The sequence below is a fragment of the Aeromonas rivipollensis genome (genome assembly GCF_037811135.1).
In the GTDB taxonomy this organism is placed as follows: Bacteria; Pseudomonadota; Gammaproteobacteria; order Enterobacterales; family Aeromonadaceae; genus Aeromonas; species Aeromonas rivipollensis.
Map to the genome: position 1 here is coordinate 385,001 of NZ_CP149130.1, position 54,523 is coordinate 439,523.

At 60.9% G+C, this 54,523-nt stretch carries 60 protein-coding genes, 2 rRNA genes, 1 other RNA gene and 1 riboswitch (2 of these 64 cut by a window edge); of the genes, 39 read left to right on the top strand and 24 right to left on the bottom strand.

All coding sequences use genetic code 11. The features are described from left to right. The 4 genes from WIR04_RS01740 to WIR04_RS01755 all read left to right on the top strand — a co-directional run. Positions 1–662: ribosomal RNA gene (locus tag WIR04_RS01740) — 23S ribosomal RNA — on the top strand (it extends 2,228 nt beyond the left edge of the window). Positions 663–789: 127 nt separating this feature from the next. Then, a 5S ribosomal RNA gene (gene rrf / locus WIR04_RS01745) occupies positions 790–904 on the top strand. Positions 905–1,289: 385 nt separating this feature from the next. Beyond that, positions 1,290–1,607 carry a PTS system regulator TmaR gene (gene tmaR, locus WIR04_RS01750; RefSeq protein ID WP_025328544.1) on the top strand — a complete coding sequence of 106 codons (318 nt, stop codon included), beginning with the start codon at positions 1,290–1,292 and terminating at the stop codon, positions 1,605–1,607. Between the two features lie 214 nt (positions 1,608–1,821). Continuing rightward, on the top strand, positions 1,822–4,905 hold the full coding sequence (locus tag WIR04_RS01755; protein ID WP_025328543.1) for a transglycosylase domain-containing protein: 3,084 nt from the start codon (positions 1,822–1,824) through the stop codon (positions 4,903–4,905). Positions 4,906–4,985: 80 nt separating this feature from the next. On the opposite strand, the gene yjgA is transcribed toward WIR04_RS01755, so the two are convergent. Further along, positions 4,986–5,510, bottom strand: a complete 525-nt coding sequence (gene yjgA / locus WIR04_RS01760) for a ribosome biogenesis factor YjgA (RefSeq protein WP_025328542.1) — start codon at positions 5,508–5,510, stop codon at positions 4,986–4,988. Positions 5,511–5,621: 111 nt separating this feature from the next. On the opposite strand from yjgA, the gene pmbA reads away from it, so the two are divergent. Further along, positions 5,622–6,965 (top strand): metalloprotease PmbA, encoded by a 1,344-nt coding sequence (gene pmbA, locus WIR04_RS01765; RefSeq protein ID WP_338890012.1) that lies wholly within the window; start codon positions 5,622–5,624, stop codon positions 6,963–6,965. An 80-nt stretch (positions 6,966–7,045) separates the two neighbouring features. On the opposite strand, the gene murA is transcribed toward pmbA, so the two are convergent. Genes murA through mlaF form a run of 7 tightly spaced genes read right to left on the bottom strand, consistent with a single transcriptional unit; the run spans position 7,046 to position 11,570 of the window. Beyond that, positions 7,046–8,302, bottom strand: a complete 1,257-nt coding sequence (murA, locus tag WIR04_RS01770) for a UDP-N-acetylglucosamine 1-carboxyvinyltransferase (RefSeq protein WP_106885623.1) — start codon at positions 8,300–8,302, stop codon at positions 7,046–7,048. Between the two features lie 16 nt (positions 8,303–8,318). Beyond that, entirely contained in the window at positions 8,319–8,576 is a 258-nt protein-coding gene (ibaG, locus tag WIR04_RS01775) for a BolA family iron metabolism protein IbaG (protein ID WP_005306001.1), read from the bottom strand. Next, the gene (locus WIR04_RS01780; RefSeq protein ID WP_163155576.1) at positions 8,576–8,848 is read right to left on the bottom strand and encodes an STAS domain-containing protein; all 273 of its coding nucleotides are present in this window, start codon (positions 8,846–8,848) and stop codon (positions 8,576–8,578) included. Before WIR04_RS01780 ends, ibaG begins: the two co-directional genes overlap by 1 nt. Continuing rightward, positions 8,845–9,480: a phospholipid-binding protein MlaC gene (gene mlaC / locus WIR04_RS01785; protein ID WP_025328538.1), complete on the bottom strand. Its 636-nt coding sequence runs from the start codon at positions 9,478–9,480 to the stop codon at positions 8,845–8,847. The genes WIR04_RS01780 and mlaC overlap by 4 nt, the downstream gene beginning before the upstream one ends. A gap of 2 nt (positions 9,481–9,482) precedes the next feature. Continuing rightward, a complete protein-coding gene (gene mlaD / locus WIR04_RS01790; RefSeq protein ID WP_025328537.1) occupies positions 9,483–9,983 on the bottom strand; it encodes an outer membrane lipid asymmetry maintenance protein MlaD in 501 nt (166 codons plus the stop codon). Positions 9,984–9,990: 7 nt separating this feature from the next. After that, positions 9,991–10,770, bottom strand: coding sequence for a lipid asymmetry maintenance ABC transporter permease subunit MlaE (gene mlaE / locus WIR04_RS01795; protein ID WP_025328536.1), 780 nt, complete (start codon positions 10,768–10,770; stop codon positions 9,991–9,993). Further along, a complete protein-coding gene (gene mlaF / locus WIR04_RS01800; RefSeq protein ID WP_338890018.1) occupies positions 10,770–11,570 on the bottom strand; it encodes a phospholipid ABC transporter ATP-binding protein MlaF in 801 nt (266 codons plus the stop codon). Before mlaF ends, mlaE begins: the two co-directional genes overlap by 1 nt. A 206-nt stretch (positions 11,571–11,776) precedes the next feature. Here mlaF and WIR04_RS01805 point away from each other — a divergent pair, with 206 nt between their 5' ends. The 10 genes from WIR04_RS01805 (at position 11,777) to npr (ending at position 18,588) form a co-directional block, all read left to right on the top strand. After that, entirely contained in the window at positions 11,777–12,772 is a 996-nt protein-coding gene (locus WIR04_RS01805) for a KpsF/GutQ family sugar-phosphate isomerase (protein ID WP_338890020.1), read from the top strand. Continuing rightward, positions 12,772–13,326, top strand: a complete 555-nt coding sequence (gene kdsC, locus WIR04_RS01810; RefSeq protein WP_338890022.1) for a 3-deoxy-manno-octulosonate-8-phosphatase KdsC — start codon at positions 12,772–12,774, stop codon at positions 13,324–13,326. Before WIR04_RS01805 ends, kdsC begins: the two co-directional genes overlap by 1 nt. Next, the gene (gene lptC / locus WIR04_RS01815) at positions 13,323–13,883 is read left to right on the top strand and encodes an LPS export ABC transporter periplasmic protein LptC (RefSeq protein WP_338890024.1); all 561 of its coding nucleotides are present in this window, start codon (positions 13,323–13,325) and stop codon (positions 13,881–13,883) included. Before kdsC ends, lptC begins: the two co-directional genes overlap by 4 nt. Beyond that, positions 13,870–14,388: a lipopolysaccharide transport periplasmic protein LptA gene (gene lptA, locus WIR04_RS01820; protein ID WP_338892427.1), complete on the top strand. Its 519-nt coding sequence runs from the start codon at positions 13,870–13,872 to the stop codon at positions 14,386–14,388. Before lptC ends, lptA begins: the two co-directional genes overlap by 14 nt. A gap of 12 nt (positions 14,389–14,400) precedes the next feature. Next, positions 14,401–15,126 carry an LPS export ABC transporter ATP-binding protein gene (lptB, locus tag WIR04_RS01825; protein WP_307765832.1) on the top strand — a complete coding sequence of 242 codons (726 nt, stop codon included), beginning with the start codon at positions 14,401–14,403 and terminating at the stop codon, positions 15,124–15,126. A gap of 65 nt (positions 15,127–15,191) precedes the next feature. Continuing rightward, a complete protein-coding gene (locus WIR04_RS01830) occupies positions 15,192–16,631 on the top strand; it encodes an RNA polymerase factor sigma-54 (protein ID WP_338890027.1) in 1,440 nt (479 codons plus the stop codon). Positions 16,632–16,651: 20 nt separating this feature from the next. Next, complete coding sequence (gene hpf, locus WIR04_RS01835; protein WP_005305957.1) at positions 16,652–16,939, top strand: ribosome hibernation promoting factor; 288 nt, start codon at positions 16,652–16,654, stop codon at positions 16,937–16,939. 2 nt (positions 16,940–16,941) lie between these two features. Then, positions 16,942–17,388, top strand: coding sequence for a PTS IIA-like nitrogen regulatory protein PtsN (ptsN, locus tag WIR04_RS01840; protein ID WP_010675870.1), 447 nt, complete (start codon positions 16,942–16,944; stop codon positions 17,386–17,388). Positions 17,389–17,428: 40 nt separating this feature from the next. Then, on the top strand, positions 17,429–18,295 hold the full coding sequence (gene rapZ, locus WIR04_RS01845) for an RNase adapter RapZ (protein WP_182787433.1): 867 nt from the start codon (positions 17,429–17,431) through the stop codon (positions 18,293–18,295). A 20-nt stretch (positions 18,296–18,315) separates the two neighbouring features. Then, positions 18,316–18,588: a PTS phosphocarrier protein NPr gene (gene npr / locus WIR04_RS01850; protein ID WP_005331359.1), complete on the top strand. Its 273-nt coding sequence runs from the start codon at positions 18,316–18,318 to the stop codon at positions 18,586–18,588. Positions 18,589–18,606: 18 nt separating this feature from the next. Here npr and WIR04_RS01855 read toward each other — a convergent pair whose 3' ends face one another. From WIR04_RS01855 to WIR04_RS01915, 12 genes are all read right to left on the bottom strand, one after another. Then, the gene (locus WIR04_RS01855; protein WP_338890030.1) at positions 18,607–20,511 is read right to left on the bottom strand and encodes a BglG family transcription antiterminator; all 1,905 of its coding nucleotides are present in this window, start codon (positions 20,509–20,511) and stop codon (positions 18,607–18,609) included. A 106-nt stretch (positions 20,512–20,617) separates the two neighbouring features. Next, positions 20,618–21,358: a 2-dehydro-3-deoxy-phosphogluconate aldolase gene (dagF, locus tag WIR04_RS01860; RefSeq protein ID WP_338890033.1), complete on the bottom strand. Its 741-nt coding sequence runs from the start codon at positions 21,356–21,358 to the stop codon at positions 20,618–20,620. Positions 21,359–21,466: 108 nt separating this feature from the next. Further along, on the bottom strand, positions 21,467–22,582 hold the full coding sequence (locus tag WIR04_RS01870) for a DgaE family pyridoxal phosphate-dependent ammonia lyase (RefSeq protein WP_338890035.1): 1,116 nt from the start codon (positions 22,580–22,582) through the stop codon (positions 21,467–21,469). Further along, complete coding sequence (locus tag WIR04_RS01875; RefSeq protein ID WP_338890037.1) at positions 22,566–23,705, bottom strand: amidohydrolase/deacetylase family metallohydrolase; 1,140 nt, start codon at positions 23,703–23,705, stop codon at positions 22,566–22,568. Before WIR04_RS01875 ends, WIR04_RS01870 begins: the two co-directional genes overlap by 17 nt. Before the next feature lie 42 nt (positions 23,706–23,747). Continuing rightward, the gene (locus tag WIR04_RS01880; RefSeq protein ID WP_025328524.1) at positions 23,748–24,398 is read right to left on the bottom strand and encodes a DUF4310 family protein; all 651 of its coding nucleotides are present in this window, start codon (positions 24,396–24,398) and stop codon (positions 23,748–23,750) included. Between the two features lie 11 nt (positions 24,399–24,409). Continuing rightward, complete coding sequence (locus tag WIR04_RS01885) at positions 24,410–25,186, bottom strand: DUF4311 domain-containing protein (protein WP_139438898.1); 777 nt, start codon at positions 25,184–25,186, stop codon at positions 24,410–24,412. Positions 25,187–25,211: 25 nt separating this feature from the next. Then, positions 25,212–25,508, bottom strand: a complete 297-nt coding sequence (locus tag WIR04_RS01890) for a DUF4312 family protein (RefSeq protein WP_307765825.1) — start codon at positions 25,506–25,508, stop codon at positions 25,212–25,214. Beyond that, positions 25,508–25,873, bottom strand: coding sequence for an SFCGS family glycine-rich protein (locus WIR04_RS01895; RefSeq protein ID WP_025328521.1), 366 nt, complete (start codon positions 25,871–25,873; stop codon positions 25,508–25,510). Before WIR04_RS01895 ends, WIR04_RS01890 begins: the two co-directional genes overlap by 1 nt. Next, positions 25,874–26,236: a transcriptional regulator gene (locus WIR04_RS01900; protein ID WP_025328520.1), complete on the bottom strand. Its 363-nt coding sequence runs from the start codon at positions 26,234–26,236 to the stop codon at positions 25,874–25,876. Positions 26,237–26,550: 314 nt separating this feature from the next. Continuing rightward, positions 26,551–27,672 (bottom strand): outer membrane-stress sensor serine endopeptidase DegS, encoded by a 1,122-nt coding sequence (gene degS / locus WIR04_RS01905; protein WP_025328519.1) that lies wholly within the window; start codon positions 27,670–27,672, stop codon positions 26,551–26,553. Positions 27,673–27,761: 89 nt separating this feature from the next. Continuing rightward, positions 27,762–29,120, bottom strand: a complete 1,359-nt coding sequence (locus tag WIR04_RS01910) for a Do family serine endopeptidase (RefSeq protein WP_025328518.1) — start codon at positions 29,118–29,120, stop codon at positions 27,762–27,764. Positions 29,121–29,201: 81 nt separating this feature from the next. Next, positions 29,202–29,582, bottom strand: coding sequence for a YhcB family protein (locus WIR04_RS01915; protein ID WP_025328517.1), 381 nt, complete (start codon positions 29,580–29,582; stop codon positions 29,202–29,204). Between the two features lie 139 nt (positions 29,583–29,721). On the opposite strand from WIR04_RS01915, the gene zapE reads away from it, so the two are divergent. The 8 genes from zapE (at position 29,722) to WIR04_RS01955 (ending at position 35,902) form a co-directional block, all read left to right on the top strand. After that, entirely contained in the window at positions 29,722–30,816 is a 1,095-nt protein-coding gene (zapE, locus tag WIR04_RS01920; protein WP_338890049.1) for a cell division protein ZapE, read from the top strand. A gap of 266 nt (positions 30,817–31,082) precedes the next feature. Then, positions 31,083–31,511 (top strand): 50S ribosomal protein L13, encoded by a 429-nt coding sequence (gene rplM / locus WIR04_RS01925; protein WP_005336289.1) that lies wholly within the window; start codon positions 31,083–31,085, stop codon positions 31,509–31,511. 14 nt (positions 31,512–31,525) lie between these two features. Continuing rightward, positions 31,526–31,918, top strand: a complete 393-nt coding sequence (gene rpsI / locus WIR04_RS01930; RefSeq protein WP_005891084.1) for a 30S ribosomal protein S9 — start codon at positions 31,526–31,528, stop codon at positions 31,916–31,918. Positions 31,919–32,218: 300 nt separating this feature from the next. Continuing rightward, on the top strand, positions 32,219–32,809 hold the full coding sequence (gene petA / locus WIR04_RS01935; RefSeq protein WP_025328515.1) for a ubiquinol-cytochrome c reductase iron-sulfur subunit: 591 nt from the start codon (positions 32,219–32,221) through the stop codon (positions 32,807–32,809). A 2-nt stretch (positions 32,810–32,811) separates the two neighbouring features. Next, on the top strand, positions 32,812–34,029 hold the full coding sequence (locus WIR04_RS01940) for a cytochrome bc complex cytochrome b subunit (protein ID WP_338890054.1): 1,218 nt from the start codon (positions 32,812–32,814) through the stop codon (positions 34,027–34,029). Then, positions 34,026–34,760 (top strand): cytochrome c1, encoded by a 735-nt coding sequence (locus tag WIR04_RS01945; RefSeq protein WP_025328514.1) that lies wholly within the window; start codon positions 34,026–34,028, stop codon positions 34,758–34,760. The genes WIR04_RS01940 and WIR04_RS01945 overlap by 4 nt, the downstream gene beginning before the upstream one ends. 87 nt (positions 34,761–34,847) lie before the next feature. After that, positions 34,848–35,477, top strand: coding sequence for a stringent starvation protein SspA (sspA, locus tag WIR04_RS01950; protein WP_025328513.1), 630 nt, complete (start codon positions 34,848–34,850; stop codon positions 35,475–35,477). 17 nt (positions 35,478–35,494) lie between these two features. Next, complete coding sequence (locus tag WIR04_RS01955) at positions 35,495–35,902, top strand: ClpXP protease specificity-enhancing factor (protein ID WP_025328512.1); 408 nt, start codon at positions 35,495–35,497, stop codon at positions 35,900–35,902. A 46-nt stretch (positions 35,903–35,948) separates the two neighbouring features. On the opposite strand, the gene dolP is transcribed toward WIR04_RS01955, so the two are convergent. Genes dolP through WIR04_RS01975 form a run of 4 tightly spaced genes read right to left on the bottom strand, consistent with a single transcriptional unit; the run spans position 35,949 to position 39,235 of the window. Next, complete coding sequence (gene dolP / locus WIR04_RS01960) at positions 35,949–36,527, bottom strand: division/outer membrane stress-associated lipid-binding lipoprotein (protein ID WP_106885641.1); 579 nt, start codon at positions 36,525–36,527, stop codon at positions 35,949–35,951. Positions 36,528–36,531: 4 nt separating this feature from the next. Continuing rightward, positions 36,532–37,122, bottom strand: coding sequence for a D-sedoheptulose-7-phosphate isomerase (locus WIR04_RS01965; RefSeq protein WP_005331389.1), 591 nt, complete (start codon positions 37,120–37,122; stop codon positions 36,532–36,534). A 9-nt stretch (positions 37,123–37,131) separates the two neighbouring features. Beyond that, a complete protein-coding gene (locus WIR04_RS01970) occupies positions 37,132–37,527 on the bottom strand; it encodes a YraN family protein (protein ID WP_080675242.1) in 396 nt (131 codons plus the stop codon). Continuing rightward, positions 37,445–39,235 (bottom strand): penicillin-binding protein activator, encoded by a 1,791-nt coding sequence (locus WIR04_RS01975; RefSeq protein WP_338890059.1) that lies wholly within the window; start codon positions 39,233–39,235, stop codon positions 37,445–37,447. Before WIR04_RS01975 ends, WIR04_RS01970 begins: the two co-directional genes overlap by 83 nt. Before the next feature lie 199 nt (positions 39,236–39,434). Here WIR04_RS01975 and rsmI point away from each other — a divergent pair, with 199 nt between their 5' ends. The 16 genes from rsmI to lfiJ all read left to right on the top strand — a co-directional run. Then, positions 39,435–40,268: a 16S rRNA (cytidine(1402)-2'-O)-methyltransferase gene (gene rsmI / locus WIR04_RS01980; protein ID WP_025328508.1), complete on the top strand. Its 834-nt coding sequence runs from the start codon at positions 39,435–39,437 to the stop codon at positions 40,266–40,268. Between the two features lie 188 nt (positions 40,269–40,456). After that, positions 40,457–40,843: RNase P RNA component class A (gene rnpB, locus WIR04_RS01985), an RNA gene on the top strand. A 246-nt stretch (positions 40,844–41,089) separates the two neighbouring features. Further along, the gene (gene lfiM, locus WIR04_RS01990) at positions 41,090–41,947 is read left to right on the top strand and encodes a lateral flagellar motor switch protein LfiM (RefSeq protein ID WP_338890062.1); all 858 of its coding nucleotides are present in this window, start codon (positions 41,090–41,092) and stop codon (positions 41,945–41,947) included. A 7-nt stretch (positions 41,948–41,954) separates the two neighbouring features. Then, positions 41,955–42,332, top strand: a complete 378-nt coding sequence (gene lfiN / locus WIR04_RS01995) for a lateral flagellar motor switch protein LfiN (protein WP_025328506.1) — start codon at positions 41,955–41,957, stop codon at positions 42,330–42,332. Beyond that, positions 42,332–43,066, top strand: coding sequence for a flagellar type III secretion system pore protein FliP (gene fliP / locus WIR04_RS02000; protein ID WP_025328505.1), 735 nt, complete (start codon positions 42,332–42,334; stop codon positions 43,064–43,066). Before lfiN ends, fliP begins: the two co-directional genes overlap by 1 nt. A gap of 1 nt (position 43,067) precedes the next feature. Further along, positions 43,068–43,337, top strand: coding sequence for a flagellar biosynthesis protein FliQ (gene fliQ, locus WIR04_RS02005; protein WP_025328504.1), 270 nt, complete (start codon positions 43,068–43,070; stop codon positions 43,335–43,337). Continuing rightward, positions 43,334–44,116 (top strand): lateral flagellar biosynthetic protein LfiR, encoded by a 783-nt coding sequence (lfiR, locus tag WIR04_RS02010; protein WP_025328503.1) that lies wholly within the window; start codon positions 43,334–43,336, stop codon positions 44,114–44,116. Before fliQ ends, lfiR begins: the two co-directional genes overlap by 4 nt. Next, positions 44,113–45,249 carry a flagellar biosynthesis protein FlhB gene (flhB, locus tag WIR04_RS02015; protein WP_307765819.1) on the top strand — a complete coding sequence of 379 codons (1,137 nt, stop codon included), beginning with the start codon at positions 44,113–44,115 and terminating at the stop codon, positions 45,247–45,249. Before lfiR ends, flhB begins: the two co-directional genes overlap by 4 nt. A gap of 3 nt (positions 45,250–45,252) precedes the next feature. Continuing rightward, complete coding sequence (gene lfhA, locus WIR04_RS02020) at positions 45,253–47,328, top strand: lateral flagellar biosynthesis protein LfhA (RefSeq protein ID WP_025328501.1); 2,076 nt, start codon at positions 45,253–45,255, stop codon at positions 47,326–47,328. A 194-nt stretch (positions 47,329–47,522) separates the two neighbouring features. Beyond that, a riboswitch (cyclic di-GMP riboswitch) is annotated at positions 47,523–47,610 on the top strand. 252 nt (positions 47,611–47,862) lie between these two features. After that, complete coding sequence (lafK, locus tag WIR04_RS02025) at positions 47,863–49,125, top strand: lateral flagellar response regulator transcription factor LafK (RefSeq protein WP_275065808.1); 1,263 nt, start codon at positions 47,863–47,865, stop codon at positions 49,123–49,125. 11 nt (positions 49,126–49,136) lie between these two features. Beyond that, entirely contained in the window at positions 49,137–49,463 is a 327-nt protein-coding gene (lfiE, locus tag WIR04_RS02030) for a lateral flagellar hook-basal body complex protein LfiE (RefSeq protein ID WP_025328499.1), read from the top strand. 18 nt (positions 49,464–49,481) lie between these two features. Further along, complete coding sequence (gene fliFL / locus WIR04_RS02035; RefSeq protein ID WP_420883455.1) at positions 49,482–51,221, top strand: lateral flagellar M-ring protein FliFL; 1,740 nt, start codon at positions 49,482–49,484, stop codon at positions 51,219–51,221. After that, positions 51,208–52,236, top strand: a complete 1,029-nt coding sequence (gene fliGL, locus WIR04_RS02040; protein ID WP_025328497.1) for a lateral flagellar motor switch protein FliGL — start codon at positions 51,208–51,210, stop codon at positions 52,234–52,236. The genes fliFL and fliGL overlap by 14 nt, the downstream gene beginning before the upstream one ends. A gap of 12 nt (positions 52,237–52,248) precedes the next feature. Continuing rightward, positions 52,249–52,941, top strand: coding sequence for a lateral flagellar assembly protein FliH (gene lfiH / locus WIR04_RS02045; protein WP_139745533.1), 693 nt, complete (start codon positions 52,249–52,251; stop codon positions 52,939–52,941). Continuing rightward, on the top strand, positions 52,934–54,265 hold the full coding sequence (lfiI, locus tag WIR04_RS02050; RefSeq protein ID WP_338890078.1) for a lateral flagellar FliI-like assembly ATPase LfiI: 1,332 nt from the start codon (positions 52,934–52,936) through the stop codon (positions 54,263–54,265). Before lfiH ends, lfiI begins: the two co-directional genes overlap by 8 nt. 9 nt (positions 54,266–54,274) lie before the next feature. After that, positions 54,275–54,523 carry the 5' portion of a lateral flagellar protein LfiJ gene (gene lfiJ, locus WIR04_RS02055; protein WP_025328494.1) on the top strand. It continues 168 nt past the right edge of the window, so the window shows 249 of its 417 coding nt (coding positions 1–249); the start codon lies at positions 54,275–54,277; its stop codon lies off the right edge, out of view.

The window sequence follows — 54,523 nt, forward strand, 5'->3', positions numbered from 1 at the left end:
TTTGACTGGGGCGGTCTCCTCCCAAAGAGTAACGGAGGAGCACGAAGGTTGGCTAATCCTGGTCGGACATCAGGAGGTTAGTGCAATGGCATAAGCCAGCTTAACTGCGAGACGGACAGGTCGAGCAGGTACGAAAGTAGGTCATAGTGATCCGGTGGTTCTGAATGGAAGGGCCATCGCTCAACGGATAAAAGGTACTCCGGGGATAACAGGCTGATACCGCCCAAGAGTTCATATCGACGGCGGTGTTTGGCACCTCGATGTCGGCTCATCACATCCTGGGGCTGAAGTCGGTCCCAAGGGTATGGCTGTTCGCCATTTAAAGTGGTACGCGAGCTGGGTTCAGAACGTCGTGAGACAGTTCGGTCCCTATCTGCCGTGGGCGTTGGATGATTGAAGGGAGTTGCTCCTAGTACGAGAGGACCGGAGTGAACGAACCTCTGGTGTTCGGGTTGTCACGCCAGTGGCACTGCCCGGTAGCTAAGTTCGGAATCGATAACCGCTGAAAGCATCTAAGCGGGAAGCGAGCCCTGAGATGAGTCATCCCTGACCCCTTGAGGGTCCTAAAGGGCCGTTGGAGACCACAACGTTGATAGGTGGGGTGTGTAAGCGCGGCGACGTGTTGAGCTAACCCATACTAATTACCCGTGAGGCTTAACCATACAACACCCAAGAAGTGTTCTAAGGCTTGTAGCAAGTGAACGAACTACTTACCTAATTCAGTGATAGCGACGAGGCAACAGCCAATCAGTCGTTACTCACGTCAGCTTTCCGAGATTGAAGAATTTGCCTGGCGGCCATAGCGCCGTGGAACCACCTGATCCCATGCCGAACTCAGAAGTGAAACGCGGTAGCGCCGATGGTAGTGTGGCATTCGCCATGCGAGAGTAGGACACTGCCAGGCACCCAATTAGAAGAAACCCCGCTCAATGAGCGGGGTTTTTTATTGCCTGACGCTTCCCCAGAACCTGCCGTTGCCTGCCGAGACTTCGTCTGATTATTCCTTGTGTTCACCAGTATCATCACCAGTTGGTGCTCATGACCTCCGGCTTCCGAGGCTTCGTATGCCGCCACACCTGGATCTGCCCTCTCACCGGTTTTCCATTTGATTCCTCACGCGGCGCTATCCTGTTGAAAGCCTGTATCTGGCCTGCAATTGGGGTTGTATCTGCATCATAACTCGGTAGAGTAAAGGGCATTCCGGGTTTGCCCATACCATGCCTTTGCTTCTCCATCTGGTATGAGAGCATCCCACCCGTTTTCATTCACCTTCAGTCAGTGGTACCGATATGGAACAAGTAAACAAGTCTACCTTCAGCGATGTGTTGGAATATGTGCGTATGTCCCGTCGTCAGAACAAGCTCAAGCGTGAAATCGCGGACAACGAGAAGAAGATCCGTGACAACCAGAAGCGGGTGCTGTTGCTCGACAACCTGAGTGACTATATCAAGCCCGGCATGAGCATCGATGAGGTGCAGGCCATCATCGCCAACATGCGCACCGATTATGAAGAGCGTGTTGATGATCACATCATCAAGAATGCCGAGCTTTCCAAGGAGCGCAAGGAGCTGAGCACCAAGCTCAAGGGTATGAGTACCAGCAAGTAAGCTTACACCGCCATTCCCGAACACCGGCTTCCAGCCGGTGTTTCATTTCCATTCCGCAGCTCGGATCTCTCGCCGCACTGCAACAATCGGCTCCCATTTTTACAATCGCCCTGTTAACATCGCTGCAAAGCGGTCAATAGTTTTCAAGCCCTTGACTTGAAACGACTAAGCTTGATTGAAAGACAATAAATTGCGCAACCATGGTGGGGCTGATATGGGCGCATCAAAACAGACGGATTCGAACAAAGTGGCATCTCAGGATTCATCCGTACCGCATGCGGACGGGCAATATCAGCGCAAGCGTCGCCCCTGGTGGCGCTGGTTGTTCTGTTTCATCTTTTTGCTTTGCCTGGCTGCCGTGATCGCCCTGGTCGGTTATGAAATGAAGACCTCCCGATTGCAATCGCAGGAGATCTCCCGTTATGCCGCCAAGCTGACTTACGAGCTGGAACCCGGTCCCAGCAAGCAGATCACCTTCCCGGATGATGGCCCCTTCGACAAGCGACTCGGTTATGTGCTGATGCCCATGATCCAGGAGCGCCTCATCCAGCGTGGCTATCAGGTGAGCGAGCAGGTGCGTTTTTCCGATGCGCTGTACAACTACGCCAGCCATGGTTTCTTCGTCCCCTATACCGAGAAGGTACAGGCGGGGCTGACGCTGCACGACTGCCGTGCCGAGCCTTTCTATCAATACAAGTATCCGACCCATTACTACCCTGATTTCAACTCCATTCCTCCTTTGGTCATACAGTCGCTGCTGTTTATCGAGAACCGGGAGCTGCTAAGCAACGAGCAGCCCTTGGCCAACCCGGCCGTGGACTGGCCCCGTTTTGCCAAGGCTGCACTGTCCCAGGTGGGCAAGGCGCTGGATATGCAGGATCAATCCGCCGGCGGCAGTACGCTGGCGACCCAGGTGGAGAAGTATCGTCACTCTCCTGATGGTTTGACCCTGTCCCCCACCGAGAAGATCCGCCAGATGGCTTCGGCCAGCGTGCGGGCCTATCGATTGGGGCCGGAAACCCTGGAAGCACGCAAACTGGTGGCCTGGGCCTATCTCAACTCGGTGCCGCTCTCCGCCGCCCCGGGCTATGGCGAGGTGCACGGCTTGGGGGATGGTCTCTGGGTCTGGTTCGGTGCCAATGTGGACGAGGTGAATCGCCTGCTGGATCCCGCTCGCAATCAGGATGCCACCCTGGCCGAGCAGGGGCTGGCGCTGCGTCAGGTCGTATCTCTGATGATTGCCCACCGTCGCCCCTCCTACTATCTGGCCCAGGGGCGGGAGGCGCTGTCGGCCCTGACTGACAGCTACCTGCGTCTGTTCGTGCAGGAGGGCATGATCACGCCGCCCCTGATGGAGTCGGCGCTCAAGGCCAAGCTTGCGTTCCGCGACTTCCTGCAGGCACCGGCGATCACCCGGGTCAATAACAACAAGGGGTTGCAGGTAGCGCGCACCCGCCTCAGTCGCCAGCTCGGGGTTCAGCTCTATGATCTGGACCGCATGGATCTGACGGCTGATACGACCCTCAACATGCCGCTGCAAAATGACGTCTCCCGTTATCTGCAGCAGTTGGCGGATCCCACATTCGCCGCCCAGGTTGGGCTGTTTGGTGAGCGCCTGCTCTCGCCGGAGAAGACGGGGGACGTGAAATACAGCTTCACCCTGTTCGAGAAGACGCCGGAAGGGGTCAAGGTGCGGGTGCAGACCGACAACACGGATCAGCCGTTCGACATCAATGAGGGCAGCAAGCTGGAGCTGGGCTCTACCGCCAAGCTGCGGGTGCTGACCACCTATCTGGAGATAGTGACCGAGCTGCATGACAGCTATGGGAACATGCCGGCCGAGAGCCTGCGCAAGATAGAGGTCTCCGATCAGGACAACATCAGCCGTTGGGCCATCGGCTACCTGATGAGTGCCAAGGACAAGAGCCTGCCCGTGATGCTGGAGGCGGCGCTGGATCGCAAATACTCCGCCAGCCCCTACGAGGGCTTCTTCACCGGCGGCGGCATGCACACCTTCAACAACTTCCGCAAGGAAGACAATGGCCGCATTCCGCCCATCCGCGACGCCTTGCGCGAATCCATCAACCTGCCCTTCGTGCGGCTGATGCGGGACATAGTGCGCTACAGCCTCTACAAGGAAGGCAATCGAGCCCAGTTGCTCAAGGATGACAAGGATCCTCGTCGTACCGAGTATCTGGCCAAGTTTGCCGACAAGGAGGGCCAGACCTATCTGCTGCGCTTCTGGCGCAAATATCGCGGCAAGACCACGGATGAGCAGCTCGATACCTTCCTCGACGGCCTCAAGCCCAGCGCAGTGCGCCTCGCGGCCGTGCATCGCTACCTGATGCCGGAAGCGTCACAGGCCGACTTTGCCGCCTTCCTGGCGAAGCGCCTGCCGCGTAACAAGCTGAGTGACAAGCGGATCGAGCAGCTCTATATCAGTTATGGTCCTGGTAAGTATTCACTGCCGGATCAAGGCTATATCGCCCGAGTTCACCCGCTGGAGCTGTGGCTGCTCTCCTATCTCAGGGAGTTTGACAAGGCCACCTTCGCCGATGCGGTTGCGGCCAGCCGGGATGAGCGTCAGGAGGTCTACAGCTGGCTGTTCAAGACCCGCCATCGCAGCGCCCGGGATAGCCGGATCCGCACCATGCTGGAGGTCGAAGCCTTCCTCGACATCCATCAGCGCTGGGCACGCCTGGGCTATCCGTTTGATCACCTAGTTCCCTCCCTGGCGACCGCACTGGGTAGCTCGGGTGACAGGCCCGCCGCCCTGGCGGAGTTGATGGGGATCATCCAGAACGGCGGCATGCGGGCACCGACCCTGCGGATTGAGCATCTCTCTTTTGCCAAGGACACGCCCTTCGCCACCGCGTTCGAGCCGGCCAACACCCAGGGCGTGCGGGTGATGCCCGTCGAGGTGGCCAACGCCCTGCGCAATGCCCTCTCCAAGGTGGTGGAAGGTGGTACGGCACGGCGCATCGCCGGTGCCTTTGCCTTGCAGGATGGCACAGTGCTGTCGTTGGGGGGCAAGACGGGGACGGGGGACAACAGGATCGAGACGGTCGGCCGCTACGGCAATGTCACCAGCTCGCTGGCGCGCAACCGGACAGCGACCTTTGTCTTCTACATAGGGGATGATCACTTCGGCACCCTGACGGCCTATGTGCCCGGCAGCCAGTCCGACAAGTTCCGCTTCACCTCGGCACTGCCGGTGCAGGTTCTCAAGGGGATGGCGCCCTTGCTGGTACCTTATCTGCAACCGGGTACTCATACCCAGTGCTTGCCGGGCAGCTGACGGCACATGAAAAAACGGGGCCAGATTGGCCCCGTTTTCGTTTCTGCCGCCGGCAGCGTGTTCCGCACCGGCATCATGACTCACAGCAGATCTTCTATCTCGCCGCGCAGGTACTGGTACATCTCGCGATAGGCCACCGGCGGCTTGTTCAGCTCCCGCTCCTTGTTGGCGGTGCGGATCAGCTGGCGCAGCTTCTGGCGATCCAGCTCGTGGAACTGGGACATCAGTTCGTTGAGGGCGCTGTCACCCTCGGTGATCAGGCGCTCACGCCACTGCTCCAGCCGGTGCAGGCGGGCATTCACGGTGGAGTGACGCATCTTGATGATGGAGAGGGCTTCCTCGATCTGCTCTATGTCCCGGCTGCGCATCAGGCGGCCGATGAACTGCAGGTGGCGGCGGAAGGACTCGTCCTTCTTGGGCTTGAGCTTGCGGCCCAGCTCGACGGCTTCGGCCAGCTCTTCATCCAGCGGGATCCGTTCCAGCTCGCTGTGGCTCAGGGAGACGATCTCGGCCCCCAGTTTCTGCAGTGCCTCGGCGTCGCGCTTGAGCTGGCTCTTGCTGGGACCCCAATCGTCCAATTCGTTGTCGTCTTGATACTGACTCATCGGTCTCTGATTCCTGTCATTCGCGTTGGGGGATATGTTACCAGCTTCTCCCGCTGGGCGCAGGGGTCTGATATGCTTAGCCCCTTTCCTTCCTTCATACAGATGTGAGTTATGGACCAGCAAGATCAAATCCGCCAGGATCAAGCCCATCTCGAGGCGGTGGTCGCCGAGGCCCTGGAGATAGCCAAGGGGCTGGGTGCCGGGCTTGCGGAAGTTTCCATCAGCAAGCAGACAGGGCTGTCGGTGAATACCCGGGGCTGTGAGCTGGAAAGCATCGAGTTCAACAAGGATGGGGCGCTCGGCATCGCCGTCTATCGCAATGGCTGCAAGGGATCCTCCTCGACCACGGATCTCGGCAAGCCTGCCATCCGTGCCGCCGTTGAAGCGGCCATGGAGATTGCCCGCCACACCTCCCCCGATGAATATGCCGGCCTGGCGGATGCCGAACTGCTGGCCTGGGATGCCCCGGATCTGCAACTTTGTCACTCCATCGAGCTGGATCCCCAGCGTGGCATCGAGCTGGCCATCGAGTGCGAGCGGCTGGCCCTGGGACGTGATGCCCGCATCAAGCACTCCGATGGCGCCAGCTTTTCCAGCCATCTGGGGGTCAAGGTCTATGGCAACAGCCATGGCTTCGTCAAAGGCTATGCGGCGTCCCGCAACTCCCTGAGTTGCGTGCTGATCGGCGAGCAGGATGGCGACATGCAGCGCGACTATGGCTACTCCTCCAGCCGCGCCCTGGATGGGCTATGGAGCCCCCAGCGCATCGCTGACGAGGCGGTGGAGCGTACCGTCTCCCGTCTGGGGGCCCGCAAGATCAGCACCCGCCACGCCCCCGTGCTGTTTCATCCCGACACCGCCGCCGGCCTGTGGGGCCATCTGGTGATGGCTATCAGCGGCGGCAACCTCTATCGCAAGTCGAGCTTCCTGCTGGATAAACTGGGCAAGCAGATACTGCCCGAGTGGCTCAGCATTCAGGAGTTTCCACACCTGCTGGGTGGGCTTGCCAGTACCCCCTTCGACGGTGAAGGGGTACGCACCCGCGACATGGACATAGTCCGCAACGGCGAGCTGATGAGCTGGCTGCTCACCTCCTACTCGGCACGCAAGCTGGGGCTGACCACTACGGGTCACGCCGGTGGCATCCATAACTGGCAGGTTTCCAATACCGGCCAGGATTTCCAGGGCATGCTCAAAGAAATGGGTACCGGCCTGCTGGTGACCGAGCTGATGGGGCAGGGGGTCAACATCGTCAATGGTGACTACTCCCGCGGCGCCGCCGGTTTCTGGGTGGAAAATGGCGAGATCCTCTATCCGGTTGAGGAGATCACCATAGCCGGCAACCTGGCCGACATGTTCAGCACCCTGGTGGCGGTGGGGAACGACGAAGACGAGCGCTCCAGCCTCAAGACGGGCTCTGTGCTGGTCGAGCAGATGAAGCTGGCGGGGCACTAAGCCGCCAGACTCCGGAAATGAAAAAGGCCCCCTCGCCTGGCGAGGGGGCCTTTTTAGTGCTCATCGGCAAGGGGCGATGATCACTCCTTGATGCGCTCTATGCAGCCGCCCAGGCCTTGCAGCTTGTGCTCTATGTCTTCATAGCCACGGTCGATGTGATAGATGCGCTCGACCATGGTGGTGCCCTCGGCCACGAAGCCGGCGAGGACCAGGCTGGCAGAGGCGCGCAAATCGGTTGCCATCACCTGGGCACCCTTGAGTTGTTCGGTGTCACGGCAGATGGCGACATTGCCCTGCAGTTCGATGTCTGCACCCATACGTACCAGCTCGGGCACGTGCATGAAGCGGTTCTCGAAGATGGTCTCGGTGACCATGCCGGTGCCCTTGGCCACGGCGTTCAGCACGGTGAACTGCGCCTGCATGTCGGTCGGGAAGGCCGGGTAGGGGGCAGTCTTGATGGTGACCGGCTTGAGGGTACGACCCGTCATGTCGAGGGAGATCCAGTCTTCCCCCTTCTCGATGAGCGCACCGGCCTCTTCCAGCTTGACGAGGACGGCTTCCAGCAGGGAAGGATCCGTCTTGCGGCAGGTGATCTTGCCCCCGGTGACGGCGGCGCCCACCAGGAAGGTGCCGGTCTCGATGCGATCCGGCTGGACGCTGTAGCTGCCGCCGTGCAGACGCTCGACGCCATCAATGGTCAGGGTGTCGGTACCCGCACCCTGGATCTTGGCGCCCAGGGCGTTGAGGAAGTTGGCGAGATCGACCACTTCCGGCTCGCGGGCGGCGTTCTCGATCACGGTGCGACCGTCCGCCAGGGTGGCGGCCATCATCAGGTTCTCGGTGCCGGTGACGGAGATCATGTCCATCAGGATGTGGGCACCCTTGAGACGACCGTCGACACGGGCCTTGATGTAGCCATCTTCGATGGCGATCTTTGCGCCCATCAGCTCGAGGCCGTGAACATGCAGGTTGACCGGGCGGGCACCGATGGCGCAGCCGCCGGGCAGGGAGACGTCAGCCGCGCCGAAACGAGCGGCCAGCGGGCCCAGCGCCAGTATGGAGGCGCGCATGGTCTTCACCAGCTCGTAGGGGGCGACGTGGTTGTTCACGGCGCCGGTCAGCACTGTCACGTTGCCGTTGACCTTGGTGCTGGCACCCAGCATCTCCAGCAGCTTGAGGGTGGTGCCCACGTCCTTGAGGCGCGGCACGTTCGAGAGCTGGATCTCCTCGTCGCACAGCAGGGTGGCGAACAGGATCGGCAGGGCGGCGTTCTTGGCGCCGGAGATGGTCACTTCACCGGAGAGGGTGCAGGGGCCGGTGATCTTGAATTTGTCCATTTACTTAGATACCAAATCAGGAGGGCAGTAGAAATTTACGTTCGCGCTTCCATTCGGCATCGGTAAAGGCCTTGATGGAGAGGGCGTGGATGGCGTTGCTGGCGATCTTGTCCATCAGCGGGGCATAGATGGCCTGCTGCTTCTTGACCCGGCTCATGCCGTCAAACATGTCGCCGACCGCAATCACCTGATAGTGACTGCCGTCGCCTTTGACATGTACTTCGGACAATGGCAAAGCCTCAAGGAGTATCGCTTCAATTTCAGAGACTTGCATTATGCGTCCTCGGTGTTGGGCGGGGTGGGTTGAAACAGACTGGCCACGCCGTACAGCTTGGCCAGGGTATAAAAATCAGTGGAGGCGCCCACCAGTTGCGGCGTTGCACCCCGAGTCAGGGTGGCTTTGGCCCACTTGACCAGCAGGGCCAGGCCGGCGGAATCCAGGGTGGTGACCCCGCTCATATCGAGCGCATCATCTTGCCACCACTCGGATCGCCGTTGCCACAGGGCATTGACCTGCGATGCCTGCAGCTCACCCTGGAGTGTCATGACTTGAGCACCAGCGGCTTGGCATTGTGCTCGCGCAGCTGGGCGATCACCGCATCTATGCCGTTCTGACGAATGAGGCCACCGAGCTCGCTCTGCTTGGCTGAGAGCAGGCTGATCCCTTCGGCAACCATGTCGAAGGCCTTCCATTCACCCGTCTTGTTGTTCTTGCGCAGCTTGAACTCGAGGAAGATGTCCGGCTTGCCGGCCTCTTTCACGCTGACGTTGACGGCGGTGATGTTGCTGTCACCGGGCGCCTTGCCCGGCTGTACCTTGACGGTCTGCTTGTCGAAATGGGCCAGGGCATCGGCGTAGGAGCTCACCATGTACTCGGTGAACACCTGGACGAAGGCATCGCGCTGGGCCGGGGTGGTCTCCTTGATCTGGTTGCCGAGCACCTTGTAGGCAGCAAAGCGGTTGTCCACATAGGGCAGCAGCTCTTCGCGGATGATCACCCGCAGGTGATCCGGATTGCTCTTGACCTGGGACTGGTCCGCCTTCAGGCGGGCGAAGGTCTGCTGGGCAGCCTGATCCACCAGGGCATAGGGGTCGGCGGCATTGACCGCCGCCAGGGCGGAGACGGAAAACAGCATGCTGGTCATCAGACCCAGCAGCAGGGCGATCTTCTTGAACATGGTTACTCCTTGGTTGCTGGCGTATCGGTGGCCGGGGAAGACTGGCTGTAGAGGAACTTGCCAATCAGGTCTTCCAGCACTATGGCAGACTTGGTGTCTTCGATCATGTCGCCATCCTTGAGCATGTTGGTGCCCATCTCTTCATCGGTGAAACCCGGTGCCAGGCCGACATACTGCTCGCCCAGCAGCCCCGAGGTCAGGATCGAGAGGGTGCTGGTTTCGGAGAACTCGCCGGCACTCTTTTGCATCTGCAGGGAGACAATGGGCACCTGGCTCTTGGCATCCAGCGTGATGTCGCTGACTCGACCGACGACGACGCCGCCGACCTTGACCGGCGAGCGTACTTTCAGGCCGCCGATATTATCGAAATGGGCGCGCAGGGTATAGGTTTCTCCTTCCGGTTTGAAACTCAATCCCGCCACTTGCAGTGCCAACGCCAGAATGGCTGCGATGCCAGCCAGCATGAAGGCACCGACCAGGAATTCTACTTTGCTGAACTTCATCTTTCCCTTATCCAAACATGACTGCGGTGAGTATAAAATCCAGACCGAGCACGGCCAGGGATGAGTGGACCACGGTACGGGTCGTCGCCTGACTGATCCCGGCCGAGGTCGGCTTGGCATCATAGCCATTGAAGAGCGCGATCCAGGTCACCACCAGGGCGAATATCACACTCTTGATGGCCCCTTGCATGATGTCGTCCTGCCAGTCGACGGAGGCCTGCATGGCAGACCAGAAGCTGCCCTCATCCACCCCCAGCCAGTCGACCCCGACCAGTTTGCCGCCGAAGATGCCGATCAGGCTGAACATGAAGGCCAGCAGCGGCATGCTGATGACCCCAGCCCAGAAGCGGGGGGCTACTACCCGGCGCAGCGGGTCCACCGCCATCATCTCCAGGCTGGAGAGCTGCTCGGTGGCCTTCATCAGGCCAATCTCGGCGGTGAGGGCCGAACCTGCACGACCGGCAAACAGCAGGGCGGTGACCACAGGACCCAACTCCCGCAGCAGGGAGAGGGAGACCAGGGGCCCCAGACTCTGCTCGGCGCCGAAGTCCTTCAGTACGTTGTAACCCTGCAAGGAGAGCACCATGCCGATGAAGAGACCCGACACCAGTATGATGGCGACCGATTGTACTCCTACCACATAAAGCTGCTGTACCAGCAGGGGGAAGTGCTTGCGGGGCTCGGGTTTGCCCGCCAACGCGTGAAACAGCATGATGGTGGCGCGGCCGACTGCGCTGATGAAGCGCACCCCGCTCCGCCCCAGCTTGCTTATCTGACTTATGAACATCACAGATCCTGTAGCAGGTCGCCTGCCGGAAAATGAAACGGAACAGGACCATCGGGCAATCCCTTGAGGAACTGCTCGACCTCGGGATTGTGCTCCTCGCGAAGTTGCTCCGGCGTGCCCTGTGCCACCACCCTGCGGTTGGCGATGATGTAGGCGTAGTCGGCGATGCTCAGCACCTCATTCACATCGTGGGTGACGATGACGGAGGTGATGCCGAGGGCATCGTTGAGCTCCTTGATGAGCTTGACCAGCACCGCCATGGTGATGGGATCCTGGCCGACGAAGGGCTCGTCATACATGATGAGATCCGGATCCAGTGCTATGGATCTGGCCAGGGCTGCACGACGGGCCATGCCGCCGGAGAGCTCGGAGGGCATCAAGCGGGCGGCGCCACGCAGACCCACAGCCTGCAACTTCATCATGACGATGGTGTGGATCAGCTCTTCCGGCAGACCCGAGTGTTCCCGCAGCGGGAAGGCCACGTTGTCGAACACAGTCATGCCGGTGAACAGGGCGCCGCTCTGAAACAGCATGCTCATCCGCTTGCGCACTTCATACAGACGGCTGCGGGAGAGGGTGGGGATGTCTTCCCCGTCAAACAGAATATGACCGGACTCAGGCTTCAGCTGGCCACCGATCAGGCGCAGCAAGGTGGTCTTGCCGATGCCGCTGGGGCCCATGACGGCGGTGACCTTGCCACGGGGAATGGTCAGGTTGATCCTGTCGTACAGCAACCTATCTCCGTGACTGAAGGTCAGGTCGGAGATGGTGATCAGGTCATCGTTCAAACAATTGTCCATCCGGTATAAATGAAGAGCGAATTTTATGGGCTAGTCTAGGTCTAAGCAACAGCAAGGAACAACTATTGAGCGGCTTTGCCCCCCAAATACGCGACAGTTTTATGTAACAACTTGCATCAGCGGCAGAGCGTCCCGCATCCGATTCGCTTATCTCGGCAGACTTTTTTATAATCCCGCAGCAAATTTCGGCCCGGAGCTGTGCCTTTATGTCTGTAAAGCCTGAAAAAGTGTCTGAATTGTTCGATTTCCGTCGCAGTGCCCGCGCGGTGCTGGACATAGAAAAACAAGCCATCGATGGGCTCTACCAGTACCTCGACGAGACCTTCGAGCGTGCCTGCGAGATGGTGCTGCGCTGCGCCGGCAAGATAGTGGTCACCGGCATGGGCAAGTCGGGTCATGTCGGCAACAAGATTGCCGCGACCCTGGCCAGCACCGGCACGCCTGCCTTCTTCCTCCACCCTGGCGAAGCCAGCCACGGGGATCTGGGGATGATCTCCGCCGGAGACCTCATCATCGCCATCTCCAACTCAGGCGAGAGTGACGAGATCCTCGCCCTGCTGCCGGTACTCAAGCGCCGCGGCATTCCGCTCATCTGCATGACCGGCAACTCGGCCTCCACCATGGCCAAGGAGGCCAACGTGCACCTGTGCATCAAGGTGGAGAAAGAGGCCTGCCCGCTGGGTCTGGCCCCGACCTCCAGCACCACGGCGACCCTGGTGATGGGGGACGCCCTGGCCGTGGCCCTGCTGGAAGCTCGCGGTTTCACCGCCGATGACTTCGCGCTCTCCCACCCTGGCGGGTCGCTGGGCAAGCGGCTCTTGCTGCGGGTCGGCGACCTGATGCACAGCGGCGATCTGTTGCCCCGGGTGGGGATAGATGCCACCATCAGCCAGGCGCTGCTGGAAGTGAGCCGCAAGGGCCTCGGCATGACGGCTGTGGTGGATGAACAGGGGCTGCTGGCCGGTCTGTTCACCGACGGTGACTTGCGCCGGATCCTGGATCTGCAGGTGGACATTCACCACACCCCGATCAGCCGCGTAATGACGGCCAATTGTGTTACCGTAGGGCCTGAGATGATGGCGGCCGAGGCCGTCAAACTGATGGAAACCAGAAAGATTAACGGATTGCTGGTGGTGGATGAAGAACGGCGACCACTGGGCGCCTTCAACATGCACGACCTGCTGAGAGCCGGGGTGATTTGATGCAAGACGTACCGACCCTCTATGGTCCGGTGACGCGCGGCCAGTATGAGAAGGCGGCGCAGATCCGCCTGCTGGTGTGCGATGTGGATGGGGTGCTCTCCAATGGCTTCATCTATATGGGCAATAACGGTGAAGAGCTGAAAACCTTCTGCACCCGTGACGGTGCTGGCATGCGTGCCCTGCTCAACGCCGGCATCGAGATTGCCATCATAACGGGGCGCAATTCCCGTATCGTCAGCGATCGGATGAGGGGCCTGGGGGTGCAGCATCTGGTGCAGGGGGCGGATCAGAAGCTGCCCCACTTCGAGGCGCTGCTGGCCAAGCTGGGCCTGATGCCGGAACAGGCCGCCTACATGGGGGACGACACCATCGATCTGCCGGTGATGCAGGCCTGCGGTCTCGGCATAGCGGTGGCGGATGCTCATCCGCTGGTGCTGGCTCGTGCCGATCTGGTGACCCGTCTGGGGGGCGGAGTGGGCGCGGTGCGCGAGGTGTGCGATCTCATCCTGCAGGCGCAGGGCTTGGGCGACTACCAACCCGAGGTCTCGGTATGAACAAGCAGACGTTTCTGTTCGCCCTGCTGTTTCTGGCGGCGCTGGCCGCCTGGCAGTTTGGCGAGATCGAGCTGGCGCCCGAACCGGCTGCCAAGGTAGAGAACTATCAACCGGACTTCACCGCTAGGAATCTGGTCACGACCCGCTTCAACGAGCAGGGCAAACGAACCGAGCGGTTGGAGTCCGAATACGCGGAGTATTACCAGATCCTCGAGCAGGCCACCTTCAACAAGCCGGTGGTCTACATGTTCGATGAGCAGGGGAAGGCCGAATGGAAAGTCACGGCTGAAACCGGGGTGCTCAACACAGATGACAACGTGATACTGCGTGACAAGGTACATCTGGACGGCCTACTGCCGGCGTCTTTCATCTCCACGCTGGATACCCCCTATCTGGAGCTGGATCTGGTGACTCAGGACATGAGAAGCAACCAGCACATCAGCATAGTGGGCCAGGAATTCCAGACCGAAGGCGTTGGCCTGAAGGGCCATCTGGAACGTAAATATTTCGAATTACTGGATAAAGGCCATGCCACTTATTTCAATGAAAAACGTTAATCTGGCCCTCGCGGCCCTGCTGCTGTGCAGTACAGTGAGCGCCAAAGAGTCCGACTTTGCCGAGAAGGTCTATGTGGATGCGGTCAAGCAAGTGGCCGAGATGCAGGACAACCGCATCACCTTCAGCGAAGACGTGCTCATCACTCAGGGCACCATCAAGATTAAGGCCGACAAGGTGGTGGTGATCCGTTCCGGCGATAAAGGGGCCGAGGTGATGACCGCCTATGGCAATCCCGCCACCTTCTTCCAGATCCTGGACAACGGCAAGCCGGTCAATGCCCACGGCAACAGCATTCGCTACGAGCTGAAGAACCGCCTGGTCACCATCACAGGCAACGGTCAGCTCAAGCAGGAAGACAGCCAGGTCACCGGCGATCTCATCCGCTACGACATCGTCAAACAGAAGATGATCGCCGAGAGCAAGGGGCCCACCCAGCGGGTCAAGACGGTGTTCCTGCCGGATCAGGTAGAAAACTTCGACAAACCCGCCGATCAGAAGAAGTAGGAAACAGAAGCCATGGCAGTGTTAAAAGCAACGGGTTTGCAGAAGAGCTACAAGCGCCGCATGGTGGTCAGCGACGTGAGCCTGGAAGTGGGCACCGGCCAGATAGTGGGGCTGCTCGGCCCGAATGGTGCCGGCAAGACCACCTCCTTCTACATGATCGTGGGCCTGGTGCAGCGGGATGCGGGCCTCATCACCATAGATGAGCAGGACATCAGCCTGCAGCCCATGCATATCCGCGCCCGCAATGGCATCGGCTACCTTCCCCAGGAGGCCTCCATCTTCCGGCGCCTGTCGGTGTTCGACAACCTGATGGGGGTCATGCAGACCCGCAAGGGGTTGAGCCGCGAGGAGCGTGAGGATAAGGTCGAGCAGTTGCTGGAAGAGTTCAACATCACCCATATTCGCGACAGCCTGGGTCAGAGCCTGTCTGGCGGGGAGCGGCGGCGGGTCGAGATTGCCCGTGCGCTGGCGGCAGAGCCGCGATTCATCCTGTTGGATGAACCCTTTGCAGGTGTTGATCCTATTTCGGTCATAGACATCAAGAAGATCATCCAGCATCTGAAGGAAAGAGGGCTGGGTGTGCTGATCACGGATCACAACGTCAGAGAGACGCTGGATGTGTGCGAGAAGGCCTATATCGTCAGCCACGGCAAGATGATTGCCGAGGGGGCGCCGGCCGAGATCCTCGCCGATGAGCAGGTCAAGCGCGTCTATTTGGGCGATCAATTCAGTCTATAGTAAGGGGGCACCCCTCATTTTTGTTAGGTGACTGCCTCGCTGAACATAAGGATATCCCGACGTAGATGAAGCCGACATTACAGTTGCGTCTCGGTCAGTCACTGACCATGACGCCACAATTACAACAAGCGATTCGTCTGCTCCAGCTCTCCACCCTGGAACTCCAGCAGGAAATTCAGCAAGCGCTCGATAATAACCCCTTGCTGGAGCAGGAGGAGAATGAAGCGCAGGAAACCAGCCCGATAGAGCCCCAGGACGCCAGTCAACTCGACTCCAGCGACGCCATGGCGCAGGACAAGATGCCGGATGAGCTGCCTGTCGACACCACCTGGGATGAGGTCTACTCCGCCGGTACGGCCCAGAGCGCCGGCCCCATCCATGACGGGGAAGACAGCGTCTATCAGGGAGAAACCACCGAGAACCTGCAGGACTATCTGCTGTGGCAGATGCGACTGACGCCGTTCAGCGATCTGGATGCCGCCATCGCCCTCGCCATCATCGATGCCATCGATGAGTCCGGCTACCTGACCGCCTCTCTCGAAGATATTCAGGCTGCAGTCAGCAGTGAAGAGGTAGAAGTTGAACTGGATGAAGTGGAAGCCGTGCTCAAGCGGGTGCAGCATTTCGATCCGGTTGGCATTGCCGCGCGTTCGGTGCAGGAGTGTCTGCTGATCCAGCTTGGCCAGTACTCGCCGGATCTGCCCTGGCTCAATGAGGCAAGGGAGGTGATTCGCGACCACATGGACCTGCTCGGCAACCGTGACTACCGCACTCTGGCGCGAAAGACCCGGCTCAAGGAGAGCGACCTCAAGGAGGTGCTGGATCTCATCCAGCAGCTGGAGCCGAGACCTGGCAATGGCATCATCCAGAGTGAATCGCAATACGTGATCCCGGACGTCTCAGTGGTCAAGAAGGGGGCAAAGTGGGTGGTTGAGCTCAACCCGGATTCGGCGCCGCGCATCCGTGTCAACGAGGCCTATGCGGCCATGGCACGCAATGCCCGCAGCAGCACTGATACCCAGTTCATTCGCTCCCATTTGCAGGAAGCCAAGTGGTTCATCAAGAGCCTGGAGAGTCGCAATGACACCCTGCTCAAGGTGGCCAGCTGCATCGTCGAGCAACAGCAGGGCTTCTTCGAATACGGGGAAGAGGCCATGAAACCCATGGTACTCAACGACATCGCCGAGGCGGTGGAGATGCACGAGTCGACGATTTCACGGGTGACGACCCAGAAGTACATGCATACGCCCCGTGGCATCTTTGAACTGAAGTTTTTTTTCTCCAGTCATGTCAACACGGAGGGAGGAGGAGAGTGCTCATCGACCGCAATTCGCGCCCTGATCAAGAAGCTGGTGACGGCCGAAAACCCGGCCAAACCGCTTAGTGATAGCAAGATCGCGGATTTGCTGGCCGAACAGGGTATTATGGTGGCGAGACGCACGATCGCAAAGTACCGTGAATCCTTGTTGATCCCGCCATCCAATCAGCGCAAACGCCTGGTTTAGGCAAACAAAAGGAAGACGTTATGCAAATTAACCTGACCGGACACCATGTCGAGATTACCGAAGCTCTGCGTGATTATGTGAATAACAAATTTGCCAAACTCGAGCGTCACTTTGACCATATCAACAACGTACATGTGGTGTTGAGCGTCGAAAAACTGAACCAGATCGCCGAAGCCAAGCTGCACGTCAGCGGGGGAGAGGTGTTCGCCAATTCGCAGCATGCCGACATGTATGCGGCGATTGATACCCTGCTGGATAAACTGGATCGGCAGATCATCAAGCACAAAGATAAGTTAAATCAAAAATAACTATGCAACTTGAACACATACTGAGTCGGGACTGCACCAAGAGTGCGGTCCCTTGTACCAGCAAGAAACGCGCCCTCGAGATCATCAGTGAGCTGGCCGCAGAGCGCCTCGGTGCCTCCCGCCAGGTACTGTTTGAAAGCCTGCTGGCGCGGGAAAAGATGGGCAGTACCGGGATCGGTGCCGGTATCGCCATTCCCCATGGCCGGATCGACGACGCCTTTGCGCCGACGGCCGTGCTGATGACCTTCTCCGAACCCATCCCTTTCGACTCTATCGACAATCAACCGGTTGACCTGCTCTTTGCATTGCTGGTGCCGGAAAGCGAGTGCAAGCAGCATCTCAAGACCCTTTCCCTGATGGCATCCAAGCTGGGTGACAAGGCCGTCTGCCGCCAGTTGCGCCAGGCGACCAGCGACGAAGAACTCTATCAGATCATGACCTCGGCCTGATGCCGGGTCTGACGAAGCCACGTTGGCGTGAGGGGACAAGATGCAGTTAATAGTGGTAAGCGGTCGTTCGGGCTCCGGTAAGACGGTGGCCCTGAGGGTGCTGGAGGATCTGGGTTACTACTGCGTGGATAACCTGCCGGTCAACCTGCTGCCCCAGCTGATCGTCTCGGTGGAGAGCCAGTATGACAAGCTGGCGGTCAGCATAGACGTGCGCAACCTGCCGACCCAGCCAGACAAGCTGGACAACCTGCTGACCCAGGTGCGCAACGAGGGGCGGGTGGAGTTCTCCAGCTTCTTCTTCGATGCGGACAACGGGACCCTGCTCAAGCGCTATGGCGAGAGCCGCCGGCTGCACCCCCTGTCTCGCAAACAGCTGTCGCTGGATGAGGCGATTCGGGAAGAGACTCACCTGCTGGCGCCCCTCTCCTCGACCGCCGATCTGCGCATCGATACCACCAACCTCAGCATTCACGACCTCAGCGAGCTCATCAAGACCCGGGTGCTCGGCAAGAAAGAGAACGAGCTGGTGCTGGTGTTCGAGTCGTTCGGCTTCAAATACGGCATCCCCAAGGATGCGGACTTCGTGTTCGATGCCCGTTTCCTGCCCAACCCCCACTGGATCCCGGAGCTCAAGCCCTTTACCGGTCAGGATGAGCCAGTGGCCAACTACCTCTCGGCCCAGGCGGACGTGATGCTGTTCATCCAGCAGATAGAGAACATGCTGGTGACCTGGTTGCCTCACCTGGAGCGCAACAATCGCAGCTATGTGACCGTCGGCATAGGTTGTACCGGCGGACAGCATCGTTCGGTGTTCATCGCCGAGCGGCTGGCCAGCACCTTCCGACTGCTTGGCAAGAACGTGCAGATCCGTCACCGCACGCTGGACAAGCGCTCCCCCCAAGCCTGACAGACCCACAGGATGTTCAGATGACAGTTTCCGCCTCGGTAGAAGTCAAAAACAAGCTGGGAATCCATGCCAGACCTGCCATGATGCTGTTTGAGCTGGTGCAGGGGTTCGATGCCCATGTGCTGCTGCGCAACGAGGACGGCATCGAAGCCGATGCGGACAGCGTGATCGGCCTGCTGATGCTGGACTCCGCTCAGGGCAAGCAGGTGGAGGTGCAGGTCGAGGGCCCCGAAGAAGTGGAAGCCCTGGCCGCCGTGGTGGCGCTGTTCACCTCGGGCTTCAACGAGGAGTGAGCAGCGCCTCCCTTGCCGTCATGATCCGGCGCGCGCCAGCGCCTTGAAGCCGCAAAAATCCCGACAAGCCAGCAGATTCCTGCTGGCTTTTTCGTTCATCAGCGCCAGAAACAGATCGTAGAGCCCCATCGCCTCCTCGTAGTCCGCCTTGCTGATGGCGAGCACGAAGATGAGGGTGGCGGTCTCGCCATTGCCCCAGTCGATCCCCTGAGGGGCCAGCACTGTATAGACCAGGGTGCGGCGGGCCAGCAGGCCGAGGGAGTGGGGCAGGGCTATGCCCTCTCCCAGCAGGGTGGAGACGATGCGCTCCCGCTCTTGCAACGATCCCCTGAATCCCGGCTCCACCAGCTGCTCGGACTCCAGCTGGTCACAGATGCGGCCAAACAGCTGCGCCTGGCTGAGCGGCTCTGTGACCACCATGAAGTGGTCCGCATCGAAGTACTTGTCCAGCAGGTAGGGGCGGGTGCGATCGATCAGCACCAGCTTGCCGAGCTGCTCCAGCTGATACTGGGTCGGGAAGGGGGTGACCTGTACCACGGGGGCGTTCTTCTCGCTCACCTTGAGGGTGCTGATGACAAAGTCCTGCTCGATGTGCGCCAGCCCCTCGTAATCCCGCACCGACTCCAGGCTGGTCAGCTGCAGCTGGGGGTATTCCCGCCGGATGCGTGCCTCCAGTACCCGGAAGGTGGCGTTGCCCGCATCGCACAGGAGCATGGCCTGGGGGCGACGGCTGTAGCCGATGTCATAGTGGCGTTCCAGCCCGACCCCGATGTGGATCACCAGATAGCCGATCTCGTGATGGGTCAGCCGGTAGGGGGTCTGCCTTATCCACTCCGAGATGGCAGCCAGGGTGATGTCGTAGGCGAGGGGGTAGTACTGCTTGATGTGGTCCGCCAGCGGGTTGTGGCTGCCTATCTGGTATTTGACCCGCAGCAGCATGGCGCCAATGTGGGTCTGCAGGTCGGCCCGCAACTGCGGGTCGGCGCGCAGATCGTAGGGGTAGTGCTGGTGGATGTAGGTCAGCAGATGCTCCACCAGTTGCTCGCTCTCGGCGGCCATGGCCGGGCTGAGCTGGGGGGTATCGGCAGTGAGCCTGGCCTGGATCTGGATGGCGAGGCAGGCGATCTCCTCCTCCCCTGGCGGGGTCAGGGTCGGCAGCTCGGCATAGATGTCGCGGGCCACCGCGGCCAGGGTCTGGGTGATGTCGTCGCTGGCGAACTGGCGCAGCTCGTGGCCTGCCGCCTGACGCAGCAGGGCGACGGCGCAGTAGATGGCGAGCTGTTGCAGGCTCTCGTCGGCGAGGCGCAGCTGATGGCGGCCGAGCTGATCGTGAATGTGGTTGCCCACGACCTCCAGGGTCTTGCTGGGGCAGAGGGTGGGCAGCAGGCTCTGCAACGGGTGGTTGTTCAGCAGCTCCTGGCACAGCAGCTGGGTCAGGCAGGCACGGATCGCCGTCTCGCTCCCCTGGATACGCATGCCCAGCCGTGGCTTGCTCTCTATGGTGAGCCCGAAGTGGGCGAGCCGCTCCCTCACCTGTGCCATGTCTCCCTGCAGGGCCGCCCGGCTCAGATACCAGGTATCTGCCAGCTCGTCGAGCTTGATCCCCTGCTCCGCCGTCAGCAGCAGGATCTGCAGATGCAGCACCCGCTCGCGACTGGTGCGCGGCAGGCTGCTCTCCTGCTCCTGTGCCGCCAGCAGCGCATCAAAAAGCCCCTGATTGTAAATCTTGAGTTGATAGCCGGTGCCGCGCTGGTGGATCAGGTGGGCGCCCTGGGTGGCGATCAACTCGTTGAGGGTCGCCACGTCGGTGCGCACCGTGCGGGTGGAGACATTGAGGCGACGGGCCAGCTCCTCCTGGGGCAGCGGCTCGGCATGGAGCTGGGTCAGCAGTTGATGGAGCCTGGGGTGGGGCAGCTTGATCATGGGGTGAGGCAAGACTCCTGTTGCGAAATAAAGGGTCGATGTTAACAAGGTGATCATCAACAAGCCAGACACCGGCCAGTGATCGGACCGGTGCCTGCGGGTGCCGTTATGCCAGCAGCGTTTTGACCGTGGCGAGCAGGGTGCGCACATCCTCGGGGCGGGTCTGGCCGCTCTCGCTGTCGATGATGGAACTGTAGATGTGGGGGATCACCTTCTCGACCCCGGCCTCCAGCGCGATGCGGACTATCTCCTCGAAGTTGTCGAGATCGATGCCGCCGGTGGGTTCCAGCCAGAAGCCGTGACGGGCGCAGGCCTCGGCCACCGCCTGATACTCGTCGCGGCAGGCCAGGCCTCCCATGGGGAAGAACTTGACCGAGCTGCCGCCCATGTCCTTCAGCAGGGCGATGGCGGTATCGATGGGCACAATCCCATCCGGCTGCTGGGCACTGAGGGGGCCGGTGGAGATCTTCACCATGCCGGGGGTGCCGGTGGGGGAGACGAGGCCGTTGACCAGGCTGTGAGGCTGACCCAGCAGCGCCCGGCTGGGGCCCACTCCGGTGAATACCTGGTTGACGTGCTGGGGCTGCAGCTGGCGAGCCAGCTCGGCCACCATGGCGGACTGGCGGGGATCCCCCGCCCCCAGACCGATGGAGAGGGCGTTGTCGATAAGCTTGGCATACTCCCGCATGTCGGCGACGGCGGAGGGCACATCCGGGTAGTTCTTGGAGAGCACGCCGACCAGTACATGGCCCTCGGCCGCCTCATAGATGTCGACGGCATTCTGTCTGGACCCTGCCAGCACGTTGAGACAGACACGATCACGGTAGTAGTTGGGAACAAGGGACATCAGCGATCCTCCTTAATTAGATATGGTCTTGGACGACGGCATGCTGCCGGGATCCCGCTAGTACATTGAGGCAGACACGATCGCGGTAGTAATTAGGGGTAAGAGACATCAGTTGTTCTCCTGAACGAGGTTGGCAATGGCGGCATGGATCTGGTCGAGCTGGGGGATGGTGACGCTGCGCACGTCGATCTCGATGTGCCCCTCGTTGGCCTTGTAGCCGCGGCAGTAGATGGCCGGATTGCCCTGCTGCAGGCGGGCCACCAGTTGCACCGTCGTCATGCCGATCTGAGCGTGGTCGAAGGCGATGTCGGTGCGGGCGATGTCGCGCCCGGCGCTGTCCCACACCACCCGGGCGGTGACGCCGGGCAGCTGGTTGAGGCGCTCGATGAAGGACGCCATCTTGGCGGCCATGGCGGCGCCGCTCTCCTGCTCTTTCTCCAGGTAGCGCTCGATGGCGTGGGTCAGGCCGAGGATCCCCTCCTTGCCCACCTTCATGGCGCGCCCTATGCCGTTGGCCTGCTGCTTGACCCACTCCACATACTGGCGCTTGCCGAGCACCAGGCCGCTGGTGGGCCCCTCGATGGCCTTGGCGCCGCTGTAGATGACGAGATCCGCCCCTTGCTGGTAATAGAGACGCAGATCCTCTTCCGCCGCCGCATCGACGATGAGCGGCAGCCCGTGGGCCCTGGCCACCTCGGCCGCCTCGGAGACTGACAGAATGCTCTTCTGCACGCAGTGGTGGGACTTGATGTAGAGGATGGCGGCGGTATCGGGGTTGATGGCGGCAGCCAGCTGGGCGGGGGAGCATTCGTTGGCATAGCCAGCTTCCACCACCTTGCCGCCCCCCAGGTTGACCATGGTGCCGACCGGCGCGCCGAAGTTCACGTTGTGACCCTTGGGCAGCACTATCTCGCTCGGCACCCCGTGGGCATGGGCATGCAACTGCTCGAGGCGGTAGGGATCGCCGCGCACTATGACGGCGGCCACCGACTGGGCTATGCCGGCACTAGCGCAGGAGACCACCACGGCGTCTTCCGCGCCGAGCAGATTGGCCAGGTAGGCACCTGTCTTGTTGACCAGGTCTTTGACCTCGAAGTAGTGGCCCAGGCCGAAGTTGACCGCGTCGACCACCTCCTGCTCCGGGGTGGAGACGCCGAGGATGGTCATGCGCCCTGAGGCGTTGATCACGGGTTTGAGCTGATATTTCTCATACACGGAAGGCATGGTGGGATTGTCCATATTGAGTGAGAACCAGGTCACCGCCCATCAGGGCGGCGAGGGGGCGCAGTTGCCGGTCGCCGTGGCGGGACCCGGCTTCGGTATCGGTAAAGAGCGTCGGGCCGCTCATGACCTCGAACAGGGTCAGATCGGCATCGGTGCCCACCTCGAGTCGTCCCTTGCCGGGCAGACGCAGGGCATCGGCGGCCTGGCTGGTGACGCAGGCGATCACCTGCTCCAGGGTCATGCCGATGGCGAGAAACTTTGACATCACGTGGGCCAGGCTGTAGACGGGGCCCTTGATGCGGTTCTTGCAGTAGATGTCCGAGCTGATGGTGTGAGGCAATATCCCTTGCCGGATGGCGGCCTCTGCCACCTCGAAGCTGAAGCTGGCACCACCGTGGCCGATGTCGAGGCGCAGGCCCCGTTGCATCGCCTCGCGCACCCCCTGGCGCAGTTCGCCCGCCGGGGTCAGGATGCGGTTGGGCTTGCCGTTGAAGCAGTGGGTCAGCAGATCCCCTTCCCCCAGCAGGGCGACTATCTCGTCGAGATCCGGTGGCGTGTTGCCTACGTGCACCATCAGCGGCAGCTGGCCGTTGTCCTGCTGGATCTGCTTGGCCACGCGCAGCGGCTGCAGGCCGTTCTCGCCCACCACGCTGCCGCTCATCCGCGCCTTGATGCCGACGATGAAGGAGGGATGACGACGAATGGCCGCCCGGGCGAGAGCGGGATCTATGTCGGCGGGGTTGGCCAGCTCGTTCTGGCGCAGCAGACCGATGCGGGAGATGTTGAGCAGGGCATGGACCCGGGTCTTGCAGCCAGCGGCGAGGCGCTGGAAGTCGTCCACGTCGTCAGCCCCGGTGCTGCCCGCATCGATGACAGTGGTGACACCGGACTCTACGCCCACCTTGTCCGGCTCATCCTGATAGATGGGAGAGGCGGGGTAGCAGTGGGTGTGGCCGTCAATCCAGCCGGCGCTCACATGAACCTGTCCGGCCAGAGTGAGGGTTCGCTTCGCCTCGGTGGTCTCTGGCAGCGCGCCCAGCGCCGCTATCTTGCCGTCCTGGATGGCGATATCGATGAGCTGGCCATTTCCCTGGCGTCCCGCTCTGATGATGATGTCGTACATGCTGATGGCCTCTAGAGTGCCGCCCCGAAGGGCGGCGGAAGGTTATGCAAGCGCAACCGGGAAGAAGGTACCGAGCAGCATTGCACCCAGGATGGCGCCGCCTGTGATGGGCTTCTCCCAGATGTAAAACAGCAGCGCTCCCGCCAGGGAACCCAGCCCTATGGGGATGGAGGCCCCCATGGCGGAGAGGATGATCAGGGGGCCGAGGAAGCGGCCCGAGCTGTTGCCAGCCCCCATCATCACATCCGCCCCGTAGGTGGAGTTGCTCTGGTTGATGGTGAACTTGCGCGCCAGGATGATCACGTAGCCGATGGCCAGGCCTATGGCCATGCCGGTGACCAGGGAGGCGCCGAAGTTCTCCACCGGGTAGACGATGCCGGCACCCAGCAGCAGGGCGGGAACCCCCAGGCCGACGCCGGTCTGGATGGCGCCGCCTATGTCCAGGATCCCCACCAGGGAGCCCTCTATGATGCGGGCAAACAGGAAGCTGGCACCGAAGGCTGCGACTGCGCCGTAGGCACCTGTGTCCATTCCGGCTTTCAGCATGGCGACGAAGGCCACCTCGTTGAAGGCGCCGACCCCGTACAGGTAGAACATGTGGGTCCCGGCAAAGACCCCGGCCGACAGCAGACCGACGAAGATGGGGAAGGACCAGTCGGCGTACCAGAAGTTGTTTCTCAGTTTCTCATCCATGTGGTGGTCCCTTATTTACTGCCAAGCAGGTGATGGACGTTTTCCAGCCACAGGGGAATGCCCAGGTGGAAGGACTCAATCAGTTTCATATCGAAGCCGCGGAAGAAGCCGCTCAGCACGAACAGCAGCACTATTGCGCTCATCATCACCCTGGTGACGTGGTTCCAGCCGCTCTCTTCCACGCCCTTGCCGATCAGGATGCCAAGCACCAGGCCCGGCACGGCGTTGCCCATGATGAGCTGCGCCAGACCGCCGAAGATGGTGGCCCAAAAGCCGGACTTCTTGCCCGCCTCTATGGCGGCCAGCCAGAAGATCACCGGCATGACGGTGTTGACCAGCAGGTTGGCGGCTGGCACCAGCACCTTGACCGCAGTGACCTGCAGGGCCTCGGGCACGGCCGCCGCCGTGCTGTTGAGGAAGGCGACGACGATGGCACCTATGATGCCGCCGGCGATGGCCATCTTCTTCGGGTCGTGCAGGGTAGTGGCGAGATCCCGGTTCTTGAACAGCAGCGCGGCCGTGGCCCAGTGCGGGATGATGCGGTGATCCACGTCCTGGGTGAAGGCACCTGCCGCGACCGTGGAGGCCCAGGCGTTGAAGAAGAAGCCAAGCCCGAACGAGAAGTGGGAGGCGGGATCCCCTTCGCAGGAGTTGAGCTCACCCAGGGTACGGAAGGCACCCATGCCCTGTACTGTCGGGGCGTGGAACATCCGCGCCGCACCGGCTCCCACGCCGACGCCCACCAGGCCGCCGATGATGAGTGACTTCATCAAAATGATTAGAAACATCCAACATGTCCTTTTGGTTGTGGGGTTACACCCTGGTGAAATCCACCTTGTCGACATCCAGGCTGCTGACCTTGACCCTGATCTCCAGCTGGACCCTGAACTCGCGGCGCTGGCGCGGCAGGAAGAAGAACAGGAACTTCTCCACCCGCACCGACTCCTCGGCCTTGAGCACCCGGACCTCGAGCGGCTCGATCCGCAGCATCACCCTGGGGTTGTCCTTGAGCAGGCTGGATTGCACCTGGCCGAGGGCGGCGGCAAACGCCTGCTGGCGGGTCGCCCCCTTGCCGTTGACCATGACCTGGGTGGTGAAGTCCTCTTTCATCAGGCGCGCCCGTGTTTCTTGGCGAAGGCTTCGACCAGCTTCTGACCCAGCTCTTCCTTGTCCATGAAGCCGAAGCCCAGCACCACGCAGCCTTCGTTGATGGCGGTGATGCCCTCCTCGACGGAGCGCATGCCGTAGCGGCACTTGTAGCCGTATTTGGTCTGGGCCGTGATGGCGCCGGCGCCGCCGCTGCCGCAGAAGGAGATGCCGAGATCCGCCTGCTCCTTGTTCATCACATCACCGAGTTTCATGTCGGCGGCCATGCCGGGGATGACGGTCACTGTGGCGCCGGCGGCTTCTGCCCCGGCTCCTACCTTCTGACCCTTGCCGAGGCGATCTCCAATCACGAGTTTGATGGCTGACATTTAGATTTCTCCTTTGACTGAGCTGAGTTCATTTTCTTTGGCAACTTCGAAATGGACGGACAAGAGGTGGGCCTCTTCATAGGCCAGCCTGTCCAGCCAGCCGACCACCTGTTCGGCGAGGCGCAGGGAGAGGGGGGAGATCTCCTCGAACAGGCTGAGGTCGACCTCGGGCAGGGCTTCACCGCTGTGGGAGCGCCACACCATGGCCTTGACGTGGGAGGCGAGCATCTGTTTCTGCACCTCGTTGGGGATGATGCCCTGATCCGCCAGCAGGCCGTGGATGCGCGCCAGAGTGAGATCTGTCTTGCGCAGCAACGCCGGGCTGTTCGGGGTCAGGGCGGTGTCGTGAGTGTCGGTAGTCAAGGTCTGCTCTCCAAGGCTGGCAGAAAGGATGGGATTACCTTAAAACGGGGAAGAGAGCGGGAGGAGGCACCGTTTTTCCGATTCGAAATGGAAATTCCGGGGAAAAAGCCCCGAAAGAGGCCGGATTTGTGGCGACAAGGGGGAAAGGGAGGGGATTGACCCCGGTGCTGTGTGAGCGGGACCACAGTTTCACCCCGCAGCCGCCCGATCGTGCGCGGGTGGAAACTGTGAGTCATCTCACGCCAGGGAAGGGGGGTCTGAGAGGGAGGCACGAAAAAGGGGCCCTGATGGCCCCTCTATTGGTTCCCTTGCCGTCAGCTGGCGGGGACTGCGCTGCTGGTGGGCAGATTCTGGTAGCGCACGTCTTCCTCTATGATGACGTCGACGTCCAGGGGCTTGCCATTGCGGATCACCGAGATGGTCAGCTTGGTACCGGGGCGGCTCTCGACGATCTTGTCCATCACGGGGCGTACGCCGCTGATGGCCTCGCCGTTGATCTTGAGCAACACATCCCCGCGCCTGAGGCCGGCCTTGGTGGCGGGGCCGTCGGGATCCAGGCTCTCCACCACCAGACCCTGCAGCTCACCGAGATTCATCATGCGCGCGACTATGGGGTTGATCTCGACGCTGGAGATGCCGAGGTAGCCACGAATGACACGGCCATTGGCGATCAGCTCGTCCATGATCCGCTTGGCCAGCTTGTAGGGGATGGCGAAGCTGATGCCGTAGCTCTCCTGATTGCCGTTGAGGTGGTAGGCGGCGGTGTTGATGCCCACCAGATCGCCACGGCCATTGACCAGGGCGCCACCCGAGTTGCCCTCGTTGATGGCGGCATCGGTCTGCAGCAGATCCTGCCGGCCGTTGCTGTCGGGCCCCATGCTGGAGAGACCGATGCGACCGGTGGCACTGATGATGCCCTGGGTGATGGTCTGGCCGACGTTGTAGGGGTTGCCGATGGCGAGCACCACATCGCCCACGTCCGGCAGCCGCTCCGGATCCTGAGGTATCACCGGCAGGTTGTCCGACTCTATGTAGAGCACGGCGAGATCGGTCAGCTTGTCGGTGCCGACCAGCTCGGCGCTGAATACCCGGCCATCCTGCAGCGCGACTATGATCTGGTCCGCATCGGCGATGACGTGGTAGTTGGTCAGCACATGACCGCGCTGGTTCATGATGACCCCTGAGCCCAGCCCCTGTGGCCTCAGCTCTGCCTTCTCGCCGCGATTGCCGGCGAAACTGCGGGTATAGATGTTGACGACGGCAGGACCGGCGCGGTGGGCGGCATAGGAGAAACTCAGCTCGCGGGCATTGGTGATGAGGCCCGGCAGGGGGGCGCCGCCCCGAAAACTGGGGAACAGCAGCAACAGGAGCGCAGCCACGGTGAGGCCAAAGCCGACAGACTTGCCCAAGTAACTGATCAAAGGTGGGATTTTCATGTCATTCTCGTCCGTACATGCTGCGCGCAGAGAATAACATTATCGGTGGATAAAAATCACCCGCGGCGGTTGCCGCGGGTGTGAGGGACTTAACGGATCACCAAATAGAGCGAGGAGTCGCCGCGCTGTATGTTCAGCGCCAGCACTTCCGGCTTGTTCTTCAAGGCCTTGGTCAGCTCATCCATGGAGTTGATGCGCAGACGGTTGACCCCGATGATGATGTCGCCCTTCTGCAGGCCGGCAGCGGCGGCAGGGGAGCGCGGATCTATGTCGGCCACAGCTACGCCGGTCACCGGATCCGAGGTGGTGCTGAGCTTGGCCCCTTCCAGTGCCGGGTGCAGGGCGCTGGCGAGGATCTCGCTGTCATCGGCCTTCTTCAGGGTGACCTTGACGGTCTGCTCCTTGCCATCACGGATGAGGCCGAGAGCAACCTGTTTGTCGGCGCCCATGGTGGCGATCTTGGCGCGTAGTTCACCGAACGAGCGGATGGGCTTGCCATCTATGCTGATGATGATGTCGCCGGCCTTGATGCCCGCCTTGGCTGCGGCGGAGTCAGGCATGACCTGGTTGACGAAGGCACCATCCTTCTTGTTGTAGCCGAAGGACTTGGCGATATCGGTGGTCAACTCTGTACCGGTGATCCCAAGCTGGCCACGGCGCACTTCACCGTATTTCACGATCTGCTCGGACAGATCGCGCACCATGTTGGAGGGGATGGCGAAGCCGATGCCGATGTTGCCGCCGTTCGGGCCCAGGATGGCGGTGTTGATGCCGATCAGTTCCCCACGCAGGTTGAGCAGGGCGCCGCCCGAGTTGCCGGAGTTGATGGCCGCATCGGTCTGGATGAAGTTCTCCAGATTCTCGATGTTGAGGCCGCTGCGACCCAGGGCGCTGACGATGCCTGAGGTGACGGTCTGACCCAGGCCGAAGGGGTTGCCGATGGCCAGGGCATAGTCACCGACCCGCAGATCGTCCGAGTCGGCAAACTGGATCTGCACCAAGTCCTCCGCCTTGATTTGCAGCAGGGCGATGTCGGACTGCTTGTCTTCACCTATCTTCTTGGCCGCGTATTCGCGACCGTCTTTCAGGTTGACCTTGATCTCGTCCGCCTCGTGGACCACGTGGGCGTTGGTGATCACATAGCCCTTCTTGGCATCGATAATGACGCCGGAGCCAAGGGCCTGGAAGGGCTGCTCGCTCACCTGCTCATCGGGCATGTTGGGGCCGAAGAAGAAGCGGAATTGTTCCGGCAGGCGCTGGCGGGTGATCTTCTTGCCAGAGACGGAGATATTGACCACGGCAGGGGTTACCTGCTCGAGCACGGGGGCCAGGCTCGGCATCTCCTGGCTGTTGCCCATCAGGGGCAGGGCGGCTTGTGCCGGCGCTGCGGACAGGGCGATACCGACACTGAGGGCTAACACACTGAATACAGAAAGAGATTTACGCATATGAGAAACAGCTCCCAGAAAAAGTTGCAATGCAATCGTCAAGGTCTGACCACGATAAGGCGTAATTAGTTCCACCAGAGGCTAACCAGGCTGCTTGAGCAGGCCTGAGGCACCGGCGTAGTCACGGGGCGGCTGGCCCGGCTCCTCGCTGGCGGAGTCAGCGTTGCCTTCTTCCGCCTGAGGTTCGCGGAACAAGGGCTCCTGCGCCTTGGCGAGGAACTTGCTCTGTTCGGCCATGTGGCGATAGAGGGTCTGATATTGATCGGCCAACTGCTCCATCAGGGCGGCGCTGTCGGCGAAGTGGGTGGTGATCTGGCCCTGGTAGCTTTCCAGCTCCTTGTGAGCCTTTTTCAGCTCCTGTTCCAGGCGCCCGGCATCCCGGCTGCGGACAGTGAAACGGCCGATCAACACGCCGATGATCAGGGCGGCTACCGCCAGCAGGATCCCGTTTAACAGAGTCATAGAAGCTCCTTGTTACAGCTAAATCGATGAGTTTGAGGCGGCCGGATTGACCGCGATGCCTCGTTGGCACTATACCGTGCCCCCCGAGAGCGTGATACCATTTTGTCCCTCATTCAGGGACTTGGAGGCGGTTTACAGGATGACCCCGCAGCAAAAATACCAGCAGGATTTGCAGCGTCCCGGCTTTTTGGCCGACCCGGCCCAGGCGATGGCCGTGACCCGCCTGGAGCGACTCTATCAGGATTTGTGCGCCAGCCCGACTCCGACCAGATCCCGTGGCCTGCTCGGCTGGCTGCAAAAGCCGAAAGCCCGCGAGCCCATCCTGGGTCTCTATATGTGGGGCGGAGTGGGCAGAGGCAAGACCTGGCTGATGGATACTTTTTTCGACAGCCTGCCTGGGGAGCGCAAACTGCGTATCCACTTCCACCGTTTCATGCATCGGGTGCACGATGAACTCAAGGGGCTGACCGGTCAGGCCGATCCGCTCAAGCTCATCGCCAGCAAGCTGGCCGGCGAGACAGACATCATCTGCTTTGACGAGTTTTTCGTCTCCGACATCACGGATGCCATGCTGCTGGGCACCCTGTTCCAGGAACTGTTTGGTCATGGCGTTGTGCTGGTGGCCACCTCCAACATCCCGCCCCGGGACCTTTATCGCAATGGGCTGCAGCGAGCCCGCTTCCTGCCTGCCATCGCCCTCATAGAGCGGCACTGCGAGGTGCTCAATGTGGATGGTGGCGTCGACTACCGGCTGCGCACCCTGGAGCAGGCGGAAATCTATCACTTCCCGCTGGATCAGCAGGCCAAGTCCAACCTGGACCGCTATTTTGGGCAACTGACCGGGCTGGCGCAGATCACGGCCGCCACGCTGGAGATCAACCATCGCCAGTTGAGTGCGCTGGGCGTGGGGGAAGGTGTGCTTTATATGGAGTTCGAGCAGCTCTGCTGTACTCCGCGATCCCAAGGCGACTACATAGAGCTGGCCCGGGAGTTTCACACCGTCCTGCTGGCCAACGTGCAGCACATGGGCACAGGCACGGACGATGCGGCGCGCCGTTTCATCGCCATGGTGGACGAGTTCTATGAGCGGCATGTCAAACTCATTCTGTCGGCGGCGGTGCCCATGGCCGCGCTCTACGGAGATGGCCTGCTGAATTTCGAATTCAAGCGCTGTCTTTCACGGCTCCAGGAAATGCAATCGCACGAATACCTTGCCAGAGTGCACCTTCCTTAGTCACAATACCGCGCCTGCCAGTCGGATGGGCATCTGCGGCAGGTAGGGCCGGGCGACATTTGCTAGCTTCATGGCAGTGAAATTAGCAGGTGATATTTAAGGCAACTTCACTTATAATCGCCCGGCCCACGTTACAGCTGTCGATAAGACAGCAACACTTTAAGCTTTACTTGTATTCGAAGGGGTACAGGTAGGCCATCGTTTGTTGTTTGTGGGAGAGCCCCCATAAGCAATTGGGTCTGTAACAGGTAATTGGGTTTAACTTAATGAAAACTTTCGTTGCCAAGCCAGAAACCGTAAAACGTGACTGGTACATTGTGGACGCAGAAGGTAAAACTCTGGGTCGTATCGCAACCGAGATCGCTGCTCGTCTGCGTGGTAAGCACAAAGCTGAATACACTCCGCACGTTGACACCGGTGATTACATCATCGTTGTAAACGCTGAGAAGGTACACGTAACCGGTAAGAAATTTACCGACAAAATGTACCACGCTCACTCCGGTTTCCCGGGTGGTATCAAGTCCATCAGCTTTGACAAGCTGATTCAGCGCAAGCCGGAAATGGTAATCGAAGCTGCCGTCAAGGGCATGCTGCCGAAGGGTCCGCTGGGCCGTGCCATGTTCCGTAAGCTGAAAGTTTACGCAGGCGCAGAGCACGCTCATGCTGCTCAGCAACCTCAAGTACTGGATATCTAACGGGAACTGGCAACATGGCAGAAAATCAATACTACGGTACCGGCCGTCGCAAAAGCTCCACTGCTCGCGTCTTTATCAAAGCGGGTAGCGGTAAAATCGTAATCAACCAGCGCTCCCTGGAGCAATACTTTGGTCGTCCGACTGCCCGCATGGTAGTTCGTCAGCCGCTGGAACTGGTTGAGATGACCGAGAAACTGGATCTGTACATCACCGTTAACGGTGGTGGCATCTCCGGTCAAGCTGGTGCGATCCGTCACGGTATCACTCGTGCTCTGATGCAGTACGACGAGACCCTGCGTGGCGAACTGCGTAAAGCTGGCTTTGTTACTCGCGATGCCCGTAAGGTTGAGCGTAAGAAAGTCGGTCTGCACAAAGCGCGTAAGCGTCCGCAGTACTCCAAGCGTTAATTCGCTTTTGGTACGCACTCTCACGAGTGTCAAAAAAGCCTGGCCATGTGCCAGGCTTTTTTTATTGGTAATATTACCTACGCCAATGCTAACCATACGTCACAAAAGACAAAAATTTGTGTATTTATTGTTTTTGCCCATCGCTTCTCTTTCTTGTCAAATTGTTATCTTTTCTTTAAAATTTCCATGGTCTTTCTGTGTCAATTGCCACTCCGCTTCCGCCGCAGTTGTCAGAGGGAGAGGAGATAGGAAACGGGGACACTATAAGAATGAGCGGAGTCCACATGGGAGAGTTTTTGGATGAGCAATGCGCCAGTTGATACCGGTCGCCGCAGATTTCTTACCTGGTCAACGGTTGCCGTTGGCGGTGTAGGAGCTGCTTTTACCGCAGTGCCGTTTATAAAGTCATGGAACCCGAGTGCCAAAGCCAAAGCGGCAGGGGCACCGGTAGAGGTGGATATCAGCAAGTTGGAGCCGGGTCAGCTGATCCGCGTCGAGTGGCGCGGCAAGCCGGTCTGGGTGGTGAAGCGCACCAAGCAGACCCTGGATGCCCTGGCCACACACGATGACAAACTGCGCGATCCCGCCTCCGATGAGCCACAGCAGCCGGACTATGCCCACAACGGCTACAGATCCATCAAGCCGGAGATCTTCGTGGCGGTCGGTATCTGTACCCACCTGGGTTGCTCCCCCTCCTACCTGCCGGACAGCTTCGGCGAGCAGGTGCAAGGGGTGACCTCCGGCTTCTTCTGCCCATGCCATGGTTCCAAGTTCGACATGGCCGGTCGAGTGTTCCAGGGCGTGCCCGCACCGCTGAACCTGGTCATTCCGCCATACCAATTTCTTAGCGACACCACCATTCTGGTCGGTGCCGATGGCAAGGAGGCCTGACCATGTTTGCCAAACTCATGGGCTGGATTGACGATCGTTTCCCGCTCACGGCCATGTACAACGACCACATGGCCAAGTATCCGGCTCCCAAGAACCTGAACTTCTGGTACTTCTTCGGTTCCCTTGCCATGTTGGTGCTGGTCAACCAGATCATCACCGGCATCTGGCTCACCATGAACTACAACCCGTCGGCGGAGGGAGCCTTTGCCTCCGTGGAATACATAATGCGGGACGTGGACTACGGCTGGCTGCTGCGCTACATGCACTCCACCGGCGCCTCCGCCTTCTTCGTTGTGGTCTATCTGCACATGTTTCGCGGCATGATCTACGGCTCCTATCAGAAGCCGCGCGAGCTGCTGTGGATCTTCGGCATGCTGATCTTCCTGGTGTTGATGGCCGAAGCCTTCATGGGTTACCTGCTGCCCTGGGGACAGATGTCGTTCTGGGGGGCTCAGGTCATCATCTCGCTGTTTGGTGCCATTCCGGTCATAGGTGACGATCTGACCCTGTGGATCCGGGGGGACTACGTCATCTCCGGGGCTACCCTGAACCGCTTCTTCGCGCTGCACGTCATCGCACTGCCGCTGGTGCTGGTGATGCTGGTTGCCATGCACATACTGGCGTTGCACGAGGTGGGCTCCAACAACCCGGACGGTATCGATATCAAGAAGCACAAGGATGAGAAGGGCTGGCCGCTGGATGCGGTGGCATTCCATCCCTACTTCACCGTCAAGGACATGATAGGTGTGGCGGGCTTCCTGTTCCTGTTCTGCGCCATCATCTTCTTCAAGCCGGATATGTGGGGCTACTTCCTCGAGAAACCGAACTTTGAAGTGGCGAATGGGTTGAAGACGCCGGCGCACATAGCCCCTGTCTGGTACTTCACCCCCTTCTACGCCATCTTGCGCGCTGTGCCGGACAAGCTGCTGGGGGTCATCATGATGGGGCTCTCCATCGTCGTGCTCTTCCTGTTGCCCTGGCTGGATCGCTGCAAGGTGCGTTCGGTGCGCTACCGCAGCACCCTGCACAAGCTGAACATCGCCCAGTTCGTGTTCTGCTTCGTCATCCTGGGTGTGCTGGGCGTTCTGCCATCGACGCCGATGCTGACGCTGATCGCGCAGCTCTGCACTCTGGGTTATTTCGGGTTCTTCGTCCTGTTGTTCTTCTACAGCAAGAATGAGAGCACCAAGCCGCTGCCGGAGAGGGTGACATTCAAATGAAAAGAATAATTTTTGCAGTGCTGGCCCTGCTGCCCGGTCTGGTATTGGCCGCTGGCGGTGGCTTCCCCCTCGATAAGGCAGAGTACGACCTGAGTGACAAGGCATCCCTGCAACGGGGGGCCGCGACCTTCATGAACTACTGTGCCGGCTGTCACTCCACCCAATATCAGCGCTATAACCGGGTTGCCGCCGACATAGGCATTCCGGAAGAGCTGATGAGGGAGAACCTGGTCTTCACCGGCGCCAAGATTGGCGATCTGATGAAGAGCGCCATGTCCGAGAAGGATGCGGCGCGCTGGTTCGGGGCGCCGCCACCGGATCTGACCCTGGTGGCCAGGGTGCGGGGCGCCGACTGGATTTACACCTATCTGCGTTCTTTCTATGTGGATGAAACCCGGCCGTTCGGTGTGAACAATGCGGTCTTCCCGTCCGTGGGCATGCCCCACGTATTGGAGCCGTTGCAGGGGACTCCCCGTGCCGAGTTCGAGACCCACACCCTGGATGGAGTGGAGATGCAGCAAGTCGTCAGCATCAAATCTGACGGCAATGGTGAAATGAACAACGAAGAATATGATCAGACGGTACTGGATCTGGTAAACTTCTTGGTCTACTCGGCTGAGCCGGTGCAGCAGGAGCGCGAACGCATGGGCTTCTGGGTGCTAGGTTTCATCGCAATCTTCTTCATCTTCACTGTGCTGTTGAAGAAGGAATTCTGGCGCGACGTTCACTAAGCGACCAGATCGGAGTAATATGACGCACGGCAATGGAGATCAAGATGCTTCATTGCCGTTTCTGCTTTTTAATGACGGGAGGGTTCAATGGCTGTAGCTGCCAATAAGCGTTCGGTAATGACGCTGTTTTCCGGTGCCAACGATATGTTCAGCCATCAGGTGCGTATTGTCCTGGCGGAGAAGGGTGTTAGCGTGGATATCTGCCAGGTTGACCCGAGCAACCTGCCGGACGAGCTGGCCGAGCTGAACCCGTACAACACTGTACCGACTCTGGTGGATCGCGAGCTGGCGTTGTACACCTCGCGCATCATCATGGAGTATCTGGACGAGCGCTTCCCGCACCCGCCCCTGATGCCTGTCTATCCGGTGGCTCGCGGCAACAGCCGTCTGATGATGCATCGCATCGAGCTGGACTGGTACTCGCTGGCCGACAAGATCATGGCGGGCACCGATACCGAAGCCGCCCGTGCCGAGCTGCGTGACAACCTGCTGGCCATAGCGCCGATCTTCGGTGAAATGCCCTATTTCATGAGCGAAGAGTTCGGTCTGGTTGACTGCTACATGGCTCCGCTGCTGTGGCGTCTGCCGAGCCTGGGCATCGACTTCACCGGTCGCGGTGCCAAAGAGCTGAAGGCTTACATGGTCCGTCTGTTCGAACGTGAATCCTTCCAGGCCTCCCTGACCGAGGCTGAACGCGAGATCCGTGCCAGCGTATGAGTAGTATGGAACCGACCATGACACCCAGTCGCCCCTATCTGTTGCGGGCGTTTTTTGACTGGTTGCTGGATAACGACTTGACCCCGCATCTGGTGGTCAATGCCAATATCCCCCATGTGATGGTGCCGATGCAGTTCGTGCAGGATGGGCAGATCGTCCTGAACATAGCGCCTCGGGCCGTGGGCCAGTTCCACATGGATAATGATGCCGTCAGTTTCAGCGCCCGCTTCGGCGGCGTGTCACAGCAGGTCTACATTCCCATGGCGGCCATATTGGCCATCCATGCCAGGGAAAACGGCGTGGGAACCCTGTTCCCGCCTGAGCCGGGCTACGATCTCTGGCTGGAGCAGGCCGAGGCGCCGGTGGAACCCGAGCCGGAGCCACCGCGCCCGACGGGTCGTCCGACCCTGAAAGTCATCAAATAAAAAACGCAGCCAACTGGCTGCGTTTTTTTATCTCATCATTGCCCGCTTAGTTCTGGGCAAACTCGAAGGCTTTGATAACCTGCTTCACTCCGCTGACGTGGCGGGCGATCTCCACTGCCTGATCCCCTTCCTGACGGGTCACCAGGCCGATGAGAAACACCTCGCTGTTCTCGGTGACTACCTTGACCTTGGTGCTGTCGAAGTTCTTGGTGCCCAGCATGTCGGCCCTTACCTTGGAGGTGATCCAGGTATCGTTGCTGCGCACCCCTATGCTCACCGGCTTGCCGAGACGCAGCTCATTGTAGACATGACGAACCCCTTCGATCCGACCCACAATCTTGCCCGCTTCCTGCTTGTAAGCGTCAGACGGTGTCTGACCGACCAGCAAGACACGGCCGTTGTTGCTGTAGACGCTGATCTTGCTGGAGGCGCTCAGCGACTTGTTGTCGGCCAGCAGATTGGCCGCTTTCAGCTCTATGGTCTGATCGTCCCACTGGGCACCCAGGGTGCGGCGATCCCCGGTCGCCTTGGCGGTACCGGCTGCGCCACCCACTACCACGGCGGCACAGCCTTGCAGCAGCAGGGCGCCGGTCAGCAGGGCGAGTGCGAGAATAGGCTTCTTCATGGTTTCAATCTTCCTGTTGCGGGAAAAGTGTCTGGTCGATGAGATCACAGAGGCAGTGCAGGGTCAACAGATTCACTTCCAGAATGCGAGGGCGGCGGGCGGACGGCACGCGGATCTCCACGTCATTGGGCCCGAGCAGGCCGGCGATTTCACCACCATCGCCACCCCCGAGCACTATGATGGTCATGTCGCGGGAGAGTGCCGCCTCAGCGGCCTTGATCAGGCTGCGGCTGTTGCCCGTGGTGGTGAGCACCACCAGGATGTCGCCGGGCTGACCCAGAGCCCTGATCTGCTTGGCATAGACCTCTTCGAAGCCGTGGTCGGTGGCGATGGCGCTGATGGTGGCCATGTCGGGGGTCAGGGCCAGGCCGGGCAGGGAGGGGCGTGGTGTCTCGTAGCAGTTGACCAGCTCGGAAATGAACAACTGTGCCAGGGCAGAGGAGGGGCCATTGCCGCATGCCATGACCTTGTGGCCATTGAGCAGGCAGATAGTCAGCATCTGGGCCGCGGTGTGGATGGCGTCCGGCAGCGCCTCGGCGGCGGCTATCTTGGTCTGGATGCTTTCGGTGTAATTCTCTTTGATGGGATCAGTCATGGGGTCCTCTTAAAAAGCGTTCTGGATCCAGTCTGGCTGGTCGCCCTCGAACGCGATCACATCGAATCGGCAGGCCTGGCTGGCCTCGTTGATGGCATGTTGCTTGAAATAGTGGCGCGCGGCCAGCACGATCTTGTGCTGTTTGCGCCGGGTGACCGAGCTGGCGGCTCCGCCATGGCTGGCCCGAGCGCGATATCTGACCTCGACAAACACCAGGGTATCCCCCTGGCGCATGACGAGATCTATTTCACCACCACGGCAGCGGTAGTTGCGGGTAACTGGTTGCAGGCCGCGGGCCTGCAACCAGCGTTCCGCTACTTGCTCAAAGTGCTGTCCCTTGCTCGTCGCTGCCGACGGCAACAGGTTCAACCACTGCTGGTGCAGCTGTGCCAGTAGCCTCTTCATGGGTAGCGTCCTCCAGCTGGGGCACGGCGCTGTCGCTGACCAGCTTGCCATTCTGGTAGGTGGCCCAGTCCAGCATGCGCACTATGTTGCCCTGGGGATCCACGCTCAGCTGCCCGCTCATGCCCGGTTGCTGCATGGCATTGAGCTTGCGCATCTGCGGCAGGTTGCCGGCCAGGCTGACCGCATCGTAGCCGAGGGCAAACAGGCGCAGCAGGTCACCCTGGGTCTGTGGCCAGAGCAGAGCTATCTGTTCCCGTTGTTGCTCATAGCCTCCCAACAGCAGCGGCATGTCGGAGATATGCATGCCGTTGAGTTCGGAAGCCACCTCTGTCGCCCCGCTGTCATAGCCTCGCGAGCTGCTGTAGATGGGCAGGCTGCCCATGGGATTGACCGAGATGTCCACATAGGGCTTGATCATCCGGGTCTCCAGGCTGTTGGCTACCACATAGACGGCGTCTATGCTGCGCGGTGCCGCATCAGAGAGCTGCACTATCTCCCCGGCCCGGGCGGTGGAACGACCGCTCAGGGCATTCTTGACCATGCCCTGCACCTCGTTGCGTGCCCCGAAGGTGGCGACCACGGGCTTCTCCTGGCTGACGCCAGCCCAGGCCTGCTCGAATGCCTTGATGCTGCTGTAGCCAATCCGGCCTTGCGCCGCGATCAGCAGCGGCTTGCGGTAACCCTGACCATAGAGGTACTGGGCTGCCTGGCTCGCATCAGCGGCGGCGGAGAGGGAGAAATAGAAGGTGTTGTCGTTGATGATCGGCTTGTCCAGCTCGTTGAGCGCCAGCACCGGCACTGTCGGGTTGGCCTTGAGCAGCTCCTCGACCTGATCTTTCAGCAGCGGGCCAATGATCATGTTGGCCCCCTCCTGGATCGCCTGCTTGTAGAGATCCCCCATCGCCTTGCCCTGAGTGTCATAGAAGTTCAGGGTGAATTGCCCCTGATTATCCTTGTAGGACATCAGCATGCCGTTGCGGATGGCGGCGCCCTGCGCCTCCAGGTTGCCGGAGAGGGGCAGGAAGACGGCGACCTGCTGCAGTACACCTGTATCCGTGGTGGCGAGATCCCCGAGGCCGGCCGGCATGTCAGTCTGGGCCGGGTGGTTCGGGAAGCTCTGCTTCCAGCCTGCGAGCTGGCGCGCGAGTTGACTTGGCTGGGCGCCAAACTCGTTCACCAGTGCCGCCAGTCGCAGCCAGCCAGTGGTCACGTCGGGGGCCGGCGCCTCTTCCAGCGCCTGCAGGGTGGAGGGGGTCATGCTTTTCAGCAGGGACCAGATCTGCTGGTGGTTGGTGGCCAGCTCATTCTTGGCCAGGTAAGGCTCCAGCAGGATCAGCGACTTGGCCGCGCCAAACTTGTTGTTGATGTCCAGTTGCAGCACCACCCGCTGGCGATACCAATCCTTCTGGGTATCGGCATCGAGGGCCACATTCGGCTTGCCTTCCAGCAGGATCAGGGCCTGGTTGGCGTTGCCCTGGGCCAGCAGGAGGTGCGCCTGCAGCAGTTGCAGTTGTGCCTGCTGCACCGGGTTGCCGGCCTGCTTCTGCAACTGTTGATACAGGGCGGCGGCCGGTTTGGCCTGACCGAGCGCCAGATAACTGCGCGCCGCCATCACCTGCCAGGTGAAGGCCTCAGCCGGTTTGGCGGGATCCACCTGCTCCAGATACCACTGGGCATTCTTGGTCAGATCCGAGAACGCCGACGGCATGCCGGGTTCCGCGGAGGATGGGTTGGGCTCCGACGCACAGGCGGCGAGCAGTACTGCCGCGAGTATGATGCCGAAGAGTCGTGATACACTTAGCTGCTTTGTAACCCGGTTCAAGTTCATTCCCCGACCAGTGTTGAAGTTCTCCATAGTGTAAACGGGCCAATATGGCGACACAATTGTCGGGACACTCGGAGATCCCATGAGTGACACCCCAACCCTGTATATAGTCCCCACTCCCATCGGTAATCTGGCGGATATCACCCAGCGTGCATTGGACATTTTACGCAGCGTCGATCTGGTGGCAGCCGAAGATACCCGGCACTCCGGCATCCTGCTCAGCCACTACCAAATCTCGGTGCCGACCTTCGCCCTGCACGATCACAACGAACAGCAGAAGGCGGATGTGCTGATCGGCCGGATCAAGGAGGGCAAGAGCGTCGCCCTGGTCTCGGATGCAGGGACGCCGCTCATCAGCGACCCTGGCTATCATCTGGTCACCCGCTGTCGCGAGGCTGGGGTCAAGGTGGTGCCGCTGCCGGGCCCTTGCGCCGCCATCACTGCACTCTCTGCCGCCGGTCTGCCCACAGATCGCTTCTCCTTCGAAGGGTTTCTGCCGGCGAAAGCCAAGGGCCGTGACGATCGGCTTCAGGCCGTCATCGAAGACACCCGTTCCCTGGTGTTCTACGAGTCGCCGCGCCGGGTGCAGGATACGGTGGAAGCCATCGCTCGCATCCTCGGTGAACGCCAGGTGGTGGTGTGCCGCGAGCTGACCAAGACCTTCGAATCCATCCACGGTCTGCCTGCCTCCGAGATGCTGACCTGGCTTGGGGAAGACGATAATCGCTGCCGCGGTGAAATAGTGCTGGTGGTGGCCGGTGCCAGCAAGGTAGATGAAGAGTTGCCCGCCGAGGCGATCCGCACCCTGGGGCTGCTGGTGGCGGAGCTGCCGTTGAAAAAAGCGGCTGCTCTTACCGCCGAGATCCACGGTGTGAAAAAGAATGCCCTCTACAAATATGGTCTCGAGCACCACTGAGCCGTGCAAGCAGGCCAAATGAGCACCGCCAAGGCGTAAAAATAGGCAAAATGAGAGCGTTCTGACTGGTGCAAGCCAGGTGGCCCGCAAGAGTGGGCCCGGCTGGCAGGGGTTGGCGCACTATTAATTGCTGCAAACGGGAATTGCCGGTTTACCCCACTGTGTCACGAGGCTATAATCCGCGCCTCGGAGTCGGCTGGGCAATCGCTGCTTCGTCGTTGTGTCCCTCGGGACAGACGGGCGGAGGGGAGGAAAGTCCGGGCTTCATAGGGCAGGGTGCCAGGTAACGCCTGGGAGGCGCGAGCCTACGACCAGTGCAACAGAGAGCAAACCGCCGATGGCCCGCAAGGGATCAGGTAAGGGTGAAAGGGTGCGGTAAGAGCGCACCGCGCGACTGGCAACAGTTCGTGGCACGGTAAACTCCACCCGAAGCAAGACCAAATAGGCCCCTATTGGCGCGGCCCGCGTTGGGGGCGGGTAGGTTGCTTGAGCCAGTGAGCGATTGCTGGCCTAGAGGAATGATTGCTACCCGGGGCAACCCGGTACAGAACCCGGCTTACAGGCCGACTCCGACCTATTTCTGGTAAGTGATTACCTTAAAATCCCGGCACCTCTGGTGCCGGGATTTTTATTTTCGGCTGGCCATGCGGCCGCGTGGCGCCTTTTGGGGTTTTGTAATAAAGTTCTCGCCCGTTTCGGTCGCTCTATGTCGGCTGGACTATTTGTATCGATCACGCGGCTGGCCTGATGAGTGTCTCTATAAGGCAGTAGGGCGAGATGAAAATGGCAAAGGTGGATTTGTAATGTCATCAAGCGGCGTAATGCTCACACCTTCCCGGTTGCTCTGTGCGCAGCGGGGCAAAACCCTTCCCCATTATGATCTGCTGGGCGTCGAGCGAGCCAATCAGGCGCGGCTCAAGCAGCTCAACGCCCAGCTGGGCTCTTTTTCGCAGCAGGCATCGGGCTGCATGGCCCAGCTGTTCAATGCGGCGGATTGCGAACTGGGTTATCAGGATTTCTCTTCCGCTCTGCCCCAGGATCGCGAAGATACCCTGATCTGGGTCGAGGCGCGCACCCCGCTGGATGCCCAGCGTGTCGCCTATTTCTCCATCTCTCCCACCGTCATCTATCAGCTTGCCGTGCTGTTCTTTGGTGGCTCCCTGCAACACAAGGGCGCCACGACCGCCCATGGCAGGGGATTGACCGATACCGAGCAGCGATTGCTGCTGCGGCTATGCCAGTACCAGATCGACATCTGGTCTGCCTGCCTCGGTCAGGGAGACCTCGCCTGGCAGCTGACCCTGGTCACCCGGGATGCGGTGCCGGCAACCCGGCTCTGGGTGACAGAGGCCAGCATGCTGGCCGGTGGCAGCAACCATGACTGGCAGTTCTGGCTGGCGCCTCCCGAGGAGACCCTCAGCATAGGAGCCGGTCATCCCGTGCAGAAGGCGCAGCTTGAGCAGGCCCTGACTCAGGTGCCGGTGCAACTGCGAGTGGTCATGGGGCAGATGTCCATGACACTGGCGGATCTGGAATGCCTCAAGGTGGGGGATGTGCTCTCGCTGGATTTGCCCGAGGTGGTGCCGGCCCTGATCGGCAACCGCCCCTGTTTTAATGGACGCATTGCTGAACATAAAGGCAGCCTGGTGTATCAGGTTGCGACTGTGGTAGAGGAGTAGTCGAATCGTGAACGAGCACAACATGAATGACCCGCTGGATCTGGATGGCCTGGATCAGCTGTTTGGTGATGATATCAGCATGCCGAGTGCGGCCGACTACATGGCGCCCACCAGTAGCAGCAAGCAGCGGGATCTCTCCTTTTTCCATCAGATCCCGGTCAAGGTGACGCTGGAAGTGGCCAGCACCGAAGTCGCGCTGGGTGAACTGATGAAGGTGGAAGAGGGGGCCGTCATCGAGCTGGACAAGCTGGCGGGCGAACCGCTGGATGTGCGGGTCAACGGTCGCCTGCTGGCCAGGGGCGAGGTGGTGGTGGTGAATGGCAAGTACGGCCTGCGCCTGGTCGACGTGGTCGACACCAAGCTGCTGGGTGGCATGAACGACTGATGCGTTATCTGCCGGTTGCCCTGCTGCTGTTCGCGCTGCCGAGCTGGGGCGCGGACATGACGCTGTTCTCTGTCTCCCCCAGCGATACCGGGGGCGAGGATTACAGCATCAAGCTGCAGATCCTCTTCTTCATGACCCTGCTGGGTCTGTTGCCGACTCTGTTGCTGATGATGACCAGCTTCACCCGGATCATCATAGTGCTGGCCATCCTGCGTCAGGCCATGGGGTTGCAGCAGAGCCCCCCCAACAGGGTGCTGATCGGCATCAGCCTGATCCTGACCCTGGTGATCATGAGACCGGTCTGGACCGAAATGTATCAGCACGCCTTCGTGCCCTATGACCAGAACGAGATTACCCTGTCCGAGGGGCTGGCCCGGGCGGAGAAACCCTTGCGGCAATTCATGCTGGCCCAGACCAGGGAGCCGGATCTGGAGCAGATGCTGCGCATCTCCGGCGAGCCCACCACCCTCGCCAAGAGCGAGGTGCCCTTCGGCGTGCTGCTGCCCGCCTTCGTATTGAGCGAGCTAAACACCGCCTTCCAGATAGGCTTCATGCTGTTCATTCCCTTCCTCGTCATCGACCTGGTGGTCGCCAGCGTGCTGATGGCGATGGGGATGATGATGCTCTCGCCCCTCATCATCTCGCTGCCATTCAAGCTGATGGTCTTCGTGCTGGTGGATGGCTGGTCCATGACGGTCGGTACCCTGGCGGCCAGTTTCGGCGGCGGAGGCTGAGGTGACACCTGAACAGAGCGTGGCCCTGGTCGGGGGGGCCGTGAACCTGGTGGTCATCATGGTCTCGGTGCTGATCGTGCCCGGCCTCATCGTCGGTCTGGTGGTCAGCATCTTCCAGGCCGCGACCCAGATCCAGGAGCAGACCCTCAGCTTCCTGCCCCGTTTCATCGTGACCCTGTTGACGCTGATCTTCACGGGGAACTGGCTGCTGTCGCAGATCACCACCCTGTTTTCCGACCTGTTCCAGAAGATCCCCGGGCTCATCGGATGAACTCCCTGCTGTCGCTCAGTGCGGCCGAGCTGACCGCCTGGCTGGGACAGTGGTGGTGGCCCTTCATTCGTATCGCGGCAGCCTTCTGGGTGATGCCGGTGTTTGGTGATGGCCGCATCCCGGCCCAGGTCCGCATCTTTCTGGCCTTCGTCATCAGCCTGCTGATCGCCCCCATGCTCAAGGACATGCCGGCTCTGGATCCCTTCAGCGTCGGCATGATGGTGCTGACCCTGGAACAGCTGCTGTTCGGTCTGCTGTTCGGGCTCTGCATCCAGATGCTGTTCATGGTGATGACCATGGCGGGCCAGATCCTCTCCATGCAGATGGGTCTGGCGATGGCGGTGATGAATGATCCGTCCAACGGGGACACGGCGCCCATCGTCAGCCAGATCATGCTGATCTTCTGCTCGCTGCTGTTCCTCGGCCTGAACGGCCATCTGGTGACCCTGGAGGTGCTGGTGCAGAGCCTGCGCAGCTGGCCACCGGGGGCCTCCCTCTACGCGCTGGACCTGAAGGGGGTCATCGGCCTGTTCGGCTGGAGCATAGGGGCGGCCCTGATCCTGACCCTGCCGGCCGTGGTGGCCATGCTGATGGTCAATCTCACCTTCGGGGTGCTCAACCGTACCGCCCCCTCGCTGAACATTTTCTCTTTGGGCTTCCCCATGACGCTGTTGCTGGGGCTGCTCACCATGGCCATCTCCATCAGCGGTGTGCCGGCCCGGTATCTGGATCTGGTCGCCCATGTGCTGGCCCAGCTCAGGGCGTTGACGCCGACATGAGTCAGAGCAGCGCCCAGGATAAAACCGAAGAGGCCTCCACCCAGAAAAGGCGCAAGGCGCGGGAAGAGGGGCAGATAGCGCGCTCCAAGGAGCTGAGCTCCGCCGGTCTGCTGCTGATCGGTGGGCTGGCCATGCAGTGGATGGTGCCGAGCTTCGGCCTTTTCTTTGCCGAGCTGATGAAGCAGCCCCAACGCTTCAACTGGCAGGGGGCGCGGGATCCCCAGATGATGATCCAGTGGACCGCCGATGCGCTGATCGGCATGTTGTGGGTCCTGCTGCCGCTGTTCGGCCTGCTCGCCCTGTTGCTGGTCCTGCTCAGCATAGTGCCGGGGGGCATGGTGCTGGTCTGGAAGAAGCTGATGCCAAGCGGGGAGAAGCTCAATCCGCTCAAGGGCCTTAAGCGGATGTTCTCGACCCACAGCCTGATGGAACTGCTGAAATCCCTTCTCAAGGTGCTGCTGATCGGCGGCACCCTGGCCCTGATGCTCCAGCACCAGTGGCCCCTGCTGATGATGATGAACCGCATGCCGCCCCAGGCTGCCATGGAACAGGCGCTGCGCATCCTTTCTCAGGCATTTATCTTGCTAGGCACGGTGCAGATGCTGATCGCCGTGCTGGATGTCCCCTATCAGCGCTGGTCATTGAACAAGCAGTTGAAGATGACCAAGCAGGAGGTCAAGGACGAGCACAAGAACAGCGAGGGGCGCCCAGAGATCAAGGCCAGGATCCGCCAGGTGCAGGGCATGCTGGCGCGGGCGCGCATCGAACAGCGGGTGCCGCAGGCAGACGTCATCATAGTGAACCCGACCCATTACGCGGTCGCCATCAAGTATGATCCTGCGAGGGCCAACGCCCCCTATGTGATTGCCAAGGGTATAGACGGCATGGCGGAGCGGATCCGCGAGGTCGCCAGGCAGCACGACAAGATGGTGATGAGCCTGCCGGAGCTGACCCGGGCCATCTATTACTCCACCCGGGTGGATCAGGAAGTGCCGGCGGGCCTCTACACAGCGGTCGCCTATGTATTGAACCACGTATTGCAGTTACGGGCCTATGAGGCAGGCAAGGGCAGAAAACCCAATCCCCTTGCTCCTCTGCATGTGCCGCCCGAGTTACGTCAACCTGAGAGGTAAGTTGTGAACTGGCGTGTATTGACCCAATCCTATACAGCTATCCCCATGATGCTGCTGGCCATCCTGGCGATGATGATACTGCCTCTGCCAGGTTGGCTGCTGGATGCCCTGTTCACCTTCAACATAGTGCTGGCGGTGCTGGTGCTGCTGGTCTCTGTCTCGGCTCGCCGCCCCCTCGATTTCTCCGTATTCCCGACAGTGCTGCTGGTGGCCACCCTGATGCGGCTGTCCCTCAACGTCGCCTCCACCCGGGTGGTGCTGCTCCATGGTCATGAGGGCAACGAGGCCGCCGGCAAGGTCATCCAGGCCTTCGGGGAAGTGGTGATCGGTGGCAACTACGTGGTGGGTCTGGTGGTGTTCGTGATCCTGATGATCATCAACTTCGTGGTGATCACCAAGGGGGGGGAGCGGATCTCCGAAGTCTCCGCCCGCTTCACCCTGGATGCCATGCCGGGCAAGCAGATGGCCATAGATGCCGATCTCAACGCCGGCACCCTGGATCAGCACCAGGCCCGCGCCAGGCGGGAAGAGATCGCCAGGGAAGCCGACTTCTACGGCGCCATGGACGGGGCCTCCAAGTTTGTCCGTGGCGATGCCATCGCCGGCCTGCTGGTGCTGATCATCAACCTGGTGGGCGGTCTCGCCATCGGTATCTTCCAGCACTCGCTGCCGGTCTCCGATGCCTTCCGCATCTATGCCCTGCTCACCATAGGTGATGGTCTGGTCGCCCAGATCCCCTCCCTGCTGATGTCCACCGCGGCGGCCATCATAGTCACTAGGGTGAGTGACGAGGGGGAGATGTCGGATCAGGTCGGCCAGCAGATCCTGGCTTCTCCCCGGGTCATCTATACGGCGGCGACCATCATGCTGATCCTGGGCCTGGTGCCCGGCATGCCCATGCTGGCCTTCCTCAGCTTTGCCGCTGTGCTGGCCTGGACCGGCTGGAGCGTCAGCCAGCGCCGGGCAAAGGATCCGGCCCTGGATGCGGCCGAGGAGCTGACGAGGCAGATGGTACAGCCGGAGCCGCAAGGGCTGGACTGGCAGGATCTGCCGCCGGTGGATGCGGTCGCCATCGAACTGGGTTATCGGTTGGTGCCGCTGGCCGAGGCGAACAAGGGGGCCGAGCTGCTCGCCCGGGTGCGCGGCATTCGCAAGACACTGTCCGAGCAGTACGGTTTCCTGCTGCCCGAGATCCGGGTGCGGGACAACCTGCAACTGCAGCCGGACCAGTATCGCATCAAGCTGTCTGGCATTGCCCTGGCCACAGGCAATGTGGATTGCCAGCGGCTGATGGCCATCAGCAGCGGCGAGACCTATGGCGCCCTGGACGGCGAGCTGACCCAGGATCCGGCCTATGGCATGAACGCTGTCTGGATCTCGCCGGACAACAAGGCCAAGGCGCTCAACCTGGGTTACTCCGTGGTCGACTCTGCCACCGTCATCGCCACCCATGCCAGCAAGTTGCTCAGGGAGCAGCTCGATGGGCTCTTCGGCCATGACGAGGTGGGCAAGCTGGGCCAGTATCTGGCCACCCAGTCCCCCCGCCTGGCGGAAGAGCTCAATCTGGCCCTGACCCAGATGCAGCAACTGCGGGTCTTCCGTCAATTGCTCAAGGAGCAGATCAGCCTCACCGACATCCGCACCATAGCCACCACCTTGCTGGATGCGAGCGAGCTGACCAAGGACCCGGTGCTGCTGGCCTCGGACGTGCGCTGCGCCCTCAAGCGCCAGATCGTCAGGCAGGCGATCGGATCCCGCGACATACTGGCGGCCTTCACCCTGGACGACCGGCTGGAGCAGACCCTGCTGACGGCAATGAACCAGTCCCAGCAGCAGGGAAAAATCCAGCTGGACAGCTTCCCGGTCGACCCGCAATTGCTGGCGCAGTTGCAGCAGAACATGCCGCTGGTGAAGGAGCAGTTGCAGCAGCAGGGGTATGCGCCCGTGCTGGTGGTCATGCCCCAGCTCAGGCCCCTGATCGCCCGCTATGCCCGATCCTTCTCAAAGGGTCTCAAAGTGCTCTCTTATAACGAGATCCCGGAAGATTTACGGGTCGAAGTAATTGGCACCCTGGGCTGAAGTGGAATTGCCACGCCCATATGCCGGCAGGAAGAGACTATTCCGCACATCTGCTTGAATTGTCATATAAAGCCGTTATGATGTGACGGCTTTTGACGCGACACAGACTGACAGTGAAAAAATAAAATAGAAACAGTCAGATGTGTCACATGGCTTAAGGACAACCAAGCCATGCCATCCTAATACGGGTCGTCGCATGATAAAGGCAAACTGAACTGAAAAGTCAGGACGCAAAGCCTCCGGTCTAACGGCATTGATGCTAATGATAGCGGGGTTACCAAGGTCATGATTCCAGCCTTGTTTTCATACCGATATAGGGTAAGTGCTCAATAAGAGGTGCTGCCCCGTCCTGGTGCGTTTTTATTTTTTGAGCGTCAGTTCTGTTGATTGATTCATGTGCAATCACAGGTTCGGGTTAATATGTTTTCTGATTTATCTATCAAGGAAAATTCAATACCCGTCGGTATTGAATCTCATGCACATCTATTATTAGTTTCCTCTTCGTTATCAAATGGAGACGATGTTGAGGGAATATTGTTGAATGCAGGCTATCGCGTCTCTTGCCTGAATTCTGTCCCGCTGGCCAAGCAATTTCTCTCCAACCATTCCGCGGATCTCGTGTTGCTCGACATGGCGGTCATGACCGAGGCCGGTCCCTCAATGGTGCAGGAGCTGGCGGGTACCGACTGCGTCATCCTGGTCAATGAGCACCAGGCCTATCTGGCGGCGGAGGCCATGCGGGCCGGCGCCATCGATTACATCATCAAGCCTTTCAGTCAGCGCCAGATCCTCGATGTGGTGAGGGGGGCCCTGCGCCTGCGTCAGGCCATTCCCAACCTGATCGCCTCCTCGCCTCTGAGCCTGCAGGTATTGCAGCTCGCCAGGCGGGCTGCCAAGACCTCGGCCACCATCCTCATCGGCGGCGAGTCGGGGACGGGCAAGGAGCGGCTGGCCCGCTACATCCACGAGATGTCCAGCCGGGCGGGCAAGCCCTTCGTGGCCATCAACTGCGCAGCCATCCCCGAATCCATGCTCGAATCCATCCTGTTCGGACACAGCAAGGGGGCCTTTACCGGCGCGACCGCCAGCCAGCAGGGCAAGTTCGAGCTGGCCCAGGGGGGCACCCTGCTGCTCGACGAGATCTCCGAACTGCCGCTGGCATTGCAGGCCAAGCTGCTGCGGGTACTGCAGGAGAAAGAGGTCGAGCGGTTGGGCAGCCATCAGGTGATTGCGCTGGATGTGCGGATCATTGCCGCCAGCAACAGAGACCTGAGGGAGTTGGTGTTGCAGGGGGAGTTTCGCGAGGACCTCTTCTACCGGCTCGATGTGCTGCCCATGAGCTGGCCCGCCCTGCGGGAGCGGCCGGACGACATACTGCCGCTGGCGGAGTACTTCATCGAGCGCTACGCCGCCCAGCAGGGGTATCGCCTCAGCGAGAGCGCCTGCAAGCAGCTGCTCTCCTATGACTGGCCGGGCAATGTGCGCGAACTGGACAACGTGATCCAGCGGGCGCTAATTATGGCTCGCGGATTGCATATTCAGGCGGTCGATTTGATGCTGCCCCATTATGCCGTGGAAGCCGACAACCTGTTACCGCAGACGCTTGCGGCCCCGGAGGGGCTCAGCGAGACCAAACGGCATGCCGAATTTCAATTCGTCCTGGAGACGTTGCGCCGTTTTCGTGGTCACCGGACTCGTACGGCCGAAGCCCTTGGGATGACGACCCGGGCACTTAGATACAAGCTGGCTGCCATGCGCGAGCAGGGCATCGATGTCGAGCAGCAGATTCAAAACTAAGGGATAACCGAGTGAAGATTGAGATCATGTCATCACAGGTGACGCTCCTGCAGCAGATGCAGGAAATGCAGCGCGTTGCCAGTCACACCCCTTCCATCGAGCCTAACGACGCCTCGGCTGTCTCGTTCAGCGACGCCATGCGTGACGTCGTCGGCCGGGTCAACGAACAGCAGAATGTCGCGTCCAGATTGATGACCGCCGTCGACGCGGGTCAGAGCGACGATCTGGTGGGGGCCATGGTGGCCAGCCAGAAGGCAGGTCTCAGTTTTTCCGCCCTGATGCAGGTGCGCAACAAACTGATGACAGGCTTCGATGACATCATGCGCATGCCGCTCTGAGGGTAGGTCATGACTGAATTGGTATCATCCTCGCCGGGGGCATCGGGCTCCCTGATCGCCCGGGTACAGGAAGGGATGCGCAACTGGCGCACCCTGTCCCGGGACAACAAATCCATCCTGACCATAGCGCTGCTTGCCGCCATAGTGGCGGGCACCATAGTGGTGATCCTCTGGACCTCCAGCAAGAACTATGTGCCGCTCTACGGCAAGCAGGAGCTCTACGACACCGCCAACATCATGGAGATGCTGGAGAAGGAGCAGGTGCCCTTCCGGCTGGAGAAAAGCTCGGGCCAGATCCTGGTACCGGAGAGCCAGCTTGCCCACGTGCGCATGGCGCTGGCGGCGCGCGGGGTCAGGGCGGCCATGCCGGCCGGCCTCGAGGGGCTGGACACAGTGACAGGTCTTGGCACCAGCGAGTTCATGGAAGGGGCGCGTTATCGCCATGCCCTGGAAGGGGAGCTGGCCAGAACCATCATCTCGCTGGATGCGGTGCGCAGTGCCCGGGTGCATCTGGCTATCCCCAAGCGGACCCTGTTTGTCGGCCGTGACGAAGAGAAACCCAGCGCCTCCGTGATGCTGGATCTGCAACCCGGCCAGTCCATGGAGCCGGGTCAGGTCGAGGCCATCGCCAACCTGGTGGCGGGCAGCATCTCGGGCATGAAGCCCGGTGCCGTGACCATAGTGGATCAGGCGGGCCAATTGTTGAGTGCCGAGCTTGGCGACAAGGCGGGCTTCGGCAAGCAGAGCGTCCAGCAGATGGAATACGTGCGCAAGCTGGAGCAGTACATCCGCCAGCGTGCCAGCGACATGCTCTATCCCATGCTGGGCACCGGCAACTTCCGGGTCCAGATCGCCGCTGATGTCAACTTCAACGCTGTGGAAGAGACCCAGCAACAGCTGGATCCCAACGGTGTGGTGACCAAGGAATCCAACAAGTCCGACAAGACCATAGATGCCCTGGCGCTCGGCATTCCGGGGGCCCTGTCCAACCGTCCTCCCGAGACGGCGCCCCAGACCGACCAGGCTGCCGAAGGGAATGCGGCGGCGCCGGAGCCTGCCAAGAATGACACCCGTACCGAACGGCAGGAGGTCAGCAAGCAGTACGAGAACAGCCGCACCATAGTGCATACCCGCTATCAGCAGGGACGACTGGAGCGGATGAACGTCTCCATACTGCTCAACCAGCAGAGCGGCCCCAAAGGGGGCTGGAGCGCGGAGCAGCTGGAGCAGATCCGCCAGATGGTGGAGCGCTCCGTCGGCTTTGACGGCGTGCGTGGCGATCAGATCAGCTTGCAGGTGTTCGACTTCACCGGCGCCGTGCCGGTGACGCCACCTGAGTCGAGCTGGCTGGAGACCCCTTACTGGCAAGACTCCCTGCGCTACCTGGTGGGTGGCCTGCTGGGACTGACCCTGGTGTTCTTCGGCATTCGCCCTCTGGTGAAGCACCTGGTGCGTACCCAGCAATATCCTGATGCCGAGTCGGAACAGGAGCAGGATGAAGAGCAGGAACCGACCATAGGCCTCTCCATGCGCCGGGAAGGGGATGACGAGACTGACGGCACCGCGATTGGCAAGAGCCTGCAGCAGGCGGAATACAAGCTGGAGCCCCAGTTCTCCTCGCTGGATCTGGAGGCGCTGCCGGAGCCTGGCTCCGAGCTCGAGGTGCAGCTCAAGCACCTGCAACTGCTGGTGGATAAAGACACTGCCCGGGTGGCGGAAGTGGTCAGACAATGGGTGAGTGGCAATGAACAACGGTAATCTGAACCAGAGCGCGGTCGACATCGACATCGACAACCTCGAGAAGGCCGCCATCCTGCTGCTGAGCATGGGCACAGAGGCGGCCGCCAAGGTGATGCAGAAGCTGTCGCGGGACGAGGTGCAACGGCTCATCTCCAAGATGGCGGGCCTCTCCGGCGTGAGCTCGATAGAGGCAAAGTGGACCCTGCAGCAGTTCTTCAACCAGTATCGCGAGCAGAGCGGCATCGGCAGCGCGTCTCGGGAATACCTGGAGCAGACCCTGGATCTGGCGCTGGGTCAGCGCCTCTCCCGCAGCCTGCTCGACAGCCTCTATGGCGATGCGATGAGCCAGGACATCCAGCGCCTGCAATGGGTGCCAGCGGATGTCCTGGCCCGCTTCTTTCGCAACGAACACCCCCAGATGCAGGCGGTGCTGCTCGCCTTCCTGCCGCCCCAGACCGCCTCGGCCGTGCTCGATGCCCTGCCGGGGTCGCTCCACGACGATCTGCTGGTCCGGGTCGCCAGCCTCAGCTCGGTCAGCGAGCATGTGCTGGCCGAGCTGAGGCTGACCCTGGATCGCTGTCTCGCCTACGTGGCCGACCAGTCCGGCGCCAAGGTGAACGGGGTGCGCCAGGTGGCCGACATCCTCAACCGCTATCAGGGTGACAAGGAGCAGATGCTCTCCCTGCTGCGGGAACACGACGGCGACATGGCCCTCGAGATCGAGAAGAACATGTTCGACTTCATGGCCCTGCGTCGCCAGAGCGACGACACCCTGCAGCGTCTGGTGCAGGAGCTGCCGGCGGATCTGCTGGCGCTGGCCCTGAAGAATACCGACGCCGGTTTTCGCAAGGTGGTGCTGGGGGCCATGCCCAAGCGGATGGCGCAGGCACTGGAAGCCCAGATCCAGGATCAGGGCAGCGTCTCCCTGCGCAAGGTGGAGCAGGCCAGGGAAGAGGTGATGCAACTGGTGCGGGAACTGGTGGAGCAGGGCGAGATCGAGTTCCAGCTGTTCGAAGAAGCCACCGTCAGCTAACAGGAGACAGGCATGAGTCAGCATGTTCGCAAACTGGCGGCCGGTGCCACCCGTCTCTACCGTTTCCCGGCACTGGGACAGAGCGGGGAAGAGGCCAGAAGCCAGCAGGAAGAGTTCGAATACGGCTATCAGCAAGGGCTGGAGCAGGGACAGACAGAGGGGTATCAGGCCGGCTACCAGCAGGGGTTGACCAGCGGCCTGATTGAAGGGGAGGCCAAGGGTCTGCAACAGGGACAGGTGCGTGGCCTGGCCCAGGGGCTGGCCGAGGGCAGGGCCTCGTTCGATCAGGCCATGGTCCCCTTTGCCAAGCTGCAACAGCAGTGGGAGTCTCTGACCCGGGCCCGGATGCTGGAGCAGAAGGCGTTGATCGCCCAGCTGGTCGCCCAGGTGGCCAAGCGGGTGATCCAGGCCGAGTTCACCCTCAACCCGCAGCAGGTGCTCCAGCAGGTCGAACAGGCCATGGCGACCCTGCCGAGCGAGTCGGAAGATCTGGTGATCTACCTCAATGAGGGGGACAGGCAGCGCCTGGCCGAGCAGGGGGTGACCCGCTGCGAGAAGTGGCCGCTGCAGGTGGACGGGGCCCTGGGGGTCGGTGACGCCCGGATCGAGACCCGGGCCGCGGTGATCGAGATCAACACGGGGGAGCGGCTCGGTCGTTGCATCGAGCAGCTCAACCAGACCTTGGAACTGCCTCGGGATGCATGAGGCATTGCAGCAGGCGCTGACCTCGGCGCTGGACAGCCTGGACGAGATCCCGGGCTTTCGTCGTTATGGCCGCCTGGTGCGCGTCACCGGGCTGACCCTGGAAGTGGTGGGCTGCCAGCTGGTGATGGGGCAGCGCTGCCGGGTGGAAACGGCAACGGGTGACTCCCTGCTGGCCGAGGTGGTCGGCTTCAACCGGGATATCTCCTACCTGATGCCCCTGCAACCCATGAGCGGCCTCTATGCCGGTGCCCGGGTGCTGCCCATCGACGGGGAGGAGACCATAGTGGTCGGCGAGCACCTGCTCGGCCGGGTGCTAGACGGCCTGCTGCACCCCCTGGACGGGCGTTCGCTGTCAGAGGAGGGGGAGCGGGTTCCCCTGTTCTCTTCCCCCCCCAACCCCCTGCTGCGCACCCCGGTACGCGAGCCCCTGGATGTGGGCATTCGCGCCATCAACGGCCTGCTGACGGTCGGCAAGGGCCAGCGACTGGGGCTGTTTGCCGGCTCAGGGGTGGGCAAGAGCATGCTGCTCGGCATGATGACGCGCAATACCAGCGCCCAGATAGTGGTGGTGGGGCTCATCGGCGAGCGGGGCCGGGAGGTGCGGGAGTTCATCGAGCACAGCCTGGGAACAGAGGGGCTGGCCCGCGCCGTGGTGATCGCGGCCCCCGCTGACCAATCCCCCCTGATGCGCCTGCGGGCCGCCCAGCTGTGCCACCGCATCGCGGAGTATTTCCGTGAGCAGGGTCAGGACGTGCTGCTGCTGATGGACTCCCTGACCCGCTATGCCCAGGCCCAGCGGGAAATCGCCCTGGCGATCGGAGAGCCGCCCGCCACCCGTGGCTATCCGCCCTCGGTGTTCAGCATGCTGACCCAGCTGGTGGAGCGGGCGGGCAACGGCACCCGCACCGACGGCAGCCTGAGCGCCTTCTATACGGTGCTGGCGGAGGGGGATGATCAGCAGGATCCCGTGGTGGATGCCGCCAGGGCCATTCTCGATGGACACATAGTGCTGACGCGGCGGCTGGCGGAGGAGGGGCACTACCCCGCCATCGACATCGGCGCCTCGGTGAGCCGGGTGATGCCGCAGGTGGTGCCTCCACAATGGCAGGGGCTGGCGGTGAACCTGCGCCAGCTGTGGGGGCGCTACCAGCAGGTGCGCGAGCTGCTGCCCCTCGGCGGCTATCAGCCCGGCGCCGATCCCCAGATGGACGAAGCCGTGCAGCGCTATCCCGCCATCGCCAGCTTCCTGCAACAGGGGATCCATGAAGAGACCCCCATCACCCAGGTGGTGAGCGGCCTCAAGCAAGTGCTTGGCAGAGCCTAAGGACGCCCCATGCTGAAATCCTACCTCGGGTTGCAACAGGATGCCCTGGATACCATGGGCAAGGAGCGGCAGCGGCTGCGGGAGGTGGCGCTGCGTGAGGAGCGGCGGGCCCTCAAATTGCAGGAGGTGATAGCGACGCTGCAACCGGGCTCGGCCAGCTTCCATCCCCTGCTGTGGCAGAACAAGCAGCAGATGCAGGGACAACTGCGCCACCTGCTGGATCACCAGGTGCAGCAGTCCGCGCTGGCCAACCTGGAT

Bases quoted from the DNA above. Each gene is read 5' to 3' on its own strand.
- zapE (WP_338890049.1), top strand. From the start codon at position 29,722: ATGACCCCGCAGCAAAAATACCAGCAGGATTTGCAGCGTCCCGGCTTT.
- WIR04_RS01940 (WP_338890054.1), top strand. From the start codon at position 32,812: ATGTTTGCCAAACTCATGGGCTGGATTGACGATCGTTTCCCGCTCACG.
- npr (WP_005331359.1), top strand. From the start codon at position 18,316: ATGACAGTTTCCGCCTCGGTAGAAGTCAAAAACAAGCTGGGAATCCAT.
- pmbA (WP_338890012.1), top strand. From the start codon at position 5,622: ATGGACCAGCAAGATCAAATCCGCCAGGATCAAGCCCATCTCGAGGCG.
- lptB (WP_307765832.1), top strand. From the start codon at position 14,401: ATGGCAGTGTTAAAAGCAACGGGTTTGCAGAAGAGCTACAAGCGCCGC.
- rpsI (WP_005891084.1), top strand. From the start codon at position 31,526: ATGGCAGAAAATCAATACTACGGTACCGGCCGTCGCAAAAGCTCCACT.
- dolP (WP_106885641.1), bottom strand. From the start codon at position 36,527: ATGAAGAAGCCTATTCTCGCACTCGCCCTGCTGACCGGCGCCCTGCTG.
- WIR04_RS01910 (WP_025328518.1), bottom strand. From the start codon at position 29,120: ATGCGTAAATCTCTTTCTGTATTCAGTGTGTTAGCCCTCAGTGTCGGT.
- mlaE (WP_025328536.1), bottom strand. From the start codon at position 10,770: ATGTTCATAAGTCAGATAAGCAAGCTGGGGCGGAGCGGGGTGCGCTTC.
- WIR04_RS01965 (WP_005331389.1), bottom strand. From the start codon at position 37,122: ATGACTGATCCCATCAAAGAGAATTACACCGAAAGCATCCAGACCAAG.
- WIR04_RS01805 (WP_338890020.1), top strand. From the start codon at position 11,777: ATGTCTGTAAAGCCTGAAAAAGTGTCTGAATTGTTCGATTTCCGTCGC.
- tmaR (WP_025328544.1), top strand. From the start codon at position 1,290: ATGGAACAAGTAAACAAGTCTACCTTCAGCGATGTGTTGGAATATGTG.
- WIR04_RS01955 (WP_025328512.1), top strand. From the start codon at position 35,495: ATGACACCCAGTCGCCCCTATCTGTTGCGGGCGTTTTTTGACTGGTTG.
- sspA (WP_025328513.1), top strand. From the start codon at position 34,848: ATGGCTGTAGCTGCCAATAAGCGTTCGGTAATGACGCTGTTTTCCGGT.
- WIR04_RS01915 (WP_025328517.1), bottom strand. From the start codon at position 29,582: ATGACTCTGTTAAACGGGATCCTGCTGGCGGTAGCCGCCCTGATCATC.
- WIR04_RS01830 (WP_338890027.1), top strand. From the start codon at position 15,192: ATGAAGCCGACATTACAGTTGCGTCTCGGTCAGTCACTGACCATGACG.
- lfiM (WP_338890062.1), top strand. From the start codon at position 41,090: ATGCTCACACCTTCCCGGTTGCTCTGTGCGCAGCGGGGCAAAACCCTT.
- WIR04_RS01880 (WP_025328524.1), bottom strand. From the start codon at position 24,398: ATGGATGAGAAACTGAGAAACAACTTCTGGTACGCCGACTGGTCCTTC.
- ibaG (WP_005306001.1), bottom strand. From the start codon at position 8,576: ATGCAAGTCTCTGAAATTGAAGCGATACTCCTTGAGGCTTTGCCATTG.
- mlaC (WP_025328538.1), bottom strand. From the start codon at position 9,480: ATGTTCAAGAAGATCGCCCTGCTGCTGGGTCTGATGACCAGCATGCTG.
- kdsC (WP_338890022.1), top strand. From the start codon at position 12,772: ATGCAAGACGTACCGACCCTCTATGGTCCGGTGACGCGCGGCCAGTAT.
- degS (WP_025328519.1), bottom strand. From the start codon at position 27,672: ATGAAAATCCCACCTTTGATCAGTTACTTGGGCAAGTCTGTCGGCTTT.
- WIR04_RS01945 (WP_025328514.1), top strand. From the start codon at position 34,026: ATGAAAAGAATAATTTTTGCAGTGCTGGCCCTGCTGCCCGGTCTGGTA.
- fliGL (WP_025328497.1), top strand. From the start codon at position 51,208: ATGAACAACGGTAATCTGAACCAGAGCGCGGTCGACATCGACATCGAC.
- fliP (WP_025328505.1), top strand. From the start codon at position 42,332: ATGCGTTATCTGCCGGTTGCCCTGCTGCTGTTCGCGCTGCCGAGCTGG.
- ptsN (WP_010675870.1), top strand. From the start codon at position 16,942: ATGCAACTTGAACACATACTGAGTCGGGACTGCACCAAGAGTGCGGTC.
- lfiR (WP_025328503.1), top strand. From the start codon at position 43,334: ATGAACTCCCTGCTGTCGCTCAGTGCGGCCGAGCTGACCGCCTGGCTG.
- lfiI (WP_338890078.1), top strand. From the start codon at position 52,934: ATGCATGAGGCATTGCAGCAGGCGCTGACCTCGGCGCTGGACAGCCTG.
- dagF (WP_338890033.1), bottom strand. From the start codon at position 21,358: ATGTCCCTTGTTCCCAACTACTACCGTGATCGTGTCTGTCTCAACGTG.
- WIR04_RS01975 (WP_338890059.1), bottom strand. From the start codon at position 39,235: ATGCCGTCGGCGTTCTCGGATCTGACCAAGAATGCCCAGTGGTATCTG.
- mlaD (WP_025328537.1), bottom strand. From the start codon at position 9,983: ATGAAGTTCAGCAAAGTAGAATTCCTGGTCGGTGCCTTCATGCTGGCT.
- flhB (WP_307765819.1), top strand. From the start codon at position 44,113: ATGAGTCAGAGCAGCGCCCAGGATAAAACCGAAGAGGCCTCCACCCAG.
- WIR04_RS01780 (WP_163155576.1), bottom strand. From the start codon at position 8,848: ATGACACTCCAGGGTGAGCTGCAGGCATCGCAGGTCAATGCCCTGTGG.
- lptC (WP_338890024.1), top strand. From the start codon at position 13,323: ATGAACAAGCAGACGTTTCTGTTCGCCCTGCTGTTTCTGGCGGCGCTG.
- WIR04_RS01885 (WP_139438898.1), bottom strand. From the start codon at position 25,186: ATGTTTCTAATCATTTTGATGAAGTCACTCATCATCGGCGGCCTGGTG.
- WIR04_RS01755 (WP_025328543.1), top strand. From the start codon at position 1,822: ATGGGCGCATCAAAACAGACGGATTCGAACAAAGTGGCATCTCAGGAT.
- rapZ (WP_182787433.1), top strand. From the start codon at position 17,429: ATGCAGTTAATAGTGGTAAGCGGTCGTTCGGGCTCCGGTAAGACGGTG.
- rplM (WP_005336289.1), top strand. From the start codon at position 31,083: ATGAAAACTTTCGTTGCCAAGCCAGAAACCGTAAAACGTGACTGGTAC.
- WIR04_RS01895 (WP_025328521.1), bottom strand. From the start codon at position 25,873: ATGTCAGCCATCAAACTCGTGATTGGAGATCGCCTCGGCAAGGGTCAG.
- yjgA (WP_025328542.1), bottom strand. From the start codon at position 5,510: ATGAGTCAGTATCAAGACGACAACGAATTGGACGATTGGGGTCCCAGC.
- WIR04_RS01875 (WP_338890037.1), bottom strand. From the start codon at position 23,705: ATGTACGACATCATCATCAGAGCGGGACGCCAGGGAAATGGCCAGCTC.
- lptA (WP_338892427.1), top strand. From the start codon at position 13,870: ATGAAAAACGTTAATCTGGCCCTCGCGGCCCTGCTGCTGTGCAGTACA.
- hpf (WP_005305957.1), top strand. From the start codon at position 16,652: ATGCAAATTAACCTGACCGGACACCATGTCGAGATTACCGAAGCTCTG.
- WIR04_RS01870 (WP_338890035.1), bottom strand. From the start codon at position 22,582: ATGCCTTCCGTGTATGAGAAATATCAGCTCAAACCCGTGATCAACGCC.
- murA (WP_106885623.1), bottom strand. From the start codon at position 8,302: ATGGACAAATTCAAGATCACCGGCCCCTGCACCCTCTCCGGTGAAGTG.
- WIR04_RS01855 (WP_338890030.1), bottom strand. From the start codon at position 20,511: ATGATCAAGCTGCCCCACCCCAGGCTCCATCAACTGCTGACCCAGCTC.
- mlaF (WP_338890018.1), bottom strand. From the start codon at position 11,570: ATGGACAATTGTTTGAACGATGACCTGATCACCATCTCCGACCTGACC.
- lfiH (WP_139745533.1), top strand. From the start codon at position 52,249: ATGAGTCAGCATGTTCGCAAACTGGCGGCCGGTGCCACCCGTCTCTAC.
- petA (WP_025328515.1), top strand. From the start codon at position 32,219: ATGAGCAATGCGCCAGTTGATACCGGTCGCCGCAGATTTCTTACCTGG.
- WIR04_RS01890 (WP_307765825.1), bottom strand. From the start codon at position 25,508: ATGAAAGAGGACTTCACCACCCAGGTCATGGTCAACGGCAAGGGGGCG.
- WIR04_RS01970 (WP_080675242.1), bottom strand. From the start codon at position 37,527: ATGAAGAGGCTACTGGCACAGCTGCACCAGCAGTGGTTGAACCTGTTG.
- rsmI (WP_025328508.1), top strand. From the start codon at position 39,435: ATGAGTGACACCCCAACCCTGTATATAGTCCCCACTCCCATCGGTAAT.